Origin of the sequence: Streptomyces cirratus (genome assembly GCF_014650775.1) — a bacterium.
Lineage (GTDB): Bacteria > Actinomycetota > Actinomycetes > Streptomycetales > Streptomycetaceae > Streptomyces > Streptomyces cirratus.
The window spans coordinates 1-55,961 of record NZ_BMVP01000003.1; the positions used below are offsets into that span (position 1 = coordinate 1).

The following is a 55,961-nucleotide window of genomic DNA, read 5'->3' on the forward strand; positions in this document are numbered from 1 at the left end:
GAGAGCTTCTTGGCGTCGGCGGCGGGGACGGCGGCCGGCTTGGCGTCGTCCTTCTTCGCCTGCGAGCCGTAGCCGCAAGCGGTGAGCAGCAGGGGGAGCGCCGCGGTGGCGGCGATGGCGCGCAGGGCGGTGAGCGGTCTTGCGGCAGACACGGGGGTGTCCTTTCAGGGATGGGCTTCGGGGGTGCGTGGAAGGGCGTCGCGACGGCTTCGGCGCGCGCGGCATCCGCGCCCGGCGTGTGCGCCGGGCGCGCGGTGGTGGGAACGCGGTGGTGGGAACGCGGAGGCGGGGGTGGTGGGCGAACCGCGAGCTGTCGCGCGGTCCGGGGCCGGTGTGGGGCCGGCTCGGCGTACGGGACGGCGTGGCGCCGGCCGTACTCCGTCCGAGGAGCCGAGCTCCCGAGGCGCCGTCAGGCAGGCTGACAGATGGCGCTGGACGTACGGCCCAGGTCGATGTGCCGGCGGGAGGTCAGGGGCAGCGTCCGGCCCGTCCGATGCGGTGATCGCATGGCCGCCTCCCTGATTCCTAGTTTTCCCACCTGGTTGGTAGGCATATTGGCAGACCGCCGGACCCGCCCCAAGAGGGTGACCAAATGGTGGACCATCTCGTCTCGTCACCTGAGAAAGTGCAGGTGGGGGCGATAATCAGGGATTGGTCCAGGCGTCCGGCGCGTGCGCGAGGCGGGAGACCTCGGCGGGGAGGTCGGACGATACGACGTCCGCGAGCGTCACCCCGTCGAGGATCTCCCGTACGTTGGCCCGCAGCGCGACCCACAGCGGCAGCAGCGCCTGGGCGGCACCGGTGTAGGAGAGGTCCGGCGGGCGGACCCCGCGCACGGAGACCAGCGGCCCGTCCACGACGCGGATCACGTCCGCGATGCTGATGGACCGGGCCGGCCTGGCCAGCCGGTACCCGCCGTTGCCACCACGCCGGCTGAGGACGAGACCGCCCCGGCGCATGTCGTTCAGGATGCCCTCGAGGAACTTGTGCGGGATGTCCTGGGCGTCGGCGATGGCCTCGGCCTTCAGCGGCTCGTCGTCCTGGGAGGCGGCGAGCTGCAGTGCGGCACGTACCGCGTAGTCCGCCCTGGCTGAAATCCGCATACGGGCATTATCCCGTACGGCCGCTCCCCGCGTCCCGCGCGGCCCCCGTGTCAGCGGAAGGCGGCCACCGCACGCGGGGAGCCGTTGAGGTAGTGCTCGCCGATGGAGCGCAGGCGTTGTGCGACCGGCTGCTGGGCAGTCAGCACTCGGGCGTTGCGCCAGAAGCGGTCCAGACCGGGAGCGTCGGCGAACTCCAGGACCCGGGCCGTGATGTGCAGTGCGGCCTTGGAGGTCACGGTCTCGGCCGTGGCGACCAGGGCGGCGATGCCCGCGGGTTCCTCGGCATCGAGCTGCTCGCCGGTGTCGAGGGCCCGCGCCATCACCGCCGTTGCCCGGTCGACCACGGCGCCGGCCGCCTGGGCCGCGGAGGCGAGTTCCCCGTAGGCCAGGAAGAGGTCCGGGTCCTCACCGGGCAGCCGGTGCGCGCGGCCGCCCCTGCTGAGATCGCGCGCTTCGCCGAGGGCGCCCTCGGCGATGCCGAGACCGACGTGACAGAGGGCGAGGCGCAGTGCCGGCCCGGCGAGCGCGGTGAAGGGCGCGGTCGACTCCTCGTCGTGGGGCCGGTGGCCCAGTACCTGTCCGGGTGTGACGGTGACGCGATCGAGGACGATCTCGCCCGCTCCGGCGACGCGTTGACCGAGACGGCCGGGAGCCGGCTGGACGCTCACGCCCCGCGCGCCGGACGGAATCCGTACGATCAGGACGTCGCCCGTCACGGCGCACGCGGCGTCCACCACGATCTGGTCGGCGGCGTCCACCGCCGTGTCCACGCGCCGGCGCCCGTTGAGCACGTAGCCCGTGGTGCGCCGCCCCAGCGTGAGGTCGGGTCGGTCACCGGCGTCGTCGGGGGCGGGGGTGTGCACGGCGCCGGTCCACAGCCACTGCTCGCGTACCGATTCCTCTTCGAGCGCGGTGGCGCGGTGGTCCGCCGCGTAGAAGCGCCCGTCCCAGGCGTGCGCGTAGTGGCGTGCGAGCACCTCGCCGAGCGAGCCGTCCGCCGCCGCGATCTCCCGTATGACGGCGCATCCGGTGCGCCAGTCCGTTCCACGGCCCGGCCGGGGCGGGGTGAGGGCCGCCGGCAGACCGGCCTCACGCAGTCGGGCCGTCTCGTCGATCGGCGGCCGCCCCGCCCGGTCACGGGCTATGGCGTCCGCGGCCAGGTCCTCCGCCACGTCGCGGGCGGTGCGCAGCAGCGCGAGGCGCTGCGCGGCGGTGGCGTGGTTGTCCGTGGCGCTCGGGGTCGTCGACATCGGCGTTACCGGCCGGCCGGGCGGCACGGTGCGGGAGTTGGGCGGACGGCCCTGTGCGGGAGGAACGAGGTGGTCATGTCGACTGCTCCGGGCGTTGTCGGGCTGCGCCGACCGGGTGCCGGGAGGCGCGCGAGGGGACGGAGGCCGGTGGGCGTGGGAGCCGATCGTGGCGGGGACCGTTCCCGGCGCCGACCGGAGTGATCCCCACTTTTCCCACCGGATTGATAGGAATACTTCCCCGAGGTGACCCTTCCGGCAAGACCATGACCGGATGGCGGACACAGTGATCTTGCGATGAGAGACGAAGCAGGTCGCGGGCCTGCCTCGGTCGATGGAGTCAGGCGCCGGGGGAGGTCGCCGGGTGCTCGTCGATCGGGCCGGCCGGGGTCTGGGGAGGGCTGCTGTCAGAGGGATGTGCCAGAGTCTGGGCATGCTTGAGGTAGTGGTGGAGACGGAGAACCAGGAGCGGCATACGCGGGTGTCCGCCGAGGAGTTGGCAGGGCTGGTCCGGCGGATCGGTGGTGACGGTGACCGGTTCCTGGTCGTCCAGCGGATACCCGATCTGCCTGACGTCTTCGTCCAGGTATGGCACGAGACCGGTGGCGACTACACGCTGGAACACCGCGACGGCGCCGCCGATCGGCACTTCCGGGCGGAGGTCGACGCGCCCGGGGCCGTGGTCGCGGCGATGACCGGCTGGGCCCGCCGGCAGGCCGGTTGGGACGGTGGTCCGGCGTGGTCGCAGCTGGAGATGGCCCCCGCCCGCGAGGCGCCGCCGCTCGACCTCGGCGAAGACGAGCGCGAGGAGTTGGAGAAGCGCGTCCGTGAGGTACTGCTCGGCGGCTACGCCACCCGCGCCGAACTGGCCGAGCTCGCCCAGGACTACCTGGTCACGAAGGACCGCCGGCCCGTCTCGCGCGAGCAGGCGCAGGCACTGGCCGACCGGCTGTGGCTGGAGCGGGTCGCGGAGCAGACCCAGTGGCAGGGCGAGACGGACCCCGAGCGAGTGACCCGGGCGTTCACCGCCCTCCAGGATGCCGGCATCACCGCCCGCGAGAACTTCACCTGTTGCCGTGGCTGCGGCCAGTCCGAGATCGGTGGTGAGGGCGGACCCGACGCCCGCGGCTTCGTCTACTTCCACACCCAGTGCACGGACTCCGCCGCGGCGGGCCACGGACTGACGCTCCTCTACGGCGGCTTCGACGGCTCGGCCGAGACCACTGCGGCCATAGGCAACGAGGTCGTGGCCGCACTCGAAGCGGTCGGTCTCCACGCCGAGTGGGACCGTGACCCCGGCCGGGCCATCACCGTCACCCCCCTGGACTGGCGCCGCCGCCTGGTCGGCTAGGGGCGGTGTGGGAGGAGGGCGCGGCTGCCCGGTAGCAGCCTGCCGCTCACGAGGGGGAGGTGTCCTTGGGAGAGGGCAGCCGGGCAGCCGCCGCGTGGAGCGAGCGCAGCGCCAGCAGCAGGACGCCGATGTCGTCCAGGTACACCGGATCAGGGATCAGGTCCACCGGCGAGAGCGTGTAGAGCACGGCGACCCAGAACAGGGCCTTGTCGCGCAGCGGGATCCCTGCATCGAGCAGCAGGCGCCGCGCCTTGAAGACCCGTACGAGGAGTACGGCCGCATAGAACGCGAGCCCCGCCGCGACGATCGCGGCCAGCGTGAGCCAGACCTTTGTATCCATTGCCGCCGTATGCCCGGACCGCGCGCCCGCGTACCGCAGCCGATCGGCCGTCCTGCGCGCGGCCCCCGGGGCAGGAGCCCCGATCCGTGCCCGGTGGGGGGCGAACGCCGGCTCACGGTACGTCCGGCGTCAGTCGCGGGGCACCGGTGGCTCGGGGCGGTGGGTGGTGGTGAGGTTGGTGAGTCCGGAGATGGTGAGCACCGGTTCCAGGAGGGGGTGGGCGATCAGCTCGATGCGGGCGGCATGGGGGAAGATCGCGCACAGGCCGGCGCTGTCGAGGTAGTCGACGCCGGTGAGGTCGAGCACGAGGGGCCCGGAGGTGCCGTGGAGGGCGTCGGCCAGGGCCTCGCAGTTGCTCATGTCGATCTCGCCGACCGCGGTCAGCAGCGACGTGCCGTCGTGCCGTCGCCCGGCGGTCAGGGTCAAAGGGGTGGTCATCAGGCGATCCTCGTGTGCATGTCGACAATGGTCCCGGTCGTACCGGGGGTGACGGTGACGTGCTGCATCAGCGCGCGCATCAGGCGGATACCGCGACCGCGGTGGGTGTTGAGCTCGGGTTCGGGGCTCTTCCAACAGCCGGTGTCCGCGATGGTCAGCCGCACGTTGTCCACGGACGCCTCGGCGCGAAACCGTACCGGCGCCCCCGGTGCGTTCCGGTGTCCGTGCTCGATGGCGTTCGCGCACGCCTCACCTGCGGCTACCAGGATGTCCTGGACGGTTCCGGGCGGCAGCTCACACCGGTCGAGCCAGCTCCGCAAGGCCTTGCGGACAGGAGCGAGCTGTCCCGATTCCGCGGGGAACGACATCTCCAACGGGGCCGGGTGGCGATACAGCAGCAGCGCTACGTCGTCGTCGTAGCCGCCTGCGGGCGCCAGCCGGGTCATGACGTCGGTGGCCAAGGCGTCCACGGCCGTGTTCCGGCCGTCCTGTAGTGCTTCGCCGGCCTCGTCGATGCCCACGCTGAGCGGACGGCGCCGGCGTTCGACGAGCCCGTCGGTGTACAGCAGGAGGGTGGAGCGGGCCGGGATGGTGCAGCTGCCTTCGGAACGGGTCCAGTCCTGGCGGACGGCCAGGGGCAGGGAGCGCCCTTCCTCCAGGAGGTGGGTGGTGCCGTCGGGATGGACCAGGATGCCCGGGGGATGTCCGGCACTGGAGTACGTCAACTGCCCGGCTTCGGCATCGAGGACACCGCAGAAGACGGTGGTGCACATCGCGCCCGGGACGCTCGCCGCGAACTTGTCGAGGGCCATGAGGGCCCGGGCGGGGCTGGCGTCCTGCAGCAGCAGCGCGCGGCAAGCGCTGCGCAACTGCCCCATGACGCTGGCGGCTTGGAGACCGCGGCCGACGCAGTCACCGACGACGATGGCGATACGGCCGTCGGGAAGGGTGACGGTGTCGTACCAGTCCCCGCCGACTTCCAGGGGTCGGGTGGCGGGTTCGTAGCGGACGGCGAAGCCGTCCGGCAGGTGGGCGGGACCGAGGATCGCGCGTTGCAGGGCGAGTGCGGTCTCCCGCTGCTGGTCGATCTGATGGGCACGGGCGAGGCCTTGGGCGAGGCGGCCGGCCAGCAGGGACAACAGCAGTTGGTCCTCGCTGGTGAAGGGGCGCTGTTCGCCCAGGTCGATCCACAGGACGAGGCGGCCTTCGGGGTGCTCCAGGAGAATGCCGGCGCCGGTGTGGTCGGTGGTGGGGGTGAGCACCGACTGCCCGAGCAGTCCGGTGAGCATCTCGCGGCGTTCGCCCGGGAGGTCCTGCCAGCTGGGTGAGGGGACGGTGGCAGGGGCCCACATGGTGGGTTCGTCGCCCCGGTCGAACACGGCGGCCACCACACACTCGGCGTGCCACAGCTTCTTGAGCTCGTCCAGGGAGCCGCCCAGTGCCTCGGGGAGGCTCGTGGCCTGGGACAGGCACGCGCCGAGGGCCGCGAGCGCACTCTCGCGCTGGATCGCGTAGTGCTCCGTGGTCACGTCGCGGAAGGTGCCGACGATCACGGTGCGCCCGGTGTAGGGGTCTTTGACCTGGTTGTAGGTGGCCCCGACCCATACCCGGTGTCCCGCACGGTGGGTGACGGGAATGGTGTAGCTGCCCTTGGGCTTGCCGAGCAGTTGGGCGAAGGCGTCCGAAACCTTCTGGTGGGACTCCGGATCGGTGTCGACGTCCGGCCACCAGGGGTGGACCGGCAGGTAGGGCAGGCCGTCGGGGCCGTAGCCGAGCATGTCGGTGAACGCCGTGTTGATCTCGATGACCGCGCCGTCCTCGTCGCAGACGAAGAAGGCTTCCTGTAGCGAGTCGACCAGAGCGGTGCGCCAGCGGGCGTGGTGGTTGCGCAGTCGGGCCAGCTCGACGTTGGCCTTGACGCGGGCGAGGAGTTCGGCGGCCGTGAACGGCTTCACGAGGTAGTCGTCGGCCCCTGCCTGCAGGCCTTCGATGGATGCTTCCTGGCCCGCGCGGGCCGACAACAACAGCACCGGCACCGATGCCGTCCGCGTGTCGGCGCGCAGCGCCGTGACCAGCGCCAGGCCGTCCAGGCGGGGCATCATCACGTCACTGACCACGAGGTCGGGCGCGTCCTTGCGGATGGCTGCGAGGGCCTGTTGACCGTCGTCGACGGCGTGGACCTGATACCCGGCGTCGCGGAGCAGGCGGGTGAGGTACTCGCGCATGTCGGCGTTGTCGTCGGCGACCAGGAGGCGTCCCGAGGTCTGCGGGCCGCCGGCGAGTGGGTCGGCGTCCGATCCCGCGTCGTCGACGTCGGCGGTTGCCGGAGCATGCTCGTCCGGCAGCCAGCGCAGCGCTTCCTGTACGAAGGGTTCGCCGATGGCGGGCGCCGAGGTTTCGGCGATGGGCGCCATGGGCCCTGCGGCCGGAAGGGTCCCGGCCGCAGGGAGGAGGGCATGCGGCGGCAGGTGGGCGGGTCCGAACGGCAGGCGGATGGTGAAGCGTGTTCCTTGCCCTTCGGTGGAGTCGGCGGTGATGGCACCACCGTGCAAGCCGACCAGTTCCTTCACCAGGGCCAGACCGATGCCACTGCCCTCGTTCGAGCGGGACCGGGCGTTTTCGACGCGGTGGAACCGCTCGAAGAGCCGCGGAAGTTCCTCGGCCGCGATTCCGGTTCCGGTGTCCTCGATGACCACCACCGCCTGACCGTCCTCGGCCCGCACCGTGACACCGACCGAGCCGGTGAAAGTGAACTTCAAGGCGTTGCTGAGCAGGTTGAGGACGACCTTCTCCCACATGCCCCGGTCGATGTACACGGGCTCGGGCAGCGCGGCGCAGTCGACGTGCAGGGCCAAGCCTGCTTTCTCCATGGCGGAGCGGAACACGCCGGCCAGCTCACCGGTGACGACGGCCAGGTCGACGGGCTCGTACCTCGCCTGCATCCGGCCGGCTTCGAGGCGGGAGAAGTCCAACAACGTGTTGACCAGCTTGCCCAGACGCAGGGTGTTGCGGTGAATCACCCCCAGCTCCTCGCGTACGCGCGGGTCCGCGTCGGCGAGACGGTCCTGCAGTTCCTGCACCGGCCCGGCGATCAAGGTGAGGGGGGTGCGGAACTCGTGGCTGATGTTGGAGAAGAACGTGGTCTTGGCCCGGTCCAGTTCCGCGAGCTCCTCCGCCCGCCGCTGTTGTGCCTGGTAGCTGCGGGCACTGGCGATGCCGGTGGCGACGTGCCCGGCGACCAGTTCGACGAAGCCGCGGTAGTCCTCGTCGAAGGGACGGTAGCGGTTGAGGCCGGTCACCATGAACCCGTACGGCTCACCGCCCTGTTGCAGGAGCGGGACCACGACGGCCTGGGCGGGCGGGCGGCCCCCGCCCGTGGTCGGCAGGTTCGTCCAGCCCCTGTCTTCCAGCGACACCACCACGGACCGTCCACTCGCGGCAGCAGCCGTCGGCCACTCGGCCGCCGATCCGGCGGGAAGGGTTTCGGGAGCGGCCGGATGACCGGCCGGGATCGCGGTGGTGGCGACCAGGCGGGCGCTGCCGTCGTCCTGGAAGAGGTAGGTCAACGCGAAGGGCAGGTCCTGCGGGTTGCGGCCGAGTTGCTCGTTGGTGAAGCTGAGCATCTCCTGCTCGGTGCGCACGACGCTGGGATCGGAGCCCAGGTCGCGCAACGTCGCCATCCGGCGTTCCGCGATGACCCGTTCGGTCTCCTCGCTGACCACGCACAGCATGCCGGCCGGGTTCCCGGAGTCGTCGCGCAGCGGGCTGTAGGAGAACGTGTGGTAGGACTCCTCGGTATAGCCGTAGCGTTCCAAGAAGAGCAGCAGGGCTTCGTCCCAGGTCGCCTGCCCGGCGGCCAGGACGGCGTCGATCCGCGGGCCGATGTCGTCCCAGATCTCCGCCCACACCTCGCGGGCCGAGCGTCCCAGCGCCCACGGGTACTTGTGGCCGAGGGTATTGCGTCGGTAGGCCGCGTTGCAGAAGAACGTCAGCTGCGGGCCCCAGGCCATCCACATGGAAAAGCGTGACGACAAGAGGATGCTCACGGCCGTTCGAAGGCTCTGGGGCCAGGTGGCGGGCTCTCCCAACGGGGTCGCGGCCCAGTCGACGAGGGCCAGGTCCCGGCCGATCTCCTCGTCGGCGCTGAACACGTCGGCCCCGCTCGGGGGCGGCACCGCAAAATCAGCGTCTTCCGAAGTCGTCACCACACGCCCTTTCCCCGCGTCAGCCCCTGCCCGCAACCACCACGTGTCGGCCACGTCCGATGTGCCGGTTGACGGCACGCCGTGGCCCCGGTGCCCGCGGGCGCCTCAAGTGGTTGCTTCCTGCCCGGCAAAGGTCGACTTATGTATTCGGGGTGGTGTGATCGACGCGCCCGGTCACGGAGTGCAGGCCGGCGCCGACGATCCCGCACAGCGCGATCACGGCGGCGGCCGCGAGGAGGCTGCCCCACGGCAGGGGGCCGGCCGGCCGGACCGATCCGGCAGCGGTCAGGACGTCGAGCAGTACGGTCGACGCCGGGCCGAAGGTCCGCGTCCGGGGGTGGGCCGCTGCCGCAGCGACGAGCCCGAAGGCAGTGATCAGCACAGCCGTCGGGGCCTGCCAGGTGTTCATGCCGGGCCGCCCTCGCCGCTGTGCGGGGAAGCGGTGTCGTCTCGTTCGAGTTCGGGTCGCCCATGGGCGATTTCCCGGCTGAGGAAGCAATTGAGCGCGGTCCTTCCCGAGCCGGGTGGTGGCGCGCGTCCACACGGTGCCGATCCGGAGCGCTTCCATCGGCGGCGCGCGGGCAACAGCCACACCGGCGAGGTCGGCGCGACGCGCTGCGGCCCGGTTTCGGACGGCGACGCCGTGGTCACACGTGAGAGGCGGTGGTCACCGCACTGCCCAGCCGAGCCACTGCCCTTCTCCGCTCCGTTCCGCCCCGTTCCGTCCTCTCTCTCCTCCCCGACGACCCGAAAGTCCGATCTCCCGTGAGCATGCAGACAGAACAGTCACCGCCCGACGCGCCCGCGACCCCGCTCAAGCGCGCACTGACCACACCCCTGCTGTACTTCTTCATCCTGGGCGACGTCCTGGGTGCAGGGGTGTACGTCCTCATCGGCCAGGTCGCGGCGAAGTCGGGGGGTGCCGTATGGGTGCCGCTGGTCGTGGCCCTGGGGCTCGCGCTGTTGACCGCGGCCTCCTACGCGGAGCTCGCCACGAAGTACCCCCGCTCCGGCGGAGCCTCGTACTACGCCACCCTCGCCTACGGGCCGTTCGCCGGCTTCGTCACCGGCTTCTGCATGCTCGCGGCCGGCATCGTCTCCGTCGCCGCGCTGGCCCGGGGCTTCGCCGGCACGTACCTCACCGCGTTCGTCACCTTGCCCGCCGCCCTGGTCGCCGTTCTCTTCCTCACCGTGCTCGCCCTGCTGAACGCGCGCGGCATCAGCGAGTCCACCCGCGCCAACGTGGTGGCCACGGTCATCGAGGCGAGTGGGTTGTGCCTGATCATCGGCCTGGGCGTGTGGCTCGTCGTGCGGGGCGACGGCGACCTGGGCAGGTTGACCCAGCTCGGCACGCCCGAGAAGGGCCCGGTATCGGCCGCGCTCAGCGGGGCGGTGCTCGCCTACTACTCCTTCGTCGGCTTCGAGACGTCCGTGAATGTCGCCGAGGAGACCCGCAACCCCCGCCGCGCCTACCCGCGAGCCCTGTTCGGCGCCCTCGCGATGGCAGGATTCGTTTACGCGGCGGTGGGCGCGGCGGCCTCGGCGACGGTCCCCACCAGCATCCTGACCGGGTCCGACGGGCCGCTCCTCGAAGTGGTCCGAGCGGCCGGCGCCGTACCCGAGTGGCTGTTCTCTGCCATCGCGCTGGTCGCGGTGGCGAACGGGGCGCTGCTCACCGGCATCATGTGCTCGCGCCTCGCCTTCGGAATGGCCCGCGAACGGCTCTTGCCCGCCTTCCTCACCCGGGTACTGCCGCGACGTCGCACCCCTTGGGCCGCCATCGCGGCCACCACGGCGCTGTCCCTGCTGCTCGCGCTGACCGGCGACATCGAGACTCTGGCCGCGACCCTGGTGGCGCTCCTCCTGGTGGTGTTCTTCACCGTCAACACCGCGGTCCTCGTCCTGCGCCGTGACGGCTCGGGCAACCGCTCGGCCGAGGGCGCGGACGACCACTTCAAGGTGCCGGCGGTGATCCCCGTCCTCGGGGCGCTCTCGTGCGTCCTCCTGGCGACCCAGGTCGAGGGTGCGGTGTGGGTACGCGGACTCGTCCTGCTGGCGGTGGGGGCGGCGCTCGGCCTCGTCGCCGCGCGACGCGGGTCCTCCTAGGCAAGCTGCCAGAGGTGGCCGATCGGCCTCCCCGGACCTCCCTCGGCGCTGGCCTCCCGTGCAGGCGCCCGGATGCCGAAGACACCGAAGGCCCCGTACGGTCCGCCACGCCCCTGCGGCCTGCCCGTAGCCGTCGGCCATGCGCCGAAAAGCGGACGCGCCGGCGCCCCGGGCGCTCGCGGCCCCAGGTGTGCTGCTTGACCGCGAGAGCGGCCCGCAGGACCGGAACGTGGTGGCGCACAATTTCGTCGGTCGGCATGGAGGCGAGCCGCTCGAGCCGCATCATGTACAGCGCCTGGCTCCCTCAGCGGCGTCGCGGTCCGAGCGGCGGGGTGCCGGCGGCCGCGGGAATCGGGACCCGGGAAGCGGCGTTATGCCACGCATGGTCGACGTACCACCGCAGGGGCATGAAGGCCGCGGCCTGCCCACCGTGGGGACCGCCCGCGCCCGCCTGACGGCCGACCGCGCAGACACCCTCGCGCGGGCAGCCGTGCTGAGCCGTGATTTCGACGGGATCGTCGCGGCCAACGCCCTGAGCGCGGTCGACGACGAGCACGATCCCGAGGGAGGCAGCACGGCCTTCGAGCGAGCCCACGTGGCCTCCCTGATGGCGCAGGCGCGCGAGCACCTGAGAGAGCTCGACGGAGCCCTTGAGCGACTCGATCAGGGGCGGTACGGACGGTGCGAAGGCTGTGGCGGGACGATTCCACCAGAGCGCCTGGAGGTCCGTCCGGCAGCCACCACGTGTGTGCGCTGCGCCGCCCTGTCAGACCTGCGCCGGGTGCAGCGCCCGCACTGATCGCCGCGCCCGGCGGCACTCCCGACCGGTCGGCGCGTCGAGGTCGTGGTCGCGGTCTTCCGAGGACGGGCGTTCCGCGCCGCTCATCCGGAGGACCTCCACGTGCAGGCCAAGGGGCGGGGCAGCGCTATTTCGTGTGCACGACATTCACAGGATGTCGTACCGTGGAGCCGATCCTGCGCCGGAGGACTGTCGCAGGCGTTCGGGAATCCCGATTCCTTCTCTGCCGACTTTGAGGTGACTTCCTATCCCCCAGGCCCTGTAGCGGTCCGCGTTCCCCCACGTTCTGATTCCTCGAACGTGTCCGGGGGCGGACGTCGCACTGGCCTGAGTTGCGTCACCCTCCCCCGTGGTTCCCCGTCCTTTCCCGGGTGCAGCTCTGCCGTCTGCCCCGGGTCTCGTGATTTTCGGCCCCGACGCCGCTGTCGGCAGGGCTCCCCCGATCGCCATGCATCAGGAGCCCTCGTGCCCTCCCCCGCCCTCGGCAACCAGCCGCAGCAAACCCCCGAGCCATCGGCCCGCACCGCATCGGGCCGGGCGCCGCACAGCGCCCCGGCTGCCCGGATCGCCCTCGCGGTGCTGCTGGTCGCCAAGCTCATGGACATCCTCGACCAGTCGGTCGCCCTTACCGCCCTGCCCGCCATCCAGGAGTCGATCGGCGCCGGACCGGCGGCGGTGCAATGGGTGACCGCCGGCTACTCCCTGACCGTGGCCGTCGGTTTGATCACGGGTGGAAGACTCGGCGACATCCACGGCCGCCGCAAGGTCCTGCTCGTCGGCACCGTCGTGTTCGTCGTGGCCTCGCTGCTGTGCGGCATCGCCACCGGCCCCGGTGTGCTGATCGCCGCCCGCGTGCTCCAAGGCGCCGGAGTCGCCCTGATGATCCCGCAGGTCCTGGCAACCCTCCACGTCACCCTCGACGGCGAGAACCGCAGCCGGGCCTTCGGTCTCTACGGCGCCGTCCTGTCGCTCGCCAACGTCATGGGGCCGGTGCTGGGCGGTCTCCTCACCCAGGTGGATCTGTTCGGACTGTCGTGGCGGCCGATCTTCCTGATCAACGTGCCCGTCGGGCTGGCCGTGGTCCTCGTCGGCACGAGGTTCATCCCCGAGTCGACCGCGCGGACGGCCGACCGGCTCGACCTCACGAGCATGCTGTTGTCCGCCCCGGCCGTGGTCCTGATCATCTTGCCGCTCACCGAGGGCCACGCCCACCACTGGCCACTGTGGTGCTTCGCCTCGCTCGCCGCCGGACTTCTCGTGCTCGGCGCCTTCCTGCGCCGACAGCAGCTCAGGAAGGACGACGCCCCGCTCGTGGCGCTGTCCCTCTTCCGGGGCAAGCAGTTCTCCGGCGGCCTGTCCGCGCAGCTGACGCTCGGCCTGCTGTGCGGGCTGTTCTTCACGACCTGGACTCTGTACCTCCAGCGCGGGTTGGCCATGAGCCCGCTGGTGGCCGCCGCGGCCTTCGTGCTGCTCGCTCTCGGCGAGCTGGTCGGTGCGACGGTCGCGATGAAGACCGCCGGTCGCTTCGGGCGTCGCCTGCCCCAGGCCGGCTCCCTGATCGCACTCGCCGCGATGGGGGCATACGGGCTCCAGGTGAGCGGCCGGCAGGCTGACCTGACCATCCTCGCGATGACCGTCCCGGTCATACTGATCGGCTTCGGCCTCGGCATGGTCGGCGGACCGCTCGCCGACATGTCGCTCGCCGAGGTCCCGCACGAGCAAGCCGGCTGTGCCTCGGGCCTGTTCAACACCGCGATGCATCTGGGCATCGCCTTCGGCTCTGCACTGACCGCGCTCGTGTTCTTCTCCACGACGGGCGGCTCGGCTGACGGCGTGGTCAACCGCGATGCGTTCGCGGGCGTCCTGTGGTGGGCCGGCGGCATCGTGACCCTGATGTGGGCACTGATGTTCCTCCTGCCCGAGCGGGCGAACAGCCAGGCCGGCTGAACCACTTCGGTCGAGGTGCCCGCCACCGGGCACCCGCGCCCCTCCCCCTCCGCTCCGCGATGGCCCGCTCGCCCGCGTCACCCCCCGGTGGCTCCGGGCGGAGCGTCAGGCCACGGGGAGCCGGTCGAGGAACCCGAGGACCGAGGTGATCCGGCCGTCCTCGGCCAGCGTGATCACATCCGATCCGGCGACCGGAGCGGAGCCGTCGGCGGTGGACACCAACTCCCAGCCGAAGCGGGCGATGTGATGGTTTCCGTCCACCTCACCGGCCCGCGTGAACCGGTGGCCGGGGAACTGCTCGTGTACGGCCCGGATGACGGCCGCGATCGCCTCGTGACCGCGCACGTCGGCCAGCGGGTCGGTGTACGTCCCTTCCTCGGACCAGGCCGCGGCGACCGCCTTGGCGAGCCCGTCGGCGTCAGCGGCGTTCCACGCCTCGAAGTAGCGGGCGACGGCGGCTACGTACATCGTCATGGCAGGCTCCTGTGACGTGAAGTGGCTTACGAATGAACGGAGTCGTATCGGGTTCGAAGCCGGAGTGCGCCGGCCCCGAACCCGATGGCTCCACTCTGCCGCGCTCCGCCCGACCACGCGATTACCCACGAGGTAATGGCGCCCCCGCCCACTGGGGGCCGAACCGCACACCGTTAAGAACTGCTGCGGGTCGACCACCCGCAGGTCCGGCGAGTCGTGGGCGCCCGATGACCGCCGCCGGCACGTGGTCAGGTCGTTCGCGCCACACCGCACATGGACGCGGACGCGGACGCGGAGCGCACCGCATTCCAGATCGACGCGGTCCTCCTCACGACGAACACCGCGCGGCTCGATGACGCCGTGGCAGGGAACAGGAACGGGAAGGTCGTTGCCGGTTTGCCGGCGCCCCGCGCTGAGGGCGTTGGCGATCTGATCGGGGACCCTCGGGTCGGCCTCGACGCGGTCGGCCCGGTCGTGCCCTTCGGGAAATGGATCGCGCTGTCGAGGGTGTGGGTGGCCGACCCGGACCGGATCGGCCTCGGCGCCCGCAGCGGCGCGGCCGCCACCGCGGCCTGCGGTCCCGGTCACGGACAGGCCGTGACCGGGACCGCAGGTTCAACTACCGCAGGAGGTACCGGTCGCCGTCAGTTCCGGTACCGGAACACGATCCGGCCGCGTGTCAGGTCGTACGGCGGCAACTCCACCAACACCCTGTCTTCCAACATGATCTTGATGTAGTTCTTGCGGATCTTCCCGCTAATGTGGGCGAGCACCTGATGGCCGTTCTCCAGCTCCACGGTGAACATGGCGCTGCGCAGGCACTCGACGACCCTGCCCTCGACTTCGATGACGTTCTTGTGCTTCGTCATCGCACCAGCTCCAGGTTGCTGCTCATCGGCCGGGCGCCGATGCCGTCGAACAGGGCCGTGGCTGCTCGGTTCGACTCGTCGACTTCGGCCCAGGCCGTGGCGCACGCGGATCGGTGCAGCGTGCCCAGCGCGTCGGCGAGCAGTGCCCGCGCGATGCCGCGGCGTTGCTCGTCGGCCCGGACCGCTACCAGCCCGATGCGCGGCCGTTTCACCCTCACCACCCGGACGAGTCCCAGGTAGCGGTCCGGCGCCGCGGCCACCGCGTACTTCGTCGGGTCGACGATGGTGTCGCCCTCGGGGCGGGGAATCACCTCGGCGGCCATCGACTGCCATCCGACGGTCGCCTCCACTTCCTCGCGGATCGCGCGGTCCACCGCCCGCAGCAGGTTCTCGTCCGCCTGACCGGCGCTCACGATCGTCACGCCCGAGGGCGGCACGACCATTTCAAGCCCTGTGACCTGCGGGTCGGTCGGCACGACGTACTCCCACTCCCGGCGCCGGATCGTGAAACCGGCCCGCCGCCAGCCGGCCGTCAGCTCGACGTCGGCTTCGTCGACCACCGTGTACAGCGGCGCTGACAGTGCTGCCGTCATCGCCTCGGCCAATCGGTCGAAAATGACGTCGTGCCAGGCATCGATGACGACGAACAAGCGCCCGTCGGCCCGGTGTTCCGCGTGCCCGCGGCCGACCACCAGGTCGTCATCCAGTGCATGCCATTGCCTGTCCGCGACGCGCGTGATCACCACTGCGTTGTCGCCCAGGCCAGATGTGTAAGGCTTCGTGTTCATCGGAGTCTCCCTCCAGGAGTGCCTCGATCTCAGGCGCTCCTGGCGACGCCGAACGTCAGCCGCCAGACCGTGACGGGTTGAGGGAGCACCCATGGGTAACTGTGTTCACGGGTCTCACCTCCATACGACGATTTCACGGTCCACCGCGAAAGTAACAGCGGGGCACCGCCGGCCTCAAACCCTTTTTCCCACGGACCCGTACCGCCGAACAGCACGCTCCAAGCTCCCCCCGGGAGCCTCGGTGGACAGCCGGATGCCGCCGGCGCACACCGACGGAAGCATCCGCAAAGCGCGAGCCGCGGGGAGCGGGTACCAGGAATCCCGACCCGTACCCGGCGAGCAGCCCACGCCCTTCCCTTGCGATCGAGCGGCCCGAGGGCGGCTGGTTTCGCCGGACGTGGCAGACCGGGATGCGCGCCGTGCCCGAGGACCTGCGAGGTCCCAGCCGTTCGCGACCGGCATCTACTGCCTTCTCCACCCGGGCGAGACCTCTCGCTGGCACCGTGTCCGCTCGGACGAACTGTGGCTGTGGCACCGGGGCGGGGGGAACGACAACTAAACGTCCACGGCTGCGCCTTGACCGGCCCTTGCCCCCGGAGGCGACGGCGTGGCGGTCCCGGGAGCCGGCCGCGCCGCCCGCCCTCGCTCAGGCTCGTCCCAGCAGCGCCGCTCCGGCGACGGCATCACTGCGCGCCGTGAAGAACTGGGTGAACGCGGTGACGAACTCCCCCTCGTCGATCCGCCCGTCCCCGTCGACGTCCAATTCCCGGAAACCGTCGTTCAGTTCGGCCGGGTGCACTCGGGACCCGCCGAAGAGCACCCGGTACTCGTCCGGACCCAGGTACCCGCTCCCGTCGGTGTCGGCAGCCCGGAACAGAGCCCGCACCGCGGGTACCAGCCCCTTCTCCAGGTACTCCGGGTCCTTGTCCACGCCGGCCAGCATCGCGCCGACGAACTCCGCGCACGTCACGGCGCCGTCCCCGTCGGTGTCAGAGCTCTGGCGCAACTGCTGCCACCACCCCTCGAACGCGCTGTACAGCACGTCCTCCCGCTCCACGGGCAGTTCGAGCCGCCAGCACATGGTGTGGACCATGGCCTGGAGGTCGGCGGAGTCGACCCGGCCGTTGCCGGTCTGGTCCAGAACCTGGCGGAAGAAGCTCTCCAGCCGGGCCGGACGGGAGTCGACGCTCCTCGGCCGCGGCACGCGCGCGGGCGGCGCGCCGCCGGCCTCGGAGCGGTGGCGGTAGCGCACGCGGTCCGGTGCAAGGTTCATGGCGTGACGCAGCCCGTGGTGCAGCGTCCACGACAGGGCGGTGCCCGCGCGCCCTCGGGACGTCCCGAACCGCTCGTGCCAGGCCGGTGGCAGATCGCTGACGGTCAGGGTGGTCAGCGTCCACGCGATCACCGCCCGCAACGCCGGCCACGCGGGCCCCAGCCGCGCCAGCCGTCGCGGTACGGGCGCCTCGCGCAGCATCTCGTAGAGCAGGTGGCGGACCTCGTCGCCGTACTCCAGCACCTCCCGCACGTGCCGATCGACGTACGCGGGGACCTCCGCGGCACTCGCCGGGACCGCCTCGCGGGGAATCCCGAGCGCCCCGCACACTTCCAGGAACTCGCCGTACAGCACGTCGAGCTCGCGCGCCGACAGCGGATCGCCGCCCAGCTCGCGCATCGCGGTCATGGCCTCGTACAGCGTCACCATCACCCAGCCGCGCACCTCGGGATCCTCGGCGGAGAATGTCCGTCCGGCCGCGTCGGTCCCCCGGATCCGCCGGTGCGTCCTGGCCAGCCGCGCCACTTCCAGCTGCCGCTCCTCGGGCCCGGCGAAGAACAACCGGCTCCCGCTCTCCATGGTGTGCTCGATCCGCCGCCAGGGGTGCGCGCGATAGGTGGAGTACCGGTCCATCCCGGCCGCCACCACCGGGTGTGCGATCTGCAACACGAGCAACCGCCAGGCCACCAGCCCGATCCGCCGCTCTCCGAGCGTCCGCCGCAGCAGGGTCTCGACTTCGGGTGACGCCACAGAGGACACAGGAGACTCCCCGTCTCACTAGAGAAACCACATCACCCCCTACAACGCCACCACTCGCCATCCCGCCCCACCCACCACTCTGACGTGCGTCTCCCCGAACACCCGCACGCCCCTCCGCTCAGGGGAGCATCCGCGTCCGACGTCAGGCGTGGATCTGGTTCCGGGGCCAGGACGGCCACCGGCAGATCGGCGCAGCAGCCGCGCTCTCAGACGGGGCGGATGACCAGCAGGCTGCCTGAGAGACCCCGGGACCTGCCGTCACCGATGGCGGATCCGATCCGTACGAGGCGGCCGAGGACCTCCGGTGTAGGAATCCACGAGGCGGGCAAGTGCGCTCTCATGATCATCACTCTGCTGTTCCTTCTGCCGCTGGGCCTGGCCCTCCTGCTGTCGACGACCGGCGAGCGCAGGCGCGGACACCATCGCCACACGCGCTGATCCGTGTACGTCTTCGCGACAAGGCCCTTCACACCACTCCGTGCCGACTCTGCGCGGCGGTCCGTCGTAGGGCGAGAACGGTGAGGAGGGCGAACGCTGCCACCGCGGTGAGGGTGCGGGCGTCGTTGTACGTCTCTCAGCGGCGCGGTATCGCCACCTGGTCGGCGGGCGCTCCGGTGGCGGGCAGGGGCCTGTTCGGGTGAGGAAAGATCGATTCGGCAGGGCTAGGAGGGTGTCCCGAGGCCGGCATGCCGGGAAAGTGGCTTCCGCGCCTTTTCGTTCTTCCGAAGGGATCCTCTGATGCGTTTGCGCAGTGCCGCCGTCGCCGCCTTCGGCGCCTTCACCCTCCTGCTGGCCGTCCCCTCGTCGGCCTCGGCCGCCATGGGAGAGTTCCAGTACACGTTCGTCGGCCTGGACGGCACCCCGCAGCAAGCGTCCCTGCACGACCCGGCGAGCGGTGAGTGCGTCAACCTGCCCGAGGTGTCCGACCCGTCCGCCAGCGAGCCGGCCCACTCGCCGCGCAACAGGACCACCTCGACGGCCACGGTGTTCACGGAACCGGATTGCACGGGCGACGAGTTCTCGCTGCGGCCGGTTACGGGCCGGGGCTCGGAACGACTGAAGGTCCGCTCGGTCGTCTTCAGCTGAGCGGGCCGGGGCGGGGGCCGGGGTCGGCATCGAACGTCAGGGGCCGGACTTCACGGCGGACAACATTGGGGACGGCCATGGAAGAGGTCATCCTCCGTTACGAGGGCATCGAAGTCGAGTAGTGGTCCGGCGTTCCGGCTTCGCCGGGCAGTGAGCACAGCGGTGCGGGCCGTCGTCGGGTGAGGGTGGCGGCCACACTGCTGCGCCGGCCTCCGGTCGACTGGGACGGGGCATCTCCAGGTCGTTGAGGTGGTCGCCGAACACCAGCGTCTGGGCGGGGGTGATGCCAGGCCGCGCTGGAGGCGGCGGAGAGCGGCGCCCTTGTTGACGGTCCGGTTCACCACGTCGATCCAGTGTTCGCTGGAGACGACGACCTGGTGGGTGCCGGTGAACTCGGCGAGGGTGATCGTTTGACAGTCGACCTAGTCGACCTTCGTCCCGGTGCCTTTGCTCCTGGTCGAAGTTCCGTCCGGGGCGAAAGAGTCGTGGAAGGTGAAGGCGTGCGCCGCGGAGCCGTGGTCGTGGAGGTGTTCCAGCCTTGAAACCCCATCCCGCCAGGTGGGTATCACGCCGTCGGAGACCCACCAGCACACGTAATTCGGGTGTCCTGCCCTCTCGAACCAGTCGTAACGCCTGTTCAGCGCCTCACGGTGCAGACCGGTGTAGACGGCCTCGAAGGCGGGGCGCAGGTCGGTCCAGAGTGAGAGTGTCGCGGCCAGGGCGGTGGTTTCCACCGTACGGCCCTTGCCGTACCAGGTCGGCACGGTGAACTCTCCCCATGCACCCCAGTCAGCGTCGAAGAGCATGCCCCGGTCACCGTCTGCCGCTTCGGCACGCGCGAGGTATCCCGGGTGCTGACTGATCTTCCGGTAGACGGCCTCACCGATGTCGTAGAACTCGCGCGTGAGAGGTGCGGGATCGGCGAGAGGTGACTTGAGGACGCCGAATGTGTACAGAGCAAGATGGGGCATGTGTCTCTCCCTGGTTGGGGCTGCCTGGCGTGGACCCGGTTCGGTGGCTTACGCATGGGGGCGCGGGTTCGCGGGCGTGACCGACTCGTCCCGACGCGGCCGGCCCAGCCTGGAGGAACCCCTGTGCGGCCGTGGCGACCACCGAAGACCAGATGAAGGTAGCTGCCTCTGCGAGCCATGTCGAAGTTGCAATTCCCTTGTCCAAGTGGCCTCTTGTACAAGTCCGCGCGGGAAGAGGAGCGGTGGCGCTGCCTACCTGCCGTGGAATTGCGCATCGGTCCGTCAAATGCCGCGAAGCAGCATCGACAACCCCGCTCAAGCCGGTGTGCCGGGTCGACGCCAGCGGCGTTGCCGGTGTCGACCGGGTTGGATGAGGGAGCGACTGAGTTCACTGTCAAAGGCCACCTGATCGGGCAGCGCAGCCAGGCGCGGCGAGGCGGCTACGCCGACCCTCGCGGCGGAGCCCGTCATCGTGAGCACGCGCGAAACTTCCGCATGGTTGCCGTCATGGGGGTTTGTGGTCGTGACGTTCTCTGACCCGGGACGGCTGGCGCATGATCTGTACGCGGCCGCGAGCCTTCGCCGGCCACCGATCTGATCATGCACCGCTACGGGGTCGGTCACCCCGGCCGTCGTCGTGAACCCTCCCGGCGAGGGTTCGTACGACCCGCGCGACGAGATCCCCACCGCCTACGGGGCGGACTCCGAGCTGCGGCTCCTCCTCCGGGACGAACACGGGTGTGGGGCGACCTCGCACTGCTGGCCACCGACGGCGCCGGTCCGGTGCCGTCGGTGGCTGCCGTGCTCAATCCTTCGCCCGATGCGTTCCGTCCCGGGCGCCGTCGCCGTGGACGCGCCGTCTAGGGTGCGGGAATGACCTCGCGCAACTACCTTTCCGAACTGTTCTCTCTGGATGGCCGGGTCGCCTTGGTGACGGGCGGCAGTTCCGGCATCGGCCGGGCCATCGCAGGGGCTCTGGCGCGAGCGGGGGCGAGCGTGGTGATCGTGGCGCGCAAGGAGCCGGAACTGGCCGCCACAGTGGCCGAGTTGACGGCAGACGGCTGCCGGGCGGCTTGGGTGAGCGCCGACCTGAGCACCCGCGACGGGGTGCGCGCTGCGGCGGATAAGGCAGCCGCCGTGTTCGGCGAGCCCGACATCCTCGTCAACAGCGCCGGGATCAACCTGAGGCCGCCGATGGGCGAGCTGAGCGAGGAGGTATGGGACGCCACGATGGCGGTGAATCTGGAGGCGCCCTACGTATTGGGCCAGCGGTTCGGGCCCGGCATGGCCGAGCGGGGCTTCGGGCGGATCATCCACATCACCTCCCAGCAGGCCCACCGGGCGTTCGTCCAGAGTGGGGCTTACGGAGTCTCGAAGGGGGCGCTGGAGTCGCTGGCCCGCTCTCAGGCCGAGGCGTGGTCGCCCCACGGCGTCACTTGCAACACGCTGGTGCCCGGCTTCGTCATGACCCCGCTCAATGTGCGGCTGTCGTCCGACCCGGACAAGGTGGCGGCGCTGGCCGAGCGCACGATGGTCGGGCGCAACGGCCTGGCCGAGGACTTCGCCGGAGCGGCAGTGTTCCTGGCCGGCCGCGGATCCGGCTACGTCACCGGGCAAGCGATCTTCGTCGACGGCGGGCTGTCCGTCCACTGAGCCCCAGCACCGCACGCATCAGATCCGGCTGGGGACCGCGACCAGGGCCTGGGCCGCGTCACCCACACCTACGCGGTCGCCAAGCTGAACCAACAGGCACAGCACCGGGTACGGGGACAGGGGCCCTCTCAGGCGCGCATGCCGCCGTCGACCCGCAGGACCGTGCCGGTGACGTAGGAGGAGCGGTCGCTGAGGAGCCAGGCGGCGGCCTGGGCGATCTCGTCCGGATCGGCGGCGCGGCGCAGCGGGGTCTGGGCGTTGAGTTGTTCGATGGTGCCCGGTGACTTCTCGTCCCACTCGTACAGCATCTCGGTGAGCGTGGTGCCGGGCGCTATGGCGTTGACGCGGATGCCCTCCGGTCCGTATGTGACGGCTGCCGAAGCGGTCAGGCTGTTGACCGCCCGCTTCGCCGCGCCGTACGCGGGGAGCTGGGGATTGCCCATCAGGCTGCCGACGCTGGAGGTGTTGACGATGGCCCCACGCTTCGCGGTGGCGCGGATGGCTGCGACCTCGGCGGACATGGCCAGCCACGGGCCCTTGAGATTGACCGCGCAGACGTGGTCGAAATCGGCTTCCGACAGCTGGTCCATCGGGCCGGGCGGCTGGCCGGTCGCGCCGTTGTTGAAGGCCACGTCGAGCCGGCCGTACAGCTCGACTGTCCGGTTGACGGCGGCACGGACGCCTGCCGGGTCGGCCAGGTCGCAGACCACGTAGTCCGCGGTGCCGCCGGCGGTCCGGATGTCCTCGGTGACCGCCTTGAGCTGGGCCTCGGTGCGTGCCGCGAGGAGCACACGGGCACCCTCCCGGGCGAACAGCCGCGCCGCCGCGGCGCCGATGCCGCGACCGGCGCCGGTGATGAATGCGACCTTGTCGGTGAGCAGGCCCGAGGTCGGGGTGGAGGTGGTGGGTGTGTTGTTCATGCCGACGAGCCTGCGCCCGGCCGGCGTGCTCAGCCAGGCCCCGCTTGTACCTGGCTGGGTGCCCCGGTGCCCGGGCACACTGGGGAGGTGGACCGACGAATACGACGAGACCTCGGTGGCTTCCTGCGCAGCAGGCGCGAGCGCATCCTCCCCGCCGACGTGGGGCTGCCCGCCGGGGTGCGCCGCCGCACCCCGGGGCTTCGCCGCGATGAGGTGGCGCAGCTGGCGTTCATCTCGACCGAGTACTACACGCGACTGGAGCAGGCCCGCGCCCCGCGCCCCTCTCGCGATGTGCTGGCCCAACTCGCCCGCGCGCTGCGTCTGTCGGACGCCGAGCGCGATCACCTCCACCACCTGGCCGGCGCCCCGCCCGGACCGCGGCCCGGGCCGTCGCGGGAGGTACGGCAGAGCATCGTCGACCTGTTGCAACGGCTCCCGGAGGCCGCGGCGATCGTGATGTCCGCGACGTACGAGGTCATTGCCTGGAACGATCTGGCCGCCGCCCTGATGGAGGACTTCTCCGCCCTGTCGCGTCGGGACCGGAACCTCATCCGACGCGCCTTCCTCGGCCCGCACCGGACCGGTCGACGGCTGTACGGCGTCTCGGACGCCGACGAGTTCGCGCGGACGTCGGCGCAGCACCTGCGGGCGGCCGCGGCCCGCTACCCCGACGACCCCGAGGTGACCGGACTCGTCGAGGAACTCCGCTCCGGTAGCGCGGAGTTCAGCCGCCTGTGGGCCACCCACGATGTGACCGCGCGCCCTACTCTCTGCAAGACCTTCGAGCACCCTCTTGTCGGCCCTGTGAGTGTGAACTGCGACGTCCTGGACATCGCCGACCGGGACCAGCAGCTCGTCATATACACCGCCGCCCCCGGTTCGCCGTCGGCTGAGGCACTGCGTCTGCTGTCCGTCATCGGCACGCAGCGCATGGGCGCGTCCGATGGCTGTAGCGGGTCGGAGCCCGACCCGCTCTCCGAGGGGCGGACACCCCGCGCGTAGGCGCTTCTACTGGTGAGCTCGCCTGATCAACTGCCCCGGTTCCTCCTGGAGTCCGGCCGGCATCCGCTTGCAGGAGTCTCGGCATCCCCACCCGGCCGTGGTTCGTTCACGCCCGTCCGCCTACGGCCTCTGCCGAGCACGGCACCCGCTGTGCCGGATGGCCGCGTCAGTGGTAGGGACTCCAAGCGCCGAACCGGCCAGGCGGTCGGGTACCTGACCGGTGTTCAGGCCGAGTGCGGCAGTCACGGATTTCGGGGCGGGACCGGTTGCGGCTCAGGTGGGCTGGGGGGCCGGGGCCGGGGCCGGCAGTCTCGTGGGGCCGCGCTGCTCCGGGGCGAGGACGTCCAGCTCCTCCAGGGCCCCGAGGGCGATCTGCCGCGTCAGCGCCTCCGCACGTTCCGCGTCCCCCTCTCGTACCGCCTCCGCGACCCGTACGTGCAGGGTGACTGCGGCCGGGTCGGGGTCGTGGAACATCACGGAGTGCTCGGTGCGCCCGGTGAGCACCTCGGCGACGACGTCTCCCAGGCGGGCGAACATCTCGTTCCCGGAGGCGTTCAGCACCGTGCGGTGGAAGGCGATGTCGTGGTGGAGGTAGCCCTCCAGCTGGTGGCCCCGCGAGGTGCGGACCATGCCGAGGGCGGCTTCCGTGAGCTGCGCGCACTGCTCGGGAGTGGCCCGGGCGGCCGCCAGGCCCGCCGCGACCGGTTCGACGGCCGAACGGAGCACCGTCAGTGAGCGCAGTTGGCGGGGGCGGTCGGCGCCGGCGAGCCGCCAGCGGATGACCCGGGGGTCGTAGACGTTCCACTCCTCGTCGGGGCGCACGGTGACGCCCACCCTGCGGCGGGACTCGACGAGCTGCATCGACTCCAGGACGCGGACCACTTCGCGGACGACGGTGCGGGACGCCCCGAAGCGCTCGGCGATCTCGTCCGTGCGCAGCACGCTGCCCGGCGGGTACTCCCCCGCCGTGATCGCGAGGCCGAGGGTGTTCAGCACCTGGGCGTGGAGTCCTGCTGCCGGACTGCCTTCGGTCGTCATGGCGTAAGCGTACGGTGACGGGCCGGCGAACCAATGGTGTGATGTTTATCGACAGACTCTTGAATAAGTACTACTTAATGCGGTTCAGTGTTCCCCACCCGGGCCTCCCCCTCCCGGGCCGATGTCAACGAGGACAGCGAGGTACGACGTGAGCTCCCAGCGCGTCATTGTGGTGATGGGCGTGGCCGGCACGGGCAAGACGACCGTGGGCCGACTGCTCGCGGAGGCCCTCGGCCTTCCGTACGCGGAGGGCGACGCCTTCCATCCGGCCGCCAACGTGGCCAAGATGTCGGCCGGAGTCCCGCTCGACGACGGCGACCGGCTCCCTTGGCTGGACGCGATCGGCGAGTGGATCGGCCACCGGGCCGGTCAAGGCGGTGGTGTGGTCGCCGCCTCCTGCCTCAAGCGTGCCTACCGGGACCGGCTGCGCGCCACCGCCCCGGACGCGGTCTTCGTCCACCTGTCCGGCGACCGGCCGCTGATCGAGCGGCGGATGGCGGACCGCAAGGGGCACTTCATGCCCCCCTCCCTGCTCGACTCGCAGTTCGCGGCGCTCGAACCGCTCCAGGCGGACGAGACCGGCGCCGCCGTCGACGTCACCGGCACCCCCGAAGAGATCACCGAACGGGCCCTGGCCGCCCTGCGCGACCTCGGCACCGCCCCTTAGGCCGCCTTCGGCCTTGCCCCGCCCTGCTCACCGACGATCACGCCCCGCCACGCTCGCCACGCTCGCCACGCCCGAAAGGAAGCATCACCGTGACCGGTCTCAGCGTCGAGACTCTCCTGCCCCTGGCCGCGGCCGCCCCCGAACCCATCACCTCGGCCGGCGACGTCCGACTGGGCCTCGCCGTCCTCGCGGGCATCGCCGTCATCGTCCTGCTCATCACCCGAATCAAGATGCACGCCTTCCTGGCACTCACGGTGGGCTCCCTGGCCCTCGGGTGCTTCGCGGGCGCCCCGCTGAACAAGACCATAGCCAGTTTCACCGCGGGACTCGGTGCCACGGTCGCGGGCGTCGGCGTCCTCATCGCGCTCGGCGCGATCCTGGGGAGGCTGCTGGCCGACTCCGGCGGCGCCGACCAGATCGTCGACACGATCCTGGCCCGGGCCAAGGGCCGGGCCATGCCGTGGGCCATGGTGCTGATCGCCTCGGTGATCGGGTTGCCGCTGTTCTTCGAGGTCGGCATCGTGCTGCTGATCCCCGTGGTGCTCCTGGTCGCCAAGCGCGGCAACTACTCCCTGATGCGGATCGGCATCCCGGCGCTGGCCGGCCTGTCGGTGATGCACGGGCTGATCCCGCCGCACCCCGGGCCGCTCGTCGCCATCGACGCCCTGCACGCGAACCTGGGGGTCACGCTCGCCCTCGGCGTGGTCGTCGCCATACCGACCGTGATCATCGCCGGGCCCCTGTTCTCCCGGTACGCGGCCCGCTGGGTCGACATCCCGGCTCCGGACCGCATGATCCCCGAACGCCCCTCGGCGGAGTCGCAGCGTCGCCCCTCGTTCGGCGCCACCCTCTTCACCGTGCTGCTGCCGGTGGCCCTGATGCTGGTCAAGGCCCTGGTCGACATCGTTGTCGACGACCCCGCGAACGGGGTGCAGAAGGTCACCGACGTCGCGGGTTCCCCGTTGATCGCCCTCCTCGCCGCCGTGCTGGTGGGCATGGTCACGCTCGGCCGGGCGGCCGGGTTCACCCGGACGCGGCTCTCGGTCACGGTGGAGAAGTCCCTCGCCCCGATCGCGGGCATCCTGCTGATCGTGGGCGCGGGCGGCGGCTTCAAGCAGACCCTGATCGACGCCGGCGTGGGCCGGATGATCCTCGACCTGTCGCAGAGCTGGTCCATCCCGGCCCTGCTGCTGGGCTGGCTGATCGCGGTGGCCATCCGCCTGGCGACCGGTTCGGCCACGGTCGCCACCATCTCGGCGGCGGGCCTGGTGGCCCCTCTCGCCGCGGGCATGTCCACCACCGAGACCGCGCTGCTGGTGCTGTCGGTCGGGGCGGGCTCACTGTTCTTCAGCCACGTCAACGACGCCGGGTTCTGGCTGGTGAAGGAGTACTTCGGGATGACGGTCGGCCAGACCCTCAAGACCTGGTCGGTGATGGAGACCATCATCTCGGTGTGTGGTCTCGGCTTCGTCATGCTGCTGTCGCTCGTCCTCTGAACCCGGCCCCCACTCCGGGCGGGCGGACCAGGCGGGCCCGGGGGCCGCGGGGACGCGGGTGCCGGCCCGGGGGCCGTGGCCGTGACGGCGCCCGTCCGGTGTCCGACGAGGGCCGGTTCGGTGCCGGACGGGACCAGCGCGCGAACCAAAGTCGTGGCGGGCGCCCCGTTCGGCACCGAACCCGGCAGCGGCGGCGGCCGGCAGGCGGGAGACGTGCGGGGTGCGCAGCCCGGCGGCTCGCCACGACGGCGACCGGGGGGCCTCGTTCGGCCGGTGGGTCCCTCCCCCAAGGTGCGGGCTGCTGGCGCGTACGGGCCCGAGTGGTGTGACCCGCGTACGACGGTCGCGCCGCTGGTCGCCCCACCTCGTGCCGTCGTTTCTGGCCTCGCTGGCCACGCACCACGATCCGGCGGCGCGTCGGGGCGCGGTGCGGGCACGGGAGATCCTGGCACCGGGCCAGCAGTCGGCGCTGCCCGCCGACCTCGTCGAGCGACTCGCCGTCGACCCGGACGAGACCGTACGGCTCGCCGTCTCCGTCAGGCCCGCACCGGGCGAGACGCGGCGCATGGCGATCGACTTCACGGTGGGGGCCTTCGCCGGGGGGAACGTGGAGTGGGTACGGGACGGGCTGGCCGACCCCGACGCGCTGCGCCGGGCCGCGACCTCCGCCCACCCGCTGCTCCGACGCACCGCCGCCCAGAGTCCCACCTGCCGCCCGACCTCCTGCGCCTGCTCGCACACGCCGAAGACCCCCTGGTGGAGGACAGCGTGGGGGTACACCACCCCGCCGCCCCTACGCGCGGCTCGGCGGGACGTTCTGCGCTGGACGGCGCAGCCACACCCCGCTTTCCCCGTGACGGTCTCGCCGCGCGCTACGCGGACCACCGGACAGCAACGACCGTCGGCTGGCCGAGCGGGATCCGGCCGCCACGCCCGCGCTGATCGAACGGCTCAGCCATGACTCCGCGGTGTGGACGCATCAAGCGGCGACCAGCGACCCGCGCCTGCCGCTCCACCGCGGGACGTTGTCATTGTCACGCTTGCTGTCGGTGGTTTGGCCGCCCGTGCACTTCAATGCCGTGGGCGGCCGCTTGTTACTCTCTCCGACCATGCGAGCCCTCTTCCCAGGATCCTTCGACCCGGTCACCCAAGGGCACCAGGACGTACTCCGGCGCGCTGCCCTCCTCTTCGACGAAGTCGTCGTGTGCGTGATGTTCAATGCGAACAAGACCGGACGCTTCACCATCCCGGAACGGCTGGACCGGCTCCGCGCGGCAGCAACCGACTTGGGCAACGTCACGGTCGACTCCCACACCGGCGGCCTGATGGTCGACTACTGCCGCCGAACCGGGATAGACGTCGTCATCCGCGGAATTCGCGGCGTCACCGACCTGGACTACGAAATGCCGATGGCCCGCATGAACCACGAACTGGCCGGAGTCGAAACGTTCTTCATCGCTGCCGACCCCGCCCTGGCTCACATCTCCTCCACCCTCGTCACCGCGATGAGCCGACAAGACCGTGTCCCGAGTGCCGATGTGAGCGAGCTTCTTCCAGTAGGCGGGTGTGGCAGCGAGGGTTCCTGAAACGTGTCCTGCGTGGTGCGGCGGAAGAGCCGTTCGTAGCGGCACAGCGCTGCAGCCAGGCCGATGAACGCGCCGTCGAAACGCTGACGATCCCCGGAACGGCGATATGCGTATGCGGACCTATGCGTTCCACGAGGTTGGCACCGCCCGCTGTTCCTTCGAGGTCGTCCCCGCCTCCGGCAGGGGCGAGCCGACCGGCCTGGGCTGCGCCGGCGGTTTCCTCGCCCGGCGCGGCGAACCGACCGGCCTCTACATCGGCGAGCACGAGCCGGGCTGAAATCCCCCCAGTTCAGCGGGCGATCGACACCGCGAAGGGCGCGAATCCGCCGGACCGAATCACGTGCGGCACGAACAGGATCGCGGCCTCCGTGGCGCGGGCGGTCTGGATTCCGCCGAGATCAGTGATCCACTCCTTGCGCCAGCCGAGGTCGACGAGCAGGTCACGGACGGTCTGCTTGGCCTGCGGGTCGTCGCCGGAGAGGAAGGCGTCGGGCACCTGGTCGAGCATGGTCGGCGCGGTCATCACCGGGAAGAGCATGGTGTTGAGCGTCTTGACGACGCGCGTTGCGGGGAGCGCTTCCTGCAGTTGCTCGGCGAGGCTTGAGCCGGGGTAGATCAGGTGGGCAGGCAGTCCGTCCGGTCCGTCGACGGTGGCATTGGAGACGTCGACGAGGATCTTGTCGTGCAGTTCCTCGCGCAGGGCGCCCAGCCGGTCCAGCGAGCCGGCGCCCGGCGTGGCGTTGATGACGATCCGGGCTGTCCGGGCGGCGTCGGCGGCCGCGCCCGGCGTGCGATCCGCGACGGTCACCTCGTGCCCCGCCCGGGTGAGGGCTGTGGCCAGGTTGCCGCCGACGCGACCGTTTCCGAGAACTGCGATCGTGGTCATGATGATGTGGTCCTTCCGTGCGTGCGGGTCGTGGTCGTGGTCGTGGTCGTGCTGCGAGGTCAGCGCGAGAGCGTGGCGGCGGCTTCGGCGTGGACGCCGGGCGCGGCGGCCAGGAAGCTCTGGCTCTGCGGGGTCCAGGGGCGGCCCTCGGCGTCGGAGATCCGACCGCCGGCCTCGGTGACGAGCAGCGCCCCGGGCAGCAGGTCCGCGCGGGCGCCGGCGTACTGCCAGAAGCCGTCGATCCGGCCGGCGGCCACGTTCAGCAGGTGCAGGGTCGCGGGCACGGCGACGCGGACGACGAGCGCGTCGAAGAGCATCGCGGTGATCGAGGAGCCGACGCGCCGCACGACCTTCTCGTCCTCGTCCGGCCGGGCCTGGCTGGTGGCCACGATGCTCAAGCCGAGGTCCGCGGTCTCGGAGACGTGCAGCGGCCGGCCGTCGAGGTGGGCGCCCGCGCCGGTGAGCGCGGTGTAGGTCTCGCCGGTCAGCGGCAGGTGGACCGCGGTGAGCACCGGCTGGTTCTCCCGCACGAGGGTGGCGGTCACCGCCCACTCCGGCAGACCGTGCAGGTGGTTGACGTTGCCTTCGGCCGGATCCACGACCCACCACTCGCCGGGCGGCAGCGCCCCGCCGTCCAGCTCGTCCTCCACCCAGCCGGCGTCCGGGCGCAGGCTCGTGAGGCGGGGGCGCAGGATGTCGAGGGCCGTGTCGTCGTTGGCGGCGAGCGCACGCATCAGCTCTTCGCGGGTCTGGTAGCGGACCACCTCGCCGAAGCGCTCGCGCAGCGCCGAACCGGCCGCGCGCACGGCGTCCGCGGTCTGGGCCAGCAAGTCGGCGTCGGGAGCAGCGAGTTCGGTGGCCTGGAGCGTTTCGGACATGGTGGTGCTCCTGTCTGAGGAGGGGAGGGGTGCCGGAGCCGGTCGCGGTCGCGTTGTGCGTTCCGTCCTGCGCTCTTCCTCGAAGGTATCCAGCGCTGTGATTAACAGCAACTGCATGTGAAGCACGGCTAGGATTACTCACATGCAATTGGATTTGAACCTGCTCACCGCGCTGGACGCGCTGCTGGAGGAGGGCAGCGTGGCCGGGGCGGCCGCGCGCCTGCATGTCACCGCCCCGGCCATGAGCCGGAGCCTGGGCCGGATCCGGCGCACGACCGGGGACCAGATCCTGGTGCGCACCGGCCGCACGATGACCCCGACGCCGTATGCGATCGCCGTCCGGGAACGGGTGCACGAGCTGCTGCACCAGGTCCAGGGGGTGCTGGCACCGAGCCGTGAACTCGATCTGGCGACGCTGGAACGCACTTTCACGCTCCGCTGGCACGATTCCCTGGTCGCTTCGAGCGGCCCCGCACTGCTCTCGGCCGTACGCGCGCAGGCGCCGGGTGTGCGATTGCGCTTCCTCGCGGAATCGAGCATCGACACACCCGAGTTGCGGCGCGGCGAGGTCGACCTGGAGGCGAACGCCAACCCGCCGGGCGCGCCGGACATCCGTACCGAGAGCGTGGGCGAGACCCGCCTCGTCGTCGTCGTCAGGCAGGGGCACCCCCTCACCCGGGTCAAGACCGTCACCGCGAAGCGGTACGCCGCCGCCGAGCACGTCACCGTCTCGCGACGCGGAAACCTCGGCAATGCCCTCGACGACGCCCTCGCGCGGCTCGGCCTCACCCGCCGCGTGGTGGCGACCGCACCCACGGAAGCGGCCGCGCTGGAGTTCGCGCGCGGCTCCGATCTCCTGATCAGCGTCCCCGAAGCCACCACGCGCTCCGCGGTCGCCGACCTCGGCCTGGTCGTACTCCCCCTCCCCCTCGAACTTCCGTCGGCGCGGATATACCTGTCGTGGCATCAGCGCTACGACACCGACCACGCCCACGCCTGGCTGCGCACGCTGGCACGCACCGCCCTGGCCGTGGACGGAGCCTCGTCGTGTGACCTGCCTGTTCGGTGATCTTCCTGCGTCGCGGGCCGTCGGCTCGTAGCGTCTGGGTGTGGAGCGGTTGTTCGAGACCGCCGTCGACGGAGCGCGGGAGGGAAGCCGACCATGTCGGAAGTGATCGAGAGCCTGGCACACGAGGGTGGCACCGTGCTCGTCACCGCGTTGGCCACCGGGCTGGTGGGCGCCGCACGGAGACTGCCGCAGCTGTGGCGCCGTGCGGGCGCCGAGGAGCGGATGGCGGCGGAGCTGGAGCGTTCGGCCCGGGAACTCGCCGACTCGCAGCCCGAGAACCCCGATGTGGGCACGCGTGTGGCGGTCGTCTGGGAGACCCGACTGCGCGACCTGCTGCTGACCGATCCGGCGGCCCGCGGCGAACTGGAGCACCTCTTGGCCGAGATGCGGCGCGAACACCCGCAGGTCACGACGACCACCACCCAGCACGTCACGGCGAGCGCCCCGAACTCGACGGCGCAGGGCGTGATCGGAGGCAGCATCCACAACCACGCCCCCGCCGCCCCTCCCGGTCTCGGCACGCTCCCGTCGTCGGACGCCCGGGCATGACGGTGCCCCGGTCGCCCGGTGGGGAGGAGCGCGCAGAGGGACTCCTGGGCGGCGACTCCGCGGGCCCCAGGATCGTCCAGAACGTCTACGCGTTCGACGGCTTCGCGTACGGGGCCATCAACGCGGACGTCCACACCCACGGGGACGGCCGGCCCGTGTACGTACTGGCCGGGCACGAACCGCCGGACGGCGACCCCGACCCGGCCTGGATCGAGCAGCCCAGCCGACTGCTCAACGCGGGCAACGCGGTCGTGCCGTTCACCGGACGCGAGGCCGAGGTGAGCGAGTTGATCCGGTGGCGCGGCCCGGGCGCGGGCGGACACGGCCCTGTCGGCGCCCACGGCACCGGGCACAGCGGCCGCGCCCTGGCCGTGCGTTGGCTGCACGGCCCGGGCGGCCGGGGCAAGACCCGGCTGGCCGACCACTTCGCCGCGCGGTCCGTCCGCCAGGGGTGGAAGACGATCGTCGTCCGGCACGGCGGTACGGTCCTGCCCGAGTCGGCGGGCAGCCACGACGCCCGCGCCGGCCACCTCCGCGGGCTGCTCGTCCTGGTGGACTACGCCGACCGGTGGCCCCTGCGGGATTTGGCCTGGCTGTTCGCCAACAGCATGTTCGACGGTGGCCCGCGCGGTGGCGACCACGGGGAGCGGGTTCCGGTCCGGGTCCTGCTGCTGGCCCGTACGCCGCACGCGTGGCCGGCGGTGAAGTCCATGATCGGTGGACGGGCGGATGCCTCCGAGCGGGAGCTGGCGCCGCTGGCGGTGGAACCGGGCGACCGGGAGCGGATGTTCACCACCGCGCGCACCGAGTTCGCGGAACTGTACGGGCGACCCGACGCGGCGTCGGCCCCCTCCGCGGTATCGCTGGCGGACCCCGCCTTCGGACTCACCCTCACCGTGCAGATGGCAGCCCTCGTCGCCGTGGACGCGCACGTCAACGGGCGATCGGCCCCCCGGGACCCGGCCGGCATGTCGGCCTACCTGCTGGAGCGCGAGCACGAGAACTGGCGCCGGCTCTACGAGAACGGCGCGGCCGGCCTGGACTTCCGGACTTCACCGGACGACATGGCGAGCGTCGCGTTCGTCGCCACCCTGACCGGCGCCTCCACCTGGCAGGCGGCCGCGGCGGCCCTGGAAAGGGCGGGTGTGGCCGAAGTCCCCGGGACCGTGCGGTCCCTCCTGCGCGACCACGCCCGCGTGTACCCGCCGCTGGACCCGCGCACCGTACTCGAACCGCTCTATCCCGATCGGCTGGCCGAGGACTTCCTGGCACTGACCGTGCCCGGGCACACGGTCACCGGCTATCACGCCGACGCCTGGGCGGCAGGGGTCCCGAAGGCACTGCTGACGGGGCCCGGCGCCGCCGCCGTCGCCCCGCGCGCCGTGACCCTCCTGGCTTCGGCGGCCGATCGATGGCCCCACCTGGCCGAACAGGTCCTGCACCCCTTGCTGCGGGACCATCCCGACGTCGCGCTCGACGCGGGCAGCGCCGCTCTGGTGGCCGTCAGCGCCATCGACGGGACCGACCGGGAGGTCCTCCAAGCCATCGAACGGGCCGCGCACCGGAGGTTGGGCGGCATGCAGCACGTCGACCTCGACACCGGCCTCGCCGCCGTCGCCGTACGCTTGGCCGCCCTCGTCGAACCCGGATCCTCCGACGCCGCACGGGCCGCGCTGTACCGGCACCTGGTGCTGCGCCTGGGCCACGCGGGACGGTGGGCGGAGGCCCTCACGTACGCGCGGCGGACCGTGGACCTCCACAGTCACCCCGCCGCCCCGGCACGCGACCGGGCCGGGGCATTGTCCGCGCTGGCGGTCGCCCTGGCGCACGCGGGGAAGCACGCGGAGGCCGTGGAGCGGTCCCGGGAGGCCGTGGACCTCTACGAGACCCTGGTGCGGACCGACCCCGACGCCCACGCGTTGCTGCTCGCCGAGGCACTGGGCAATCACGCCAACCGGCTGGCGAACGCCGGACAGCGGCGCGAGGCCATGGAGTGTTCCCTCCGATCCGTCGAGCTGATCGGATCGGCGCTGCCCGCTTCGCTTCCGTTCCCTCGCGTCCAGTCGCTCGCGACGAGCATGACGTTCGCGAACCACGCCACCTTGTTGTACGAGGAGGGCCGACACGAGGAGGCCCGCGACTACTACCGCCGTGCCACGGAGCAGTTCCGCAGCCTGGGCGATGGCGATCACGCCGTCACCCGCCCCGTGGAGGCGCGCCTCGCGCTCAACCAGTCGCTCCTGGATGCTGCAGCGGGCGACCTGGTGGAGGCGGTGGCCCGTTCCGCGGTGGCGGTCGAGCACATGACGGAGCTGGCTGAGATCAATCCGGGAAGCCACCTGCCGGGCCTGGCGAACGCCCTGGCCACGCACGCCGGACACCTGTGGAGGTTCGGGCTCCGCGAAGAAGCCCTGGTGCGCTCCCGGCAGGCGGTCAGGGCCTGGGACAAACTGGCCGACCAGAACCCCGGCGCGCACCAGACGGACCTGGTGCGGGCGCTGCGCAACCATGCCGGGTTCCTCGCGCAGGCCGACCGGCGCGAGGACGCCCTGGATTACTCGCGCTGGGCCCTGGGCCTGGCCGAGGAGCTGAGCGGGGAGACGGCCGAGGAAGCGGCCGCCGATGAACCGGGCGGGACGTCGGACGTGACATCGGACGTGACATCAGGCGTGGCATCAGGCCGCGGGGCGGACGCGTCCGGACCGGGGGCCCATCTCCCGGAGCTGGCGCGCACCCAGTGGTTGTACGCGTTCGTCAGGTCCTGCCTGGACACCGACCTGGGTGACGGGCTCGTCGCGGCGGCCCGGGCGGTCCGGAGCTTTCGTGATCTGGCGGAACGGAACCCGGAGGCGTACACCGCCGACCTCCTGGGCGGATACACGCTCCTCGCCGACCTGCTGGAGCGCGTCGGCCGGGGCGAAGAGGCCGCCGACGTGCGCCTGACGGCCGCCCGGCGGCGCGCGGAGGCGGCCACCGCCGGACGCGACGGAACCAACGGACCCAACGGACCCGCCGGAACCAACGGACCCGACGCAAAGGACAACCTCGAACGTGCCTACCGGGCGGAAGCCGAGGCGGGCCACATACCCGCGATGATCCACCTCGGTCGTCTGCTGGAGCAGGCGGACCGGATGGAGGAGGCCGAACCATGGCTGCGGCGCGCCGCCGAGACCGGCCAGCCCACGGCCATCGTGCTCTTGGCCGGCGCCCTGCTCACCCGGGGCCGGGCCGACGAGGCCGAACCCTGGCTGGAGCGGTCCGCCCGCACCGGTGACGTCACCGCCATGAGCCTGCTCGGCGAGCGACTGACCAGCACGGGCCGCGGATCCCAGGCCGAACCGTGGCTGCGCAAGGCCGCCCAGGCGGGAGACACCAACGCCCTCTACGGACTCGGAGTCCTCCTGGAGACCACCGGGCGGGCGGACGAGGCCGAACCCTGGCTGCGCCGGGCCGTGCGGGCGGGCCATCCACGGGCCGCCGGCACCCTCGGCATCCTCCTGTACGACAGCGGCCGAGCTCGGGAAGCCGAACCGTTCCTGCGGCAGGCGGCCGATGCCGGTAGCGCGAGCGCGATGAGCAACCTCGGAACCCTCCTCTACACGGCGGGCCGGACGCGGGAGGCGGAGGACGCCTACCGGCGCGCGGTGGACGCCGGATTCGACCGCGCCCAGTACGACCTCGGCGTACTCATGGAGAACACCGGGCGGGCCGCCGAGGCCGAGCAGTGGTACCGCCGGGCCGCAGAGTCCGGACACCGGCTCGCCGTCGCCGCCCTGGCCATCCGGCTCTGCGAGGCCGGGAAGCTGCGCGAAGCCGAACCATGGCTGCGGCGCGCGAGCGACGCGGGAGACCGGGGCTCGATGGTCAACCTGGGGCTCCTGCTCGAGCGGACCGGCCGGGTCCCGGAAGCCGAACAGTGGCTCCGGCGCGCCGCCGAGGCCGGGGAGGCCGGGGCCATGGGCCCGCTGGGAAGCCTGCTCTGCGAGCTCGGCAGGTGGCGCGAAGCCGAGCCGTGGCTGCGGCGCGCGGGTGACGCCGGTGACGTCACATCCATGGTCAACATGGGGTACCTGCTCTTCCACGTTGGCCGCAAGGAGGAGGCCGAGCAGTGGTACGGGCGAGCCGCAGCGGCGGGCGACGCGACGGCCGCGAAGCTGCTGGGCGGCCGCCTGTTCAGGCGAACCAGGGAGAAGCCCCGACGCCGCTGGGGCTTCCGCGCCCCCGGCTGACCCTCCGCCACCACCGCGCCCGGGCCCGGGCGGCGCGCCGCGAACCGCGTCACGTCGGGAGGGGCATGAGACCGGTCTGCCTGGGTAGACGTGCCGCTACCGATCGGGGAAGGGCCGTGAGTGCCTGGGGAGGTCAACGGCCCTTCCCCGCCGGCTCCCGCCCCACGAACGCCCGGGGGCACGGCTGCGCCCGGCTTCGCGATCGCTCCCGTCCGACGACCGCTGTCGATCGGGACACCCCATGACCGGGCCTGTTCGGATCAACCGTGCCGGGTCTCGTATCCCGTCATCTCTGTCCGCGTCTCCGCCACCGCGAAGACGGGCTCCTCAGGTCCGGGCCGCCAGGGATTCCGCCAACTGTCGGCCCTCCGACCGGCAGGGTGTCGGAAAGACCAGTTTGAGCCCGCGGTCCTGGCCTGCGAGGGCCAATTCCGTCACGAGCGTGAGTCCGAACATCCCCTTGCTCGGGACACCGGCCGAAGCGTACGCCCGCGAAAAGTCCATCAGGACCCGGCCCGGCTTTCCGGTGCTCGTGGAGGCGTCGAAGAACAGCAGACGCCGGTCGGTGAGGACGATGTACATCTGGCGCGGCCGGACGGCCGCCATGAGGGTGCCAGCGGAGGCGAGGCCGACCACCACGGCCGTCGCGACCTGCCTGCGCACCGAGACGCTGCCGACGTTGGCGCAGGTGATGAGTTCGACCCTCTCCCCCTCGGACAGCAGTGGAGTCACGGCTTCGAAGGTTTGTCTCTGGCGGCCGGCGTTGAGCGGCATCAGGGCTCCTGGTGGGTGTGGGGTACAGGGTGCAGGGGAGGAACCGTATGTCACGCCATTTGCAGCTCACCGACCAGGGTCACCCGTGCCGGGGGCGACCTGTCGGTTTCCGAGGCCGGGGCGGTGTCCGGATGCGACTTTGGTCGCAGGGGGCATGCCCCGGACTGCGACTTCGGTTGCACGCGACGGCGACCCGGGAGCGATGTGGTGGGGTTGCCCCGCGCCAAGGATGGCCGGGTGACCGAAATCATCACGGGACTGCACATGTCCCCCCTGGAAGTCCTGGTGTTGCTGGGTGCCGTCGCGTTGGTCGTGGCGCGCTGGCTTCCGCTCGCCGCCCGCCCATCCGTCACGATCGCGGCCGGATCGGTTCTCGTGCTGTCCGTGTTCGTGCTGAGTGTGGTGGGGCTGCGGTGGCAGATGTTGCCGGTACTGGCAGGCGCCGCTCTCGTTTTGCCGTTCGCCGTCCTTCCTGTGCTGCGCCGCCGTCCCGGCCGGCCGGCGTGGCGGGCGCGGTGGTGGCTGGCGTTGCCGGGATCGGTGGTCTGCGTCGGCCTGATCGCGACGGGTCCTGTGGCCGCCTGGGCCTGTCCCGTACCCGTGTTCCCGGAGCCGACGGGCAACTTCGCTGTCGGCACCCGCGTGATGCAGTGGACCGACCCGAACCGCCCCGAGACCGCCACCGCCGAACACGGCGACCGGCGCACGGTCGTGGTCCAGCTCTGGTACCCCGCACGCAAGAGCCCCGCAGGCGCGCAGCCGGGCCAGTACCTCGGCCGCACGCGGCAGGAGGCGCGCACCGTCTCCGACGCCCTGGCGCGCTACGCAGGTCTGCCCGGCCTCCTGGTCGACGGTGTCCCTCGTGCCCACACCCGGTCGGTCTTCGACGCCCCGGTGGCCGACGCGGGCGGACGGTTCCCGGTCGTGCTGTTCTCCCCCGGGCTGGGCGGGGTGCGCACGCAGAACACCGCGTGGGCGGAGGAACTGGCCGGCAACGGCTACTTGGTCGCCGCCCTCGACCACCCCTACGACTCCGCCGCTGTCGTACTCACCGACGGCACGACGATCCACACCGAGATCGCCTCCACCGGCAATGACGACGAAGACGACAGACGGGCCGCCGAAACGACGGGAATACGGGCCGCGGACCTCAGCTTCGTCCTCACCCAGCTGGGCCGTCTGGACCGAGGCGAGATCGCGGACCCGCTGACCGGACGCCTGGACACCGGCCGTGCCGCGGCGACCGGCCACTCCCTGGGTGGCGGCGCAGCCCTCCAAGCGGCCCGCCAGGACGGCCGGTTCGCCGCCGTCATCAATATGGACGGCTACCCCCGAGACCCCGATCCGCGCCCGTTCCACCAGCCGGCGCTCGCGCTCACCCAAGCCATCGGCCCGCAAACCGACCCGCGTTACCTGCCCCGCCTCACCGAGGTCCTCAAACTCAGCACCGCCAAGAGCTACCGGCTCACCATCCCGGGCGCCGCGCACCTCACTTTCACGGACGCCCCCCTGTATCTTCCGCCGGTTCCCTCGGTAGTCGGCTCTCTGGGCCGCACCGAGAGCCCGCGCGTCGTCGCCGCAACCACCCTCGCCTTCCTGAACACCACCTTGCGGCACGAACCCGGCGACCCGACCGGCGTTTTGTCCACCTACGGCGACCTCAGCGTGTACCGCCCGGACAGCAACCGCTGATCGGACGTGCCGCCGCAGCCGAGGGCACGGCCGATCCCGCTTCGACGGACCACTGCGAGGTTCAGCGGCGTCGGCTCCGGGTGGTCCAGGCGCCGCCCACGCCGGACACGTGGAGAGCGAGCAGCATCAGGCCGAGGACCATGAAATTGCCGGACGAGAACACGTGGTTCGTCGAGATCTCCGCCGCGTTGATCAGGAAGCTGATGAAGAACAAGACCGCGGCTGCGATACCAAGCATCACTGCTCCTTCCAGAAGGTGGCATCCGTCTGCCCCCGCATTCCGGCTCCATGCAAGCCCGTTGCGGCACCCACCGAGCGATCCGGCCCGCCCGGGACGCTCGGCGTATCCGGGGAGGGGAGGTGTTCGAGGGGACGCCACGGACGACCGTCCGGCTCGGTGTCCGTCAGGCGGCCGCCGGCCCGAGGGATCAGCGGCAGGCTCGGATGGTCCTGCGACCACTGGTGGACGCGGTCGCGGCCGGCCGCGTAGAGGTGTGTGGATCCGCCCGTCGGGCGCGGCCACCGCCACAGGGGAACCGATGCGCCGGCCGCGTCCGGCGTTGCGCTCCGGGTTGCCGAGGCTTCGCCACCTGCCAAACCCGCCGCCCTTCAAGGCCTGTTCGAGCAGCATTCATCTCGCGAGTGTCCGTCCGGCCGAGACCGTGGACGTCGGAGAAGCGCAGGGCGAAGATCAGCCGGTGGTGAGCACCATCCGGAAGCGTGCCGCGCCCGAAAGCATCTTCCGGTAGGCGCCCTCGGCCTCTGTCAGCGGCAGGGTCTCCACCATGGGACGGATGCCGTGCAGGACGCTGAACGCCATGGTGTCCTGCACGTCCTGCGCGCTGCCAGACGGGTGCCCGCGTACGGTCCTGCCGCGCAGGATCAACTGGAGCGGGCTGACCCCCAGCGGGTCTGGGCTCACTCCGATGACGACGAGTTCGCCTCGGTGCGTCATGCCGTCGACCGTTGCCGCGATGGCGTCGGAGCTTCCGGCCGTGGCCAGTACGGCCTTGGCACCGCCCAGGGAGAGGAGGGATTCCGCGACCGGTGTCGGCCCCGTGCTGTCGATGTAGTGGTGCGCACCCAGTTGCTCGGCGAACTCGGCCTTCTCCGCACCCCGGGCGATGGCCACGGTCTCAAAACCCATGGCCACCGCGTACTGCACGCCCAGGTGGCCGAGCCCACCGATGCCCAGTACGGCAACGAGATCGCCGGGCCGGGCGGGGCTGTGCCGCAGACCGTTGTACGTCGTGACGCCCGCGCAAGCCATCGGTCCCGCTTCGGACGCCTTCAGGGCTTCCGGGATCCGGGCCAGGGCGTCGATCGGTGCGATCATGGTTTCGGCGAAGCCTCCGTCGTAGGCGGGGCCAGGGATCTTGAGGGTGTCGCAGACGATGAAGTCACCCTGACGGCAGGGAGTGCAGTGACCGCAACTCCCGCCGAACCAACCCACCGTGACCCGGTCCCCCACGTTCCAGTTGCCGGCCTCGGCGCCCTCTCCGAGTTCCTCGATGCGCCCGGCGGCCTCGTGGCCCGGAACGAGAGGGAACCGTACGCCGGGCACGCCGCCGTCCACGAAGAGGGCGTCGCTGTGGCAGATTCCGCAGGCCTCGACCGCGATCCGCACGTGACGCGGGCCCGGACGCGGTACCTCGCGCTCGACGATCCGGAAGGACCCGTTCGCGGTGTCAACCTGCGCAGCTCGATAGATGCTCATGCGTTTCTCCGGTACCAGGAGCGACGGTCAGGGAGGCAGCGGACGACAGCGGGCGCGCAGCGCGACTACGTGGTGTGCAGCGGTTCCTTGAACGACTTACGGAACACCGGTCCGGCGAAGGGAATGATCGCGGACTTCACCTTTGCCCCGAGCGAGGTGGGGTGCCGTTCGAGTCTGACGTCGACGCGGGTGCCGTTGTCCGAGGGAGTCATCTGAAACTGCCAGCCGCCCGAGCCGAAGGGCACCGATTCGCGAGTGGTGACGGTGACCCTCTGGGTCGCGGGGTCCCATTCGTAACGCGCACGCTCCCACGACTTGTCATTCCCCTCGGTCACCTCCGCCCAGGTGTCGCCCCGCTCGTGGACCTGGAAGTGCTCGGCGTCGATGGAGGGCCACTCCTCGACACGGGAGGGGCTGAAGTTCGTCAGCACGCCCATCACCTCGGCTGGGCTCATGGAGGAGTTCACGTGGAAGTGTAGGGATGGCATGACCTACTCCCGGGTTCGAGAAGACCGCTTCTGCCGGCGGCTTCGGTACGCATCTCGCGCGGTGCCTCGCTCACTTCGCCGACGCTGATTGCCGCACCCGGCCCCGCTGAGGAGCGGCGCCTCGGCTTCGCAAGGGCCTACCGGGCAGGCTCATCGACCTGAACGCTCCATTTCTCAGAATGCACCTTCGCCCAGCAGTCCGCACGAGCAGGCTCCTGGCCGGCACCTGCGCACCTCGGTCGCCCCGGGCTTCCCGCCGAGCCGTGGCCGTGTCTTTGAGTGATGGCCTGATGACAGACGGCTATCCTGCCTGCACAGTGTGGCTCCCGCACAACGGTTGATCCCGCGCCCGGATCAGGACAGGCAGGACCGTGACCCCATTGGAGTTCCCATGACCCCGGCGGGTTCCGGAAATCGGGAGACGCTCGCGCGCGCCTTCGCTGTGGCGCGGCGTGGAAAGCTCTGGCTGGTACCGACTGTCCTGTGCGCGTTGGTGGCGCTGTTGCTGACGCTGCTTTACATGGGCGGCATCCTCAACCCCCAGGGGAACCTGCGCCGTCTGCCGGTCGCCCTGGTCAACACGGACCAGGGACCGCCGCCGGCAGGACAACAACAGACGTTGGGCGCGCAGGTGGCCCAGTCGGTCGTCGCAGCAACCCCGGCAGGCACCGTGCAGTGGCGCCGGCTCAGCCAGGCTCAGATGCAGGACCAGCTGGCATCGGGCAAGGTGTACGGCGCCTTGCTCATCCCAGCCGACTTCACCAGCTCGGTGGCAGCGCTGCTGACCCCCCGGGACACGGCGCGGCCCGTCCTCACCGTCCTGACCAACCCGGGGCTGGGCAGCCTCGGCTCCTCGTTGGCCAGTCAGATCACCCAGCGTGCGGCTCATCAGGCATCACTGGAGATCGGTCGACAGCTTGCGAGCCGGGCAACCGCCGAGGGTGCCACCACCACGACCCGTACCCTCCTGGGCGATCCGATCACCGTCACCACCCAGGTGGGCCACCCCATCGGCAAACACAGCGGCCTCGGCCTGACCGCCTTCTACTTCGCTCTGCTCCTGGTGCTCACCGGGTTCATCGGCGGAAACATCATCAACAGCGGCGTCGACGCGGGCCTGGGTTACACCGACAACGAGATCGGGCCCTGGCACACGCGGCGGCCGACGGTTCCGATCAGCCGTACCCAGACACTGCTGCTGAAGATGCTCATGACCGCGGGAATCACCGTTCTCACCACCAGCCTGCTGATGATCGCCGCGATCGGGATTCTGGGCATGGACGCCACACACCTGCCGCTGTTGTGGATCTTCTCCTACTGCGCCAGCTTGGCCGTGGGCCTGGGGGTGCAGGCCATCAACGCGGCCTTCGGCGGGATCGGGCAGGTGGTGTCCATGTTCGTCTTCATCGCCCTGGCCCTGCCGTCCTCGGGAGCGACGATTCCCCTCCATGCCGTTCCGGGCTTCTACCGTTTCCTGGCGCTGTTCGAACCGATGCGCCAGCTGAGTGACGGCGTGCGGGCCATCCTCTATTTCGACGCGCGGGCTGACGCCGGGCTGACCCGTGCGTGGATCATGATTGCCATCGGCGTTGCCGTCGCCCTGCTGTTCGGGTTCGCCATGACCCGCTACTACGACCGCAAGGGGCTGCACCGCCTGGTTGCGCGGTCTGACGCGACACCCGGCGAGACACCGTGACAGACGGACGATCCCGCTCAGTTGGCCTCCCACCAGCGGGTGATGACGTCAGCGTAGGCCTCGGCGCCTTCCTCCCAGGCGAAGTGGCCGACGTCGATGATGTCCAGCTTGCTGTCGGGCAGGTGCCTGTGCAGGTACTCGGCGTTCTCCGGGGGCACGACCGCGTCGTTGCGTCCTGCAATGATTTGGACCGGCGTATCAAGCGTGGGCAGCAGCTCGCCGAGGACGGGCAGTTCGGTGGGGTACGCGCGGACGTAGGGCAACTGGGCGACGAAGCGCTGGCCCGCGTAGGACGCGAGGTAGTCCTCCCGCACGATGTCCGGCACCTCGTAACCGTTGATGTTGTTGATCGCGGCCGTCACGGCGGCCTTGGCGCTCATGGCCCGATAAGGGGACAGGTCCTCGTCGAGCACCCAATCCTCGAGAGGGCTTCCCAGCTTCAGCGGGACTGCCGCCCCTCCGGCACCCACGACCAGGGTCTGGAACCGGTTCGGGTGCCGGGCTGCGGCGAACAGCGCCGCAGGAGTGCCGATGTCGGGGCCCACGACGTGCGGCCTCACCAGCCCGAACGCGTCGGCGATCCGCACGATGAAGTCGCCCATCGCGGTTGGGGAGAGCAGGTCCTCGCGAAGCTCGGACTGCCCGAACCCGGGCAGGTCCACCGCGATCAGACGAGCGTGCCGGGCCAGCGTCGACCAGGTCGCGTCGTAGGCATACAGGCTTTCAGGCCATGGGCTGAGCAGCAGGGCCTCACGGTCGAGCGGCACGTCGCTCTCCGCATACCGGATCGACAGTCCGTCGATCGTCCGGAAGCGAGGCCTGATCCCACTCATTTCCTTGTCCTCTCAGAGGTCCCGGGTGCCACGCCCGTCCGGGCCCGTTCGGTCGGCCCGGCGCTCGGAAGCCGAAGCCCGAAGCCCGCCAGGTTTGCGGCCGGCGCATGATGCGCGTGGCTGGACGTCCGCGTGGCAAGACGGCAGCGAGCGTGCTTCGTTGATCACGCTGGGCTCAACAACGACTACGAGCCTTGCCGTCACGTGTTCCATGACACCACGGCCAGCCGCACCCGGCGATGGCACGCCTACGAGCCCACGCCCCTCTGTCCTGGAGTGCGGACGATTCGGCCCCCGCCGCTCTGGAGTCGTTCCAGCGCAATCCGTGTGGCACCCCGCCGCTTCCTGCATCCCCTCACTCACCGGAGTCGTCATGACCTTCGCCTACTCCTCGATCCGGACTCGACTCGAAGGCGGTGTTCTGTCCGCCACCCTCGACGCCGGCCCGCTCAACCTCCTCGGTGTCGATCTGGTCCGTGACCTGGTCTCCCTCGTCGATGCGCTGTACGACGACCCCGGTGACGTGCGCGTCGTCGTCATCGACAGCGCCTCGCCGGACTACTTCTCGGCACACGTGGATCTCACCGCGGTCCCGCAGTACACCGCGGAGGCGGCCAAGGCCGGCGGTCCCGGTGACGCCTCACTCGGCATGTTCTTGCACCGGCTGGCACGCGTCCCAGTGATCACCATCGCCAAGGTGCGTGGCCGTGCCCGCGGTGGCGGCAACGAACTCGCCCTGGCCTGCGACATGATCTTCGCTTCGCGTGAGAACGCGGTCTTCGGCCAGTTCGAGTCCGGGACCGGCGCCCTGCCCGGCGCCGGCGGCATCCAGCACCTGACCCGGCGGCTCGGCCGCAACCGCGCCATCGAAGCCATCGCCGGAGCGCACGATTTCGACGCCGACCTTGCCGAACACTACGGCTGGATCAACCGCGCCCTGCCGGACTCCGAGCTGGACGGCTTCGTCGAGCGCCTCGCCAAGCGCATGGCCGGCTTCCCGCCCAAGGGGGTCCAGGCCGCCAAGCGCGCCATCAACGACCTCACGCTGGCGGAGCCCGCCCACGTCCGCTCCGATGCCGCCACGTTTCAGGGCCTGATCAGCCTGCCCGAAACCCGTGAGCGCCTGGACTACCTGACTGCCCGGGGCCTACAACGTGTGGGGGAGATCGAACGCGACCTCGGCGAGTTTGTGGCGGAGTTCCGCCGTTGACGTGGCGCATCGCGCACGCAGCGATTGCGGTCCTGGTGGGCGGCGCGCGTCGGATCCAGGGCGTCGGCGCACGGACGTCGGCGTCAGTGGCTGCGGCTACCCGGGACGGTCATTGAGACCGAGCTACTCGTGCAGTGCTCGGCGCAGCGCCTCGATGGCAAGGGTGCGCGCGACAAGGGTCGCCTTGGAGTCGCGGAGGCTGTCGAGCATGAGGAAGTCATGGACCATCCCGAGCACTCGGACCGCGGTGACGTCGACGCCGGCCTCGCGGAGCTTGGCCGCGTATGCCTCGCCTTCGTCACGGAGTACGTCGGCCTCGTCGGTGATGACCAGCGTGGCAGGAAGGCCACGCAGCTGCTCGATGTCGGCGCGCAGCGGGGAGGCGTAGATCTCGGAGCGCTGCTCGGGATCGGTGGTGTACGCGTCCCAGAACCACTTCATCCCGTCGCGGGTGAGGTAGTAGCCGTCGGCGAACTGCTCGTACGAGGGCGTGTCGAAATTGGCGTCGGTGACGGGGTACAGCAGTATCTGGGCCGCCACGCGGATGTCGCCCCGTTCCTTGGCCATCAGCGCGAAGACGGCTGACATGTTGCCGCCCACCGAATCGCCGCAGACCGCGAACCGGGAGGCATCGAGGTTCTGGTCCTCGGCGTTCTGGGTGATCCACTTCCCGACTGCGTAGTTCTGCTCGATCTGGGTGGGGTACTTCGCCTCGGGGGCGAGGTCGTAGACCGGGAAGACCACTGCGGCGTCGGAGCCGACCGCCAATTCGCGTACCAATCGGTCGTGGGTCTTCTCATCGCCGAATACCCATCCGGCGCCGTGGATGTACAGCACGACGGGGAGGGTCCCCGTCGCCCCCCGGGGGCGGACCACACGGGCGCGCACCGGGCCGTACTCTCCTGCGTCGACGCTCACCCACTCCTCGTCCACCGCAGGCTTGTCCACGCCTTCCCCCGCCTGCAGACCATCGAGGATCTCGCGGCCGTTCTCCGGTGGGACTTCGTAGATGCGCGGGTGCGCTGAGGTGGCGTCCGCCAGCTCCTTGGCGGCGGGTTCCAGGACTGGGGACGAGCGAGACGAAGACATGGGCATGACGACTCAACCTCCTGCACCAAGCGTCTGATCAGATCAACTGCCCTGACCGTTCCATGGTCTCTCGGCAGTCCACCGTTGCAACCTCGGGCCGCGCCATCGGCGAAAGGGCTCTCGGCTTCCCGGGCCACCGAATCGGCCAGGCCCATACCGGAGGGCCACTGCGATGCTCCGGCGGACAGCGCGCCGCAGCCGGGCCAGGTGCGGGGAGGCGGAGGTAACGCACTGGAGGGGTCCGGGTGCCATAGCGGCACCCGGACCCAGAAGGAACTGCTCACACCATCTGCCGGCCCTGACATAGATTTTCGCCTGTTCGAAGATGAGGTAGACACGCTCGAACGCAACAGAGGCAGGCAGTAGCCGCGCCAGCCGCCCGCCACGCACACATGACAGGCGCGGTGACGCGCGCCACACGCGAATCACGCGCGCGTAGTGCTTGTAGTCGGGGCGACCGGGCAAGAGGTGAGGGTCGGGTGATGGCACTCAGGGCGTAGGGCGGAGATCGCGTGGACCAGGCGGAAGCAGGTCAAGGGCGGCAGTACCAGGTCGGTGACCTGGCAGCGGTATCGGCCCTCTTCGACGGCAGCAGCAAGATCGCCGAGGCGCGCGCCCTGACCCGGTCCTTCCTGACCGACGTGCAGGCTGTGCACGGGCTACCGGTGTCGGGACGTGTGCTGGACGGCGTCGAGCTGGTGGTGAGCGAGCTGGTGACCAATGCCCGCAAGCACGCCCCGGGTCCGTGTCTGCTGACGCTGGACATCGGTGACGGCGCCGTCGAAGTGACGGTGTGGGACAGCGATCCGGTGATGCCGGCCGTTCAGGCCGCGGACCCCGAGCGGGTCGGCCAGCACGGCTTGGAGATCGTCATGGCCCTCTGCCGCAGCTTCGAAGTACGCCGCGAACCGGTAGGCAAGCGGATCAAGGCAGCCGTGGTGCTCGCCGACGACCCGGGCGGCCATGTGGCCGGCCACCAGCTCGGCTGATCAGCCCGTCGGCACCTGCGTCCGCGATCCGGCATGCTCTTCGGTTACGCGGGTCTCGACCACGGAACGCCCTGAGCCCTTCGCGGGGGAAGCGGCTCCGGCGCCCACCGCCAGTACAGTCCCGGCCGGGCGGGGCCATCACAACTCACGAGTTCCAAGCGCGGGCTGCGGTCAACGTCCTGGTTCCGAGGCGGGAGTGAGCGGTCGTTCTGGTAGAGGCACAGGTTCCCGGCCCCGGCCAGTTTCCAGGCCGCCCGCTTCCACGTCGCGCTGATCCAGGGCACCCGCCGCCACGTCTGCTTCGGCTCGAAGAGCCTGCACGCCTGGAGCCGGAGGAGGCTTCCCGCCATGGTGAGGCAATACGCCGGATCCAGCCGGCTTCTGAGACTGCCGTCGGGTCCCGCGTCCCATTTCTGCCCCGCGGATCCGTCGCAGCTGGCGATACGTGCTTCGCCCGTAGCCCGGGAACCGTTCGGCGCAGCCAGACACTGCTCGGGTGAGCTGCCCGAGTAGCGCGTCGTGCGGCCCACGTCCCCCATGATCTCGCCCGGACGCGGACTCCTGTGGATGCGTTGGTATCGCCTCTCGACCCAGCGCCGGTAGGTCTTGGACAGCCTGGCCTCGTAGATCTTCATGGCAGGGCACACACGTTCACGCGGACATTGGCTCTGCGCCATGTACCAGCGGGTGAAGCGCTCCTTCTCCACCGTCTCGGCGGGTGTCAGATTCCTGGGCAGCCGCGCCACGGTGTAGCCGAGGTAGGGCACCACCGGGGTTCCCGTACGGTAGGCCGCCTCCCGGGCATAGCGCGCGGTAATGCCGTGGTCGCTGTGATCCACACGGCCGTCGGTTCCCTTCGCGAACGAAGCGACGTCGGGGTCCAAGGTCAGGACGTTCTCCGCCCGGCTCTGCCGGATGAGGGAGACCAGGACCGACAGCAGTTGTTCCTCGGTGTAGCTCCCGCCGCCCTGCAGCGCGGTGATCGCCTTCCTGCGCCCGTCGAACAAGTGCAGGATGCTGTCCGGCTCGCTACCTTGGGGCCGGCCGTCGTGCAGGCCCAGAAACGTCAGTCTCACGTCCCGGCCCCGCCCTTGGTTCGCAAGCCGGAACGACCTGATGCTGCGGCCGTCCGCACGCACGTCCTCCTGTTTCCAGGCAGAATGTGCACCCGCCATCTCCGCATAGGCCGTGCGGACGCCGTTCTCCCTGTTCAGAATGTAGTTCCTGGCTTCCGCCGGCACTTCCTCGTCACCGTCGCCCGCCGTGAGATACACCGCCGAGACGAAGCATCCCGCCCGGATGGTCGACATGACGTCCGGATTGACGAAGAAGAGGTCGTCGTCGGGATGCGCCACCACCACGAGGGTGCGCCGACAGCCGGACGGCCCTCCCTCGGTCGCGGTCGCGGCGGGGCCGACGGAAGAGTACGGCGCCAGCAGCGCCGCGCACAGGGTCAACGACGACACGGTCACGCCGGTGCGGAGAGCGAATGCCACGGGCCGCATCCTTCCGCTCCGCCTTCGTGCGTTCGGAACCAGTACTACGCGAGTCGTGTCCGGCTCGCGCGGCCTCGCCCCGCCTCCGATGGCTTCCGCGTACCCCGGTCGGCCGCAATGTGCGGCTCAACGGAACGCCGCGCGCCCTTGCTCCGAAAGGGGAAACCGATGGCCTCCCGCATTGCCGCATCGCCCTTCCGGGCGGCATGACGGCCCAGACCATGCCGTTGATACGGACCCTCAGCCCGCGTGGGGGCGGGCCAGCCCGTGGTCGTAGGCGAAGATCACCGCCTGGATGCGGTCACGGGCCTCGATCTTGGACAGGACGCGGCCGACGTGGGTCTTCACCGTGGACTCCGCGAGGACGAAATGACCGGCGATCTCGCTGTTGCTCCAGCCCTTGCCGATGGCGACGAGGATCTCGCGCTCGCGTTCGGTGAGGGAGGCCAGGCGCGAGTCCTGGGCCGAGCCGTCCGCGGCAGGCGGGACGAGGCGGGCGAACTCCTGGAGAAGGCGGCGGGTGAGGGTGGGGGCGATCACGGCGTCCCCGGCGGCCACCGCGCGGATGCCCGCGAGGAGTTCTTCGGGCCGGGCGTCCTTGAGGAGGAAGCCACTGGCTCCGGCGCGCAGGGCGGCGTACACGTACTCGTCGATGTCGAAGGTGGTCAGGACGAGGACGCGGGAGCGGTCGCCGGCGGCGACGATCCGGCGGGTCGCCTCGATGCCGTCCATGCCGGGCATGCGCACGTCCATGAGGACGACATCGGGACGCATTTGGGCGGCCATGCGCACGGCTTCCGCTCCGTGCGCGGCCTCGCCGACCACCTCGGTCCCGGGCACGGAGTCCAGGAGCATGCGGAAGCCGTACCGCTGGAGCGGCTGGTCGTCGACGATGAGCACGGTGGTCACCGGGCACCGTCCTGCGGAGTGAGGTCGAGGTCGGCCCGTACCGTCCAGCCCGCGCCCGCGGGGCTCGCGCTGACCTGCCCTCCGTAGAGCGCCGCTCGTTCTCGCATGCCCACCAGGCCGTGCCCTTCCTCGTTCGCCGTACGGGGACGGCCGGCCGCGGCGGGCGGCCCGGAGTCCTGGACGGTGATGATCACCCGCGAGTCCTCCAAGACGATCGCCAGATGTGCCCGGGCGCCGGCACCGGCGTGTTTCAGGCTGTTCGTCAGGGCTTCCTGCACGATGCGGTAGACCGTCAGCTGCACCCCGCCGTCGAGGGCGTCGATGTCTCCGGCCGTACGGTAGACGACCTCCAGGCCCGCGGCGCGCACTGCCTCGCAGAGCGCGCCGATGTCGCCGAGAGCAGGCTGTGGGCTCAGCTCGGGCTCCGCCGCTGTTCCGTCCGCCTCGCGGAGTACGCCGAGCACCCGGCGCAGTTCGCCCAGGGCCTGGCGGCCGGTGTCCCCGATGAGGTGCAGCGCTTCCTTGCCCCGTTCCGGAGCGGTGGTGCCCGCGTAGGCTCCCGCGTCGGCGAGGGTGATGATGACGGACAGGTTGTGGCCGACGATGTCGTGCATCTCGCGGGCCACTCGTGCGCGTTCGGCGGCGACGGCGAGTCGGCCGCGCTGGTCGCGTTCGATCTCCAGCCGCGCCGCGCGGTCGCGCAGCCCGGCCAGCTGGGCCCGCCGGATACGGATCACCAGGCCGAGCGCCAGTGCCGCGGTCGCCGTGCTGAGCAGGAAGAACAGTGCGTCCCAGACCGGCATCGCCACCGACACCCGCGCCGCGACCAGGCCCAGGGCACCCGCTGCGACCGCAGAGGCCCAGGGGAGCTGCCGCAGCCGCCCGTGCAGGGTCAGGCTGTAGAGGGCGACGAAGAGGGCGACGTCCGCTCGGAGTGCGGCGCCGAGGGACCACTGGAGGACGAACACGCCCGTGACGGCGCCGAAGGCGGCGGCGGGTGCGCGGCGTCGCCACAACAGCGGCAGCAGCAGCCCGGCTTGCAGGGCCAGCATGCCCGCCACGGGCAACCGGGTGAACGCCAGGCGGAAGTGGCGCGGACCGTCACCGTCGCCGTCCCCGCCGATCGCACCGACCGCGTGCAGCAGGTCCGGCAGGCAGAACAGCAGGAAGATCACGAGCACCACCGCGGTGTCCAGCACCCACGGACGGCCCCGGTCGGCATGCCGGAGCCGCTGGCCGGCCCGGCCGAGCCGGGCGACCAGCGGTCCCATCCCGCTGAGGTCTTCGGTGGTCATGGTTGTCACCGGACCATGATGCGGGTGGCTGCGCTCAGACGTCGCTGCGCAGCAGCCGGTACGCCGCTGCGGCCAGCGTCAGAGCCGTCCACCCGAGGAAGACCAGGAGCCCGGCGCCCGGTGACAGGCTGGTGGCGTCGTGGGTCAGGGCGAAGACCGACTCTCCCGCGTGGCTGGGAAGGTAGGGGTCGATGTCGCCCTGCCACGAGCTGGGCAGCAGGGAGACCAGCCCCGGGACGAGCATGAGGGCGGCGACCAGGACCGAGATGCCGCCGGCCACGGAACGCAGCAGCGCGCCGAGGGCGGTGCCGATCACTCCGACCAGGCCGAGGTAGAGCCCGGCGCCGAGCAGGCTGCGGACGACACCGGCGTGGCCGAGGCCCATGGCGGCGGGCGTGCCGGACACGATCCGGCTGCCGACGAGGAAGGCGGCGAACGTGCCGACGGTCGCGACGACCAGCGCGACCAGCCCGTACACCGCCGCTTTGGACCACAGCACCGGCAGCCGGCGCGGGACCGCCGCCAGGGTGGAGCGGATCATGCCGGTGGAGTACTCGCCTGCCGTGATCAGCACGCCGAGCACACCGAGGGCGAGCTGGGCGAAATTCGTGCCGAACAGGGACAGGCTCGCGGCCGTGGCGGTGGCGAAGTCACGGTCCATGTGCCGGCCGGAGCCGAGGCTGGACTTGTAGTGGCTCGCGGCGATGACGCCGAAGGCGACGAGGAACAGCAGGCCCAGGCCGAGCGTGATCCAGGTGGAGCGCAGGGACCAGAGCTTGGCCCACTCGGAGGAGAGCACGCGCCGTCCGGTCACCCGGTAGACGGGTCGGGCGGGAGCGGTCCGGGCGGTCTCGGCGGTTGCCGTGAGGGTACTCATGCCGCGCTCCCGGAAGTCTCGGTGCCGGTGGTGCCGTGGTACTCGACGGCGTCCCGGGTCAGGTCCATGAATGCCTCCTCCAGCGAGACCGCCTTGGTGGTCAGCTCGAACAGGGGAATGCCGTGCTCGGCCGCCGTCAGCCCTATCTCCCGGGCGGACATACCGCTCACCTGCAGTTCCTCGGAGCCGACTCGGCCGGTGATCTCCACGCCCGGCCCGGCCAGCACGTCCCGCAGCCGCGTGGGGTCGTCCGTCGCGACGCACACGGCGTCGCCGCCGGCTTGGCGGACCAGGTCCTGCACGGTCGTGTCGGCCAGCAGCCGCCCCCGCCCGACGATGATCAGATGATCGGCCACCAATGACACCTCGCTCATCAGATGCGAGGAGACGAAGACCGTGCGCCCCTGGCCGGCGAGCGAGGTGAGCAGGTTCCGGATCCAGAGGACGCCCTCGGAGTCCAGCCCGTTGACGGGCTCGTCCAGCATCACCGTCTGCGGGTCGCCGAGCAGCGCGGCGGCGATGCCCAGCCGCTGGCCCATACCGAGGGAGAAGGCACCGGCCCGCTTCTTCGCGACGCTGCCGAGACCGGCGAGTTCGACGACCTCGTCAACCCGGCGGCGCGGAATGCCGTGGGTGAGCGCGAGCGCCCGGAGGTGGTTGTAGGCCGAGCGACCCGGGTGGATCGACTTGGCCTCCAGCAGCGCCCCGACCTCCTGGAGCGGCGCCCGGTGGCGGGCGTAGCGCTGTCCGTTCACCGTGACGGAGCCGCTGGTCGGCGCGTCCAGCCCGACGATCATGCGCATCGTCGTGGACTTGCCCGCACCGTTGGGTCCCAGGAAGCCGGTCACCGTACCCGGCTTCACGGTGAAGTCCAGACAGTCGACGGCCGTCTTCTCCCCGTACCTCTTGGTGAGCTGCTGTGCCTCGATCATTCACGTTCTCTCTCTCGGGCTCCGGCGCCACACACGCCCGACGCCTCCTTCACCACGCTAGGTCCGTGACCCGCCGGATCCGGTGGTACCCGGGGCCCGAACAGTGGCGTGCAGGTGGTACCGAGGTACTACGGCCCTCGACGCATGCGGCGCGCCCGGCCGGCGGTGTGGGCGGCTCCGTCCCGCGCCGGCGCGGGAGGCGGAGCCGCGGCTCGCTCGATCGGTCGCTCCCTCGATCGCCGGGAGTGCGGCAGGGCGGGGCGGAGACCGTCAGGGCGATGGCGCCGGGTCCAGGCGGTAGCCGTGGCCGCGGAGTGTGGTGATGTGCGGCAGGCGGACCGGGCGCGGCGTCGCGGCTTCGGCCGTGTGGAGGCGGCGGCGGAGGGAGGCCATGGTGACGTCGAGGGTCTTGGTGGGGCCGAACCAGTTCTCGTCCCACACCCGCGCCATCAGGGTTTCCCGGGATACAGCGCTCCCCTGGTGGCGGGCCAGTTCGGCGAGGAGTTCGAACTCCTTCGTTCGCAGGGGGACGTCCTCGCCTGCGAGCAGAGCGCGCCGGGCCGCCGTGTCCACGGTGAGGTCACCCAGCCGAATGGGTTCGACGTCCTGCACGTCGGGCAGTGGCCTGCGGCGCAGGTGCGCGCGGAGGCGGGCGAGGAGAACCGTCATGCTGAAGGGTTTGACGAGGTAGTCGTCGGCGCCCGCGTCCAGTCCGGCGATCACGTCGATCTCGTCGGTGCGGGCGGTGAGAATGACGATCAAGAGGTCCGGGACGTCTTGGCGCAGGCGGCGGGCGAGGTCGATCCCGTCGAGGTCGGGAAGACCCAGGTCGAGGAGGACGAAGTCGGGCGGGTCGTGGTGGGCGGCCGTCAGACCGGCGGATCCGGTGCGGCACCAGGTGGTGGTGTAGCCGTTGCCGCGCAGTCCGCTTTCCAGGTGGCGCCCGATGATGTCGTCGTCCTCGATGACCAGGGCGGTGGGCGGGCGCCCGGCGGTGCTGGTGTCCATGGGTCGAGCGTATGGGGTGGTCACAGCTCGCGGAGTTCTTCGACGGCGGGACGGCCCGAAGCGCGGGCGCCGTGCAGGGCGGCGGCGGTGAGGGCCGCGAGCGTGGCGAGGAGGGTCAGTGCCAGGTACGGCCAGGGGAGGGAAAGGGCGGACGGTGGCGGATCGAAGACGCCGCTGAGGACCTTGACCAGCATCTGGGCCTGGATCCAGCCGATGAGGGCGCCCCCGGCCAGGCCGCCGAACGCGACGGTGGCCGTCTCGGCGAGGACCATGCCCCGTAGCTGCCGTCGGGTGGCGCCGAGGACGGTGGCCACGGCGAAGGTGCGGCGGCGTTCGGTCAGGCCCAGGGCGAGTACCGCTCCCCCGGCGCCGGCCGCGAGGGCCACGGCGAAGCCGAGTTCGATCCGGGTCAGTCCGGCGAGGTCCACCGAGGTGAGGCTGGAGCCGACGCCGGCGCGGGTCTGGGTGAGATCGGTGACCGTCGCCGTGGCACCGAGCCGCTGACGTAGGCGGGCGGCGACGGCCTGCTGGTGTGTGCCGCCGGTGTCGACGAGGAACGCGCCGACTGCGTCGCTTCCGCTCTGGGCGGCGACGTACGCGGCGTTGGCGACGAAGAAGCTGTCCTTGGGAGCGGTCGGGAACTCCTTGACGACGCCCGCGTAGTGGAACTCCACGGTACGCAGTTGCCTGGTCCGTTCGTCCTGGAGGCGCAGGTTGAGCCGGTCACCCGGGGCGAGCTGGAAGTCCTTCACCGTCTCCTCGCTGACGAGCACGGAGTCGGGTCTGGCCGCGAGCTCGGCGAGCAGGCCGCGGGCGTTGCCGCCCGCGAAGTAGGCGTCCTGGAGAGCGGTGGCGGACGTGATGGTGGCGGGGTCGACGCCGTACAGGTCCTGGAGATCGGACCCGACATAGGCGAAGCGGTGCTGGAGCGGTTCCACGTGGCGCACTCCAGGGACGGATGCAAGGGCGCGTCCGGCGTCGGGGCCGGTCGCGGCGCCGGGCGGCTGGGTGACGGTGACGTCGGCGCCGTTGGTGAGCTGGGCGTCCACCTCCGCCTGGTGGCGGTAGGTGCTGTTGAAGGCCGCGGTGGAGAGCGCGAACGACACCGCGAGGGCGAGCAGAACCACGGAACGGGCCAGGACTCGGCGCTGCCGGGTCATTCCGGAGGCCGTCGCGGCGGCGAGGGTGCCGGTCAGCGGTCTCACCAGATGTGTGAGGGGGCGGCGGCCGTGGGCGAAGGCGTACGTCGTCAGCCTCCACAGGAGCAGCGCGGAACCCAGCCAGAGCAGGGCGGGGCCCAGGAAGGCCCAGTAGGACACCGAGATGCTCGCCACTCCTTCGGGGGCGAGTACCAGGGCGTACTGGTTGCCCGCGGCGGCCCGGAAGACGAGCAGGGAGACCGCCAGCAGGATGAAGTCGACTCCGGTGCGCTGCCACAGGGGTGTGCCGGTGGAGGGGAGGCTGCGGCGCGCGGCGGTGACGGTGGTGGTGCGCTGGTCCCGTACGGCGGGCAGCAGGACGGTCATGGTTGCGACGGCTGCGCCGAGGGCGAGTGCGATGAGGGACCAGCGCAGTGGGACGAGCCCCGCGGCGCCGAAGGACGCTCGGCCGAAGGCGATCCGGCCGGCCAGGGCGGCGAGGGCGATGCCGAGCAGGCCGCCGCCCGTGGCGATGGCGCCGGCCTCGACCGCGGCGAGTGCGGTGACCCGGCGCCGTCCGAGGCCGCGGGTGCGCAGCAGGCCCTGTTCCCGGCGGCGGCGGTCCGCGCCGGTAGTGACCAGGGCGGAGGTGAGCAGCGCTGCGAGGACCACGCCGGGGGCGCCGAGGAAGAGGAAGAGGAGTTGGGCGTACAGGGCGTCCTGGCGTGCCGCGTCGAGGGCGGCGCCGAGGTTGTCGCCGACCTGAACGGCACCGGAGAGGCGGGCTTCGAGGTGACGTGCGGCGCCGGTGACGGCGGTGAACGCGGCGGCCGGGTCGGCGGGCAGGCGCGCGTCGCGGGCGGCGTGCACCTGCGTGGTGACGGCGGCGGGGTCCACGGCCTTGGCGGGCGCGGTGAGGGAGTCGAAGAGTGGGGTGGGCAGGAGCATCACGTTGTCGGGAGGGGCAGCCGGTTGTGACGAGGGTGGGGCGCCGACCTTCTGGAACAGGGAGTCGGCCTGCGGCAGGTCGACGACTCCGGCCACCTTGACGGTGGCGTCGGCGTTTTTGGGCACGGAGATGCGGACCGTGTCGCCGGGAGCGGCGTGCAGGTTGGCGGCGGTCTGCTGGGCGAGGAGGACACCGTCCGGGGCGCCGGTGAGCGGCCGTATCTCGCCGGGGAAGGCGGTGCGGTAGCCGTCGGGGATGCCGAGCAGCACGGCGTCGCCGGTGCTCTGCACGGAGCCTGCCACCGTGGTCTGGAGTCCGGTGCTGTGGGCGTAGGTGACGGGCAGCGCGGTGCGGATCCCGGGGGTGTGACGGATCTCGGCGAGTACGGCGGTGGGCTGCGCCGACGGCTGGAGCTGTACCTGCCAGTCGACGGCGACGGACCGGGCGGCCCGTGCGGTCATCGTCGAGCGGGACGCGGTCAGGAACGTTCCGAGCGCTGCGATGAGTGCGACGGCCAGGGCAAGGGTCAGCGCGGCTGTGAAGATGCGACCGCCGCGGTGCCGCAGCAGGCCGGCCAGCCAGGTGGTGATCACGGTGTGCCTCCGTCGGCGGTGCCGGCCGGGCTTCCGTCGTCGGCCGTCCGGTCGGGCTGTGAGGGTCCACCGGCGACTGGGGTGTGCCGGGGCGCCGGGCGTGCGGCCCCGGCCCCGGTCTCGAAGACCGTGTCACCGAGGACATCGGCGGTACGTCCCACGATGCTGCGGTCGCTGCGGTCCGCCGGTTCGTCGACCGGGGCGGGCCGGGGCGGGGCGCAGAGGAGCACCACGGCGAGGACGACGAAGAGGACCGGCAGGGTGAGTCGGCCGCTGCCGTGCCGGATCAGGGTGGTCAGTCGGGCGGCCTTCATGGTGCGCCTGCGTCCGGACCGAGGAGGAGCCGGCCGTCGCGCATGGTCCAGCGGGTGCGCAAGCGCTCTGCGACGGCCGGGTCGTGGGTGGCCACGACCAGAGCGGCTCCGATCTCGTCGACCGCCGCCAGCAGGACGTCCACGACGTGCCCGCCGGTGGTGCGGTCGAGGCGGCCGGTCGGCTCGTCGGCGAGGACGAGCCGGGGCCGCGCGGCCAGCACCCGGGCAGCCG

At 71.1% G+C, this 55,961-nt stretch carries 52 protein-coding genes and 1 pseudogene (1 of these 53 running past the window's edge); 20 read left to right on the forward strand and 33 right to left on the reverse strand.

Annotated features, from left to right (window positions below; translation table 11 throughout):
- Positions 1–409: 409 nt before the first annotated feature.
- From IE207_RS34065 to IE207_RS09590, 3 genes are read right to left on the reverse strand one after another with little or no spacing between them, the layout of a single operon-like run.
- A complete protein-coding gene (locus IE207_RS34065; RefSeq protein ID WP_373304693.1) occupies positions 410–604 on the reverse strand; it encodes a putative leader peptide in 195 nt (64 codons plus the stop codon).
- A 40-nt stretch (positions 605–644) separates the two neighbouring features.
- Positions 645–1,103, reverse strand: coding sequence for an RrF2 family transcriptional regulator (locus tag IE207_RS09585; RefSeq protein WP_190183654.1), 459 nt, complete (start codon positions 1,101–1,103; stop codon positions 645–647).
- A 50-nt stretch (positions 1,104–1,153) separates the two neighbouring features.
- Positions 1,154–2,353, reverse strand: coding sequence for an acyl-CoA dehydrogenase family protein (locus tag IE207_RS09590; protein WP_190183655.1), 1,200 nt, complete (start codon positions 2,351–2,353; stop codon positions 1,154–1,156).
- A gap of 430 nt (positions 2,354–2,783) precedes the next feature.
- Between IE207_RS09590 and IE207_RS09595 the strand changes: the two genes are divergently transcribed.
- Positions 2,784–3,701, forward strand: a complete 918-nt coding sequence (locus tag IE207_RS09595) for a DUF6891 domain-containing protein (RefSeq protein ID WP_190183656.1) — start codon at positions 2,784–2,786, stop codon at positions 3,699–3,701.
- Between the two features lie 46 nt (positions 3,702–3,747).
- Here the strand turns inward: IE207_RS09595 and IE207_RS09600 are convergent, their stop codons facing one another.
- From IE207_RS09600 to IE207_RS09615, 4 genes are all read right to left on the reverse strand, one after another.
- Positions 3,748–4,041 carry a YkvA family protein gene (locus tag IE207_RS09600; RefSeq protein ID WP_190183657.1) on the reverse strand — a complete coding sequence of 98 codons (294 nt, stop codon included), beginning with the start codon at positions 4,039–4,041 and terminating at the stop codon, positions 3,748–3,750.
- A gap of 129 nt (positions 4,042–4,170) precedes the next feature.
- Positions 4,171–4,479, reverse strand: coding sequence for an STAS domain-containing protein (locus IE207_RS09605; protein WP_190183658.1), 309 nt, complete (start codon positions 4,477–4,479; stop codon positions 4,171–4,173).
- On the reverse strand, positions 4,479–8,684 hold the full coding sequence (locus tag IE207_RS09610) for a SpoIIE family protein phosphatase (protein ID WP_190184186.1): 4,206 nt from the start codon (positions 8,682–8,684) through the stop codon (positions 4,479–4,481). Before IE207_RS09610 ends, IE207_RS09605 begins: the two co-directional genes overlap by 1 nt.
- A 139-nt stretch (positions 8,685–8,823) precedes the next feature.
- Entirely contained in the window at positions 8,824–9,093 is a 270-nt protein-coding gene (locus IE207_RS09615; protein ID WP_190183659.1) for a hypothetical protein, read from the reverse strand.
- Positions 9,094–9,455: 362 nt separating this feature from the next.
- On the opposite strand from IE207_RS09615, the gene IE207_RS09620 reads away from it, so the two are divergent.
- From IE207_RS09620 to IE207_RS09630, 3 genes are all read left to right on the forward strand, one after another.
- Positions 9,456–10,790, forward strand: a complete 1,335-nt coding sequence (locus IE207_RS09620; protein WP_190184187.1) for an APC family permease — start codon at positions 9,456–9,458, stop codon at positions 10,788–10,790.
- A 382-nt stretch (positions 10,791–11,172) separates the two neighbouring features.
- A complete protein-coding gene (locus tag IE207_RS09625; RefSeq protein WP_190183660.1) occupies positions 11,173–11,589 on the forward strand; it encodes a TraR/DksA family transcriptional regulator in 417 nt (138 codons plus the stop codon).
- Positions 11,590–12,054: 465 nt separating this feature from the next.
- Positions 12,055–13,536, forward strand: coding sequence for an MFS transporter (locus tag IE207_RS09630; RefSeq protein WP_190183661.1), 1,482 nt, complete (start codon positions 12,055–12,057; stop codon positions 13,534–13,536).
- Between the two features lie 105 nt (positions 13,537–13,641).
- On the opposite strand, the gene IE207_RS09635 is transcribed toward IE207_RS09630, so the two are convergent.
- From IE207_RS09635 to IE207_RS09645, 3 genes are all read right to left on the reverse strand, one after another.
- Positions 13,642–14,010, reverse strand: coding sequence for a nuclear transport factor 2 family protein (locus IE207_RS09635; protein ID WP_190183662.1), 369 nt, complete (start codon positions 14,008–14,010; stop codon positions 13,642–13,644).
- 644 nt (positions 14,011–14,654) lie between these two features.
- A complete protein-coding gene (gene infA / locus IE207_RS09640; RefSeq protein WP_123758744.1) occupies positions 14,655–14,879 on the reverse strand; it encodes a translation initiation factor IF-1 in 225 nt (74 codons plus the stop codon).
- A complete protein-coding gene (locus IE207_RS09645; protein ID WP_190183663.1) occupies positions 14,876–15,667 on the reverse strand; it encodes a GNAT family N-acetyltransferase in 792 nt (263 codons plus the stop codon). The genes infA and IE207_RS09645 overlap by 4 nt, the downstream gene beginning before the upstream one ends.
- Before the next feature lie 253 nt (positions 15,668–15,920).
- Between IE207_RS09645 and IE207_RS33030 the strand changes: the two genes are divergently transcribed.
- Complete coding sequence (locus IE207_RS33030; RefSeq protein WP_229873665.1) at positions 15,921–16,226, forward strand: cupin domain-containing protein; 306 nt, start codon at positions 15,921–15,923, stop codon at positions 16,224–16,226.
- A gap of 87 nt (positions 16,227–16,313) precedes the next feature.
- Here the strand turns inward: IE207_RS33030 and IE207_RS09655 are convergent, their stop codons facing one another.
- Both IE207_RS09655 and IE207_RS33745 read right to left on the reverse strand, forming a co-directional pair.
- Positions 16,314–17,699, reverse strand: a complete 1,386-nt coding sequence (locus IE207_RS09655) for an oxygenase MpaB family protein (RefSeq protein WP_190183664.1) — start codon at positions 17,697–17,699, stop codon at positions 16,314–16,316.
- A 206-nt stretch (positions 17,700–17,905) separates the two neighbouring features.
- On the reverse strand, positions 17,906–18,040 hold the full coding sequence (locus IE207_RS33745; RefSeq protein WP_268250181.1) for a hypothetical protein: 135 nt from the start codon (positions 18,038–18,040) through the stop codon (positions 17,906–17,908).
- A 397-nt stretch (positions 18,041–18,437) separates the two neighbouring features.
- Here IE207_RS33745 and IE207_RS09660 point away from each other — a divergent pair, with 397 nt between their 5' ends.
- Positions 18,438–18,785 carry a hypothetical protein gene (locus tag IE207_RS09660; protein WP_190183665.1) on the forward strand — a complete coding sequence of 116 codons (348 nt, stop codon included), beginning with the start codon at positions 18,438–18,440 and terminating at the stop codon, positions 18,783–18,785.
- Positions 18,786–19,016: 231 nt separating this feature from the next.
- Here the strand turns inward: IE207_RS09660 and IE207_RS33035 are convergent.
- Positions 19,017–19,186: pseudogene (locus IE207_RS33035) on the reverse strand (HAD hydrolase family protein); the annotation flags it as partial.
- Positions 19,187–19,207: 21 nt separating this feature from the next.
- Positions 19,208–19,756 (reverse strand): DUF3291 domain-containing protein, encoded by a 549-nt coding sequence (locus IE207_RS09665; protein ID WP_190183666.1) that lies wholly within the window; start codon positions 19,754–19,756, stop codon positions 19,208–19,210.
- Between the two features lie 873 nt (positions 19,757–20,629).
- Here IE207_RS09665 and IE207_RS09670 point away from each other — a divergent pair.
- Positions 20,630–21,409, forward strand: a complete 780-nt coding sequence (locus IE207_RS09670) for an SDR family NAD(P)-dependent oxidoreductase (RefSeq protein WP_190183667.1) — start codon at positions 20,630–20,632, stop codon at positions 21,407–21,409.
- A gap of 128 nt (positions 21,410–21,537) precedes the next feature.
- On the opposite strand, the gene IE207_RS09675 is transcribed toward IE207_RS09670, so the two are convergent.
- On the reverse strand, positions 21,538–22,329 hold the full coding sequence (locus IE207_RS09675; protein ID WP_190183668.1) for an SDR family NAD(P)-dependent oxidoreductase: 792 nt from the start codon (positions 22,327–22,329) through the stop codon (positions 21,538–21,540).
- An 87-nt stretch (positions 22,330–22,416) separates the two neighbouring features.
- Here IE207_RS09675 and IE207_RS09680 point away from each other — a divergent pair, with 87 nt between their 5' ends.
- On the forward strand, positions 22,417–23,331 hold the full coding sequence (locus tag IE207_RS09680) for a helix-turn-helix transcriptional regulator (RefSeq protein ID WP_229873566.1): 915 nt from the start codon (positions 22,417–22,419) through the stop codon (positions 23,329–23,331).
- A 273-nt stretch (positions 23,332–23,604) separates the two neighbouring features.
- On the opposite strand, the gene IE207_RS09685 is transcribed toward IE207_RS09680, so the two are convergent.
- Positions 23,605–24,369: a FadR/GntR family transcriptional regulator gene (locus tag IE207_RS09685; RefSeq protein WP_190183669.1), complete on the reverse strand. Its 765-nt coding sequence runs from the start codon at positions 24,367–24,369 to the stop codon at positions 23,605–23,607.
- Positions 24,370–24,490: 121 nt separating this feature from the next.
- Between IE207_RS09685 and IE207_RS09690 the strand changes: the two genes are divergently transcribed.
- The 5 genes from IE207_RS09690 to IE207_RS09710 all read left to right on the forward strand — a co-directional run bounded on the left by IE207_RS09690 (position 24,491) and on the right by IE207_RS09710 (position 28,395).
- On the forward strand, positions 24,491–25,036 hold the full coding sequence (locus IE207_RS09690; RefSeq protein WP_373304694.1) for a gluconokinase: 546 nt from the start codon (positions 24,491–24,493) through the stop codon (positions 25,034–25,036).
- 89 nt (positions 25,037–25,125) lie between these two features.
- A complete protein-coding gene (locus IE207_RS09695; protein ID WP_190183671.1) occupies positions 25,126–26,532 on the forward strand; it encodes a GntT/GntP/DsdX family permease in 1,407 nt (468 codons plus the stop codon).
- A 367-nt stretch (positions 26,533–26,899) separates the two neighbouring features.
- Complete coding sequence (locus IE207_RS09700; protein ID WP_229873567.1) at positions 26,900–27,493, forward strand: hypothetical protein; 594 nt, start codon at positions 26,900–26,902, stop codon at positions 27,491–27,493.
- A gap of 103 nt (positions 27,494–27,596) precedes the next feature.
- Complete coding sequence (gene coaD / locus IE207_RS09705; RefSeq protein WP_229873568.1) at positions 27,597–28,118, forward strand: pantetheine-phosphate adenylyltransferase; 522 nt, start codon at positions 27,597–27,599, stop codon at positions 28,116–28,118.
- Between the two features lie 112 nt (positions 28,119–28,230).
- Complete coding sequence (locus tag IE207_RS09710) at positions 28,231–28,395, forward strand: hypothetical protein (RefSeq protein ID WP_190183672.1); 165 nt, start codon at positions 28,231–28,233, stop codon at positions 28,393–28,395.
- Between the two features lie 12 nt (positions 28,396–28,407).
- On the opposite strand, the gene IE207_RS09715 is transcribed toward IE207_RS09710, so the two are convergent.
- The gene (locus IE207_RS09715) at positions 28,408–29,004 is read right to left on the reverse strand and encodes an NADPH-dependent F420 reductase (protein ID WP_190183673.1); all 597 of its coding nucleotides are present in this window, start codon (positions 29,002–29,004) and stop codon (positions 28,408–28,410) included.
- A 59-nt stretch (positions 29,005–29,063) separates the two neighbouring features.
- Positions 29,064–29,882, reverse strand: coding sequence for an inositol monophosphatase family protein (locus tag IE207_RS09720; protein ID WP_190183674.1), 819 nt, complete (start codon positions 29,880–29,882; stop codon positions 29,064–29,066).
- 142 nt (positions 29,883–30,024) lie between these two features.
- Between IE207_RS09720 and IE207_RS09725 the strand changes: the two genes are divergently transcribed.
- From IE207_RS09725 to IE207_RS09735, 3 genes are all read left to right on the forward strand, one after another.
- Complete coding sequence (locus tag IE207_RS09725; protein WP_190183675.1) at positions 30,025–30,951, forward strand: LysR family transcriptional regulator; 927 nt, start codon at positions 30,025–30,027, stop codon at positions 30,949–30,951.
- 93 nt (positions 30,952–31,044) lie between these two features.
- Positions 31,045–31,500, forward strand: a complete 456-nt coding sequence (locus IE207_RS09730; RefSeq protein ID WP_190183676.1) for a hypothetical protein — start codon at positions 31,045–31,047, stop codon at positions 31,498–31,500.
- Positions 31,497–35,729: an SEL1-like repeat protein gene (locus IE207_RS09735; protein ID WP_190183677.1), complete on the forward strand. Its 4,233-nt coding sequence runs from the start codon at positions 31,497–31,499 to the stop codon at positions 35,727–35,729. Before IE207_RS09730 ends, IE207_RS09735 begins: the two co-directional genes overlap by 4 nt.
- Positions 35,730–36,056: 327 nt before the next feature.
- On the opposite strand, the gene IE207_RS09740 is transcribed toward IE207_RS09735, so the two are convergent.
- Entirely contained in the window at positions 36,057–36,503 is a 447-nt protein-coding gene (locus tag IE207_RS09740; protein ID WP_190183678.1) for a hypothetical protein, read from the reverse strand.
- A gap of 237 nt (positions 36,504–36,740) precedes the next feature.
- On the opposite strand from IE207_RS09740, the gene IE207_RS09745 reads away from it, so the two are divergent.
- On the forward strand, positions 36,741–38,195 hold the full coding sequence (locus IE207_RS09745) for an alpha/beta hydrolase family protein (RefSeq protein WP_444544996.1): 1,455 nt from the start codon (positions 36,741–36,743) through the stop codon (positions 38,193–38,195).
- A gap of 61 nt (positions 38,196–38,256) precedes the next feature.
- On the opposite strand, the gene IE207_RS09750 is transcribed toward IE207_RS09745, so the two are convergent.
- The 3 genes from IE207_RS09750 to IE207_RS09760 form a co-directional block, all read right to left on the reverse strand.
- Entirely contained in the window at positions 38,257–38,433 is a 177-nt protein-coding gene (locus IE207_RS09750) for a hypothetical protein (RefSeq protein WP_190183679.1), read from the reverse strand.
- A gap of 453 nt (positions 38,434–38,886) precedes the next feature.
- A complete protein-coding gene (locus IE207_RS09755) occupies positions 38,887–39,912 on the reverse strand; it encodes an alcohol dehydrogenase (protein WP_190183680.1) in 1,026 nt (341 codons plus the stop codon).
- A 65-nt stretch (positions 39,913–39,977) separates the two neighbouring features.
- Positions 39,978–40,400, reverse strand: coding sequence for an SRPBCC family protein (locus IE207_RS09760; RefSeq protein WP_190183681.1), 423 nt, complete (start codon positions 40,398–40,400; stop codon positions 39,978–39,980).
- 391 nt (positions 40,401–40,791) lie between these two features.
- On the opposite strand from IE207_RS09760, the gene IE207_RS09765 reads away from it, so the two are divergent.
- A complete protein-coding gene (locus IE207_RS09765; RefSeq protein ID WP_190183682.1) occupies positions 40,792–42,096 on the forward strand; it encodes a YhgE/Pip domain-containing protein in 1,305 nt (434 codons plus the stop codon).
- A gap of 17 nt (positions 42,097–42,113) precedes the next feature.
- Here the strand turns inward: IE207_RS09765 and IE207_RS09770 are convergent, their stop codons facing one another.
- A complete protein-coding gene (locus IE207_RS09770) occupies positions 42,114–42,929 on the reverse strand; it encodes an alpha/beta fold hydrolase (RefSeq protein WP_190183683.1) in 816 nt (271 codons plus the stop codon).
- Positions 42,930–43,302: 373 nt separating this feature from the next.
- Here IE207_RS09770 and IE207_RS09775 point away from each other — a divergent pair, with 373 nt between their 5' ends.
- Positions 43,303–44,139: an enoyl-CoA hydratase/isomerase family protein gene (locus IE207_RS09775; protein WP_190183684.1), complete on the forward strand. Its 837-nt coding sequence runs from the start codon at positions 43,303–43,305 to the stop codon at positions 44,137–44,139.
- 123 nt (positions 44,140–44,262) lie between these two features.
- On the opposite strand, the gene IE207_RS09780 is transcribed toward IE207_RS09775, so the two are convergent.
- Positions 44,263–45,228, reverse strand: coding sequence for an alpha/beta hydrolase (locus IE207_RS09780; RefSeq protein WP_229873571.1), 966 nt, complete (start codon positions 45,226–45,228; stop codon positions 44,263–44,265).
- A 512-nt stretch (positions 45,229–45,740) separates the two neighbouring features.
- Here IE207_RS09780 and IE207_RS09785 point away from each other — a divergent pair.
- A complete protein-coding gene (locus IE207_RS09785; RefSeq protein WP_190183686.1) occupies positions 45,741–46,217 on the forward strand; it encodes an ATP-binding protein in 477 nt (158 codons plus the stop codon).
- Positions 46,218–46,261: 44 nt separating this feature from the next.
- Here the strand turns inward: IE207_RS09785 and IE207_RS09790 are convergent, their stop codons facing one another.
- The 9 genes from IE207_RS09790 to IE207_RS09830 all read right to left on the reverse strand — a co-directional run.
- Entirely contained in the window at positions 46,262–47,722 is a 1,461-nt protein-coding gene (locus IE207_RS09790; protein ID WP_190183687.1) for a PIG-L family deacetylase, read from the reverse strand.
- Positions 47,723–47,953: 231 nt separating this feature from the next.
- Positions 47,954–48,622, reverse strand: a complete 669-nt coding sequence (locus tag IE207_RS09795) for a response regulator (protein ID WP_190183688.1) — start codon at positions 48,620–48,622, stop codon at positions 47,954–47,956.
- On the reverse strand, positions 48,619–49,917 hold the full coding sequence (locus IE207_RS09800) for a sensor histidine kinase (RefSeq protein WP_190183689.1): 1,299 nt from the start codon (positions 49,915–49,917) through the stop codon (positions 48,619–48,621). Before IE207_RS09800 ends, IE207_RS09795 begins: the two co-directional genes overlap by 4 nt.
- Positions 49,918–49,951: 34 nt before the next feature.
- Positions 49,952–50,794, reverse strand: coding sequence for an ABC transporter permease (locus IE207_RS09805; protein ID WP_190183690.1), 843 nt, complete (start codon positions 50,792–50,794; stop codon positions 49,952–49,954).
- Positions 50,791–51,726, reverse strand: coding sequence for an ATP-binding cassette domain-containing protein (locus tag IE207_RS09810; RefSeq protein WP_190183691.1), 936 nt, complete (start codon positions 51,724–51,726; stop codon positions 50,791–50,793). Before IE207_RS09810 ends, IE207_RS09805 begins: the two co-directional genes overlap by 4 nt.
- 270 nt (positions 51,727–51,996) lie before the next feature.
- Positions 51,997–52,734, reverse strand: coding sequence for a response regulator transcription factor (locus IE207_RS09815; protein WP_190183692.1), 738 nt, complete (start codon positions 52,732–52,734; stop codon positions 51,997–51,999).
- 20 nt (positions 52,735–52,754) lie between these two features.
- On the reverse strand, positions 52,755–55,415 hold the full coding sequence (locus IE207_RS09820) for an FtsX-like permease family protein (protein WP_190183693.1): 2,661 nt from the start codon (positions 55,413–55,415) through the stop codon (positions 52,755–52,757).
- The gene (locus tag IE207_RS09825; protein WP_190183694.1) at positions 55,412–55,729 is read right to left on the reverse strand and encodes a hypothetical protein; all 318 of its coding nucleotides are present in this window, start codon (positions 55,727–55,729) and stop codon (positions 55,412–55,414) included. Before IE207_RS09825 ends, IE207_RS09820 begins: the two co-directional genes overlap by 4 nt.
- Positions 55,726–55,961 carry the end of an ABC transporter ATP-binding protein gene (locus IE207_RS09830; RefSeq protein WP_190183695.1) on the reverse strand. 472 nt of this gene lie beyond the right edge of the window, so 236 of the gene's 708 nt are visible here — the last part of the coding sequence; its start codon lies beyond the right edge, outside the window; it ends in the stop codon at positions 55,726–55,728. Before IE207_RS09830 ends, IE207_RS09825 begins: the two co-directional genes overlap by 4 nt.

Bases quoted from the DNA above. Each gene is read 5' to 3' on its own strand.
- IE207_RS09715 (WP_190183673.1), bottom strand. From the start codon at position 29,004: ATGACCACGATCGCAGTTCTCGGAAACGGTCGCGTCGGCGGCAACCTG.
- IE207_RS09770 (WP_190183683.1), bottom strand. From the start codon at position 42,929: ATGAGTGGGATCAGGCCTCGCTTCCGGACGATCGACGGACTGTCGATC.
- IE207_RS09625 (WP_190183660.1), top strand. From the start codon at position 11,173: ATGGTCGACGTACCACCGCAGGGGCATGAAGGCCGCGGCCTGCCCACC.
- IE207_RS09690 (WP_373304694.1), top strand. From the start codon at position 24,491: ATGTCAACGAGGACAGCGAGGTACGACGTGAGCTCCCAGCGCGTCATT.
- IE207_RS09735 (WP_190183677.1), top strand. From the start codon at position 31,497: ATGACGGTGCCCCGGTCGCCCGGTGGGGAGGAGCGCGCAGAGGGACTC.
- IE207_RS09725 (WP_190183675.1), top strand. From the start codon at position 30,025: ATGCAATTGGATTTGAACCTGCTCACCGCGCTGGACGCGCTGCTGGAG.
- IE207_RS09805 (WP_190183690.1), bottom strand. From the start codon at position 50,794: ATGAGTACCCTCACGGCAACCGCCGAGACCGCCCGGACCGCTCCCGCC.
- IE207_RS09595 (WP_190183656.1), top strand. From the start codon at position 2,784: ATGCTTGAGGTAGTGGTGGAGACGGAGAACCAGGAGCGGCATACGCGG.
- IE207_RS09780 (WP_229873571.1), bottom strand. From the start codon at position 45,228: ATGTCTTCGTCTCGCTCGTCCCCAGTCCTGGAACCCGCCGCCAAGGAG.
- IE207_RS09740 (WP_190183678.1), bottom strand. From the start codon at position 36,503: ATGCCGCTCAACGCCGGCCGCCAGAGACAAACCTTCGAAGCCGTGACT.
- IE207_RS09755 (WP_190183680.1), bottom strand. From the start codon at position 39,912: ATGAGCATCTATCGAGCTGCGCAGGTTGACACCGCGAACGGGTCCTTC.
- IE207_RS09720 (WP_190183674.1), bottom strand. From the start codon at position 29,882: ATGTCCGAAACGCTCCAGGCCACCGAACTCGCTGCTCCCGACGCCGAC.
- IE207_RS09775 (WP_190183684.1), top strand. From the start codon at position 43,303: ATGACCTTCGCCTACTCCTCGATCCGGACTCGACTCGAAGGCGGTGTT.
- IE207_RS09660 (WP_190183665.1), top strand. From the start codon at position 18,438: ATGCGTTTGCGCAGTGCCGCCGTCGCCGCCTTCGGCGCCTTCACCCTC.
- IE207_RS34065 (WP_373304693.1), bottom strand. From the start codon at position 604: ATGGTCCACCATTTGGTCACCCTCTTGGGGCGGGTCCGGCGGTCTGCC.
- IE207_RS09810 (WP_190183691.1), bottom strand. From the start codon at position 51,726: ATGATCGAGGCACAGCAGCTCACCAAGAGGTACGGGGAGAAGACGGCC.
- IE207_RS09615 (WP_190183659.1), bottom strand. From the start codon at position 9,093: ATGAACACCTGGCAGGCCCCGACGGCTGTGCTGATCACTGCCTTCGGG.
- IE207_RS09790 (WP_190183687.1), bottom strand. From the start codon at position 47,722: ATGCGGCCCGTGGCATTCGCTCTCCGCACCGGCGTGACCGTGTCGTCG.
- IE207_RS09600 (WP_190183657.1), bottom strand. From the start codon at position 4,041: ATGGATACAAAGGTCTGGCTCACGCTGGCCGCGATCGTCGCGGCGGGG.
- IE207_RS33745 (WP_268250181.1), bottom strand. From the start codon at position 18,040: ATGAGAGCGCACTTGCCCGCCTCGTGGATTCCTACACCGGAGGTCCTC.
- IE207_RS09620 (WP_190184187.1), top strand. From the start codon at position 9,456: ATGCAGACAGAACAGTCACCGCCCGACGCGCCCGCGACCCCGCTCAAG.
- IE207_RS09730 (WP_190183676.1), top strand. From the start codon at position 31,045: ATGTCGGAAGTGATCGAGAGCCTGGCACACGAGGGTGGCACCGTGCTC.
- IE207_RS09685 (WP_190183669.1), bottom strand. From the start codon at position 24,369: ATGACGACCGAAGGCAGTCCGGCAGCAGGACTCCACGCCCAGGTGCTG.
- IE207_RS09645 (WP_190183663.1), bottom strand. From the start codon at position 15,667: ATGAACACGAAGCCTTACACATCTGGCCTGGGCGACAACGCAGTGGTG.
- IE207_RS09665 (WP_190183666.1), bottom strand. From the start codon at position 19,756: ATGCCCCATCTTGCTCTGTACACATTCGGCGTCCTCAAGTCACCTCTC.
- IE207_RS09815 (WP_190183692.1), bottom strand. From the start codon at position 52,734: ATGGACACCAGCACCGCCGGGCGCCCGCCCACCGCCCTGGTCATCGAG.
- IE207_RS09675 (WP_190183668.1), bottom strand. From the start codon at position 22,329: ATGAACAACACACCCACCACCTCCACCCCGACCTCGGGCCTGCTCACC.
- IE207_RS09635 (WP_190183662.1), bottom strand. From the start codon at position 14,010: ATGACGATGTACGTAGCCGCCGTCGCCCGCTACTTCGAGGCGTGGAAC.
- IE207_RS09585 (WP_190183654.1), bottom strand. From the start codon at position 1,103: ATGCGGATTTCAGCCAGGGCGGACTACGCGGTACGTGCCGCACTGCAG.
- IE207_RS09710 (WP_190183672.1), top strand. From the start codon at position 28,231: ATGCGGACCTATGCGTTCCACGAGGTTGGCACCGCCCGCTGTTCCTTC.
- infA (WP_123758744.1), bottom strand. From the start codon at position 14,879: ATGACGAAGCACAAGAACGTCATCGAAGTCGAGGGCAGGGTCGTCGAG.
- IE207_RS09760 (WP_190183681.1), bottom strand. From the start codon at position 40,400: ATGCCATCCCTACACTTCCACGTGAACTCCTCCATGAGCCCAGCCGAG.
- IE207_RS09750 (WP_190183679.1), bottom strand. From the start codon at position 38,433: ATGCTTGGTATCGCAGCCGCGGTCTTGTTCTTCATCAGCTTCCTGATC.
- IE207_RS09800 (WP_190183689.1), bottom strand. From the start codon at position 49,917: ATGACCACCGAAGACCTCAGCGGGATGGGACCGCTGGTCGCCCGGCTC.
- IE207_RS09825 (WP_190183694.1), bottom strand. From the start codon at position 55,729: ATGAAGGCCGCCCGACTGACCACCCTGATCCGGCACGGCAGCGGCCGA.
- IE207_RS09590 (WP_190183655.1), bottom strand. From the start codon at position 2,353: ATGTCGACGACCCCGAGCGCCACGGACAACCACGCCACCGCCGCGCAG.
- IE207_RS09605 (WP_190183658.1), bottom strand. From the start codon at position 4,479: ATGACCACCCCTTTGACCCTGACCGCCGGGCGACGGCACGACGGCACG.
- IE207_RS09765 (WP_190183682.1), top strand. From the start codon at position 40,792: ATGACCCCGGCGGGTTCCGGAAATCGGGAGACGCTCGCGCGCGCCTTC.
- IE207_RS09670 (WP_190183667.1), top strand. From the start codon at position 20,630: ATGACCTCGCGCAACTACCTTTCCGAACTGTTCTCTCTGGATGGCCGG.
- IE207_RS33030 (WP_229873665.1), top strand. From the start codon at position 15,921: ATGCCGCCGGCGCACACCGACGGAAGCATCCGCAAAGCGCGAGCCGCG.